Source organism: Sorangium sp. So ce448 (assembly GCF_051520915.1).
Lineage (GTDB): Bacteria > Myxococcota_A > Polyangia > Polyangiales > Polyangiaceae > Sorangium > Sorangium cellulosum_B.
Genome location: NZ_CP150343.1, coordinates 228,669 through 286,339 on the forward strand (window position 1 = coordinate 228,669; position 57,671 = coordinate 286,339).

The window sequence follows — 57,671 nt, forward strand, 5'->3', positions numbered from 1 at the left end:
CGCGGCCTCCGGCGCGAGGTCGGCGCGCTCTGAGGCGCGGCCGCGCCGGCCAGGCGCGGCGCGGCGCGGTCGAGCGCGCCGGCGGCGTCCCGGCGCGAAACACCGCCGCTCCCGGCTTGACACCCTGAGCGGCTTGACGGAGATTCCTCCGCCATAGCGGAGACTGGGCCGCGGCCAGGAGGGAATGTCATGAGCCTGCAACTCGGAAGCATCGCGCCTGATTTCGAGCAAGAGTCCACGCACGGGACCATCCGATTCCACGAGTGGGCCGGGAGCTCGTGGGTGATCCTGTTCTCCCACCCGAAGGATTTCACCCCGGTGTGCACGACCGAGCTCGGCGCGGTCGCCAACCTCAAGGCGGAGTTCGACAAGCGCGGCGTGAAGCCCATCGCGCTCAGCGTCGACGACGTCGACTCGCACAAGCGCTGGTCGGTGGATATCGAGGAGACGCAGCGCACGAAGCTGAACTACCCGATCCTCGCCGACGTGGACCGGAAGGTGTCGAGCCTTTACGGGATGATCCACCCGCAGGCGAGCGACACGCTCACGGTGCGCTCGGTGTTCGTCATCGATCCGAACAAGAAGATCCGCGCGACGTTCACGTACCCGGCGAGCACGGGCCGCAACTTCGACGAGATCCTGCGCCTCATCGACTCGCTCCAGCTCACGGACAGCCACTCCGTGGCGACGCCCGCGAACTGGAAGGACGGCGATGAGGTGGTGATCGTCCCCTCGCTCCAGGACCCCGCCGTCCTCGCGCAGAAGTTCCCCAAGGGGTACAACGCCGTCCGCCCGTACCTGCGCCTCACCCCGCAGCCCAACCGCTGATGCGGCGTGGCGCCGCCCGCGCGCGGCGAGGCGTCGACGCGTCGACCCGACGCCTCGCCGCGCTCGCCCTCGTGTTGCCGGCGGCGTGCTCGCGCGCGCCCGCGCCCGAGGCGCTCGGGGCGCGCGGCGGCGGGCCGAAGCCGGCGGCGCGGGCCGCCGGCGCCGGCTGGAAGCTCGTCCACCACGAGACCTTCGATGCGCCGTTCCAGGAGCCCGCGGCGTGGACCGAGGATCGGTATGGCGACGAGAGCCCCTATCACGTCGATGTCTTCGACGAAGATGGTGAGTTCTTCTCCGCGCGGGGCGGCGAGGTGTTCCGGGGAGGGCTGCAGAGGTTCCGATCGTTCCGGAAGTCCTTCACCTATGGCGAGGGCGGCTGGCTCACGGTCGAGCTGTATGGCCGCGACAGCGACCGCGACGGCGTCCCCGAGACAGGCGGCCGCTTCGAGGCGGCGGGCGGCAAGGCGAGGCTCGTCTCCACCCGCCACTACGACGGCGCGATCCTCCGCTCGACAGCGCCGCTGCCCGCGCGGTACCGCGTGGAGGTGACGGTCTCGAACATCGACTTCGGCGGCCTGCGCGAGGGCAGCTGGACGCACGGGGGCAAGATCAACGGCTACGACGGGGACGAGCTGGCCGACCCGTGGCGGTTCAGCGATCGCAGCACCGCGCCGCAGTCGGCGACATTCAATAATGGTGTTTACTTTCTCTGCATCACCGATTATCCGCGGCCGGCCCCTCACAACAACGTCTTCATCCATCACCACCGGAAGGTCGTGATGGACACGGACAGCAACTTCGGCGAGGACGGCCCCTGGTCGCAGGTCTGGAACCCCTCGACCGGCCGGGCCGAGCAGGACGGATCACGTTATGTGAGCATGATCTGGCTCCGTGGCGACGCGTTCGGGAGCCCGTGGACCGGAAACAGGTTCACGTCGTACACCGCGGGCGGGTGGAAGGACGGCCCCATCTTCGTGGACAAGTACCTCGACAGGGAGGCTTACGTGTTCACCGTCGAGCGCGACGGCCGGGGTTATGCGATGTCCGCGGCGGGCCGGTTCCACCACGGCGGCAGCACGACGTACGCCGCGCGCAGGGATTTCCGCGAGCCGCCGGTGACGTGGCACTACAACCAGCGCCCCGACGAGCTCGAGGCGCACGGCCACAACGAGACGGTCGATTTCGGCGAGACCTTCGAGACCTGGCCGGCGGGGTCGGCCTACCCGGATCACTTCTTCTTCGGTGATCCGCACATCAACTATTACGAGGGCACCGCCGAGTTCGACGACGTGAAGCTCTACCTGCCGGACGACGGGTAGCGCCCGCTCCGGTGGGCGGCGCTGGTCGGGCGCGGCTCCGGCGGCGGCGGTCTCACCCGGACGAGCCGACCCGGAGCCTCCGGTCGAGCGCGTTCACTTGGGCGTGCACGTCGGCGAGAGCTTCAGGAGCGGTCCCGATGTGCAGGAGTCCAGGCCGAGCCGGAGATCGGCCACCAGGTGATCGAGCGCCGACAGAGGCGCAGGCGCTCCGGCGTACTCGTAGAGGTGCGACGTCTCGAGACCACCACGGCGCAGGCGCACGGACGTTGCGCCGCCGTCGGCGCAGTCGGGGCAGCCGTAGCGGCCGTCGAGGGAGACGCCCGAGAGCGCGTCCTCGATCTCGTCGAGCTTTCGCGCGCCTTCGTCCGTCAGCGTCGCCAGGTTCGAGCGGGGACAGCCCTGGTTGCGCGTGCAGGCCGTGAGCGAGAGCTCGACGCCGTCGCGGGACACCGTCGTGATGCACTCGCCGGCGCAGAACCCGAAGGAGTATTTCGTGGAGAGCCAGATCCCCTCGGCCTCGGACGAAGCGCCGAGCGACTGTTGCTCGGGCGCCGCCTCCTCCTCGGAGCCGAGAGCGCAGCCCGCGGCGAACGGGAAGCTAGCGACCAGCGCAAGGACCTTGAAGAGCGTGTTCGGTTTCATGCCGGCGCCAGACGGCAACCGCTGTGCCACGAGCCAGGACGCCGCGTGTGGCTCCGGTGCAGGCAGCGTCCTGCGGCCGGGCAGAACAAGACTGCACGCCCGCCCGGTTGCGCGAGGCAGGCGAGCTCGCCGGAACGCGGCGTGCGGCCTGGCTCAGCCTGCGCAGCGACATGGATGTCAGCCCTCGCACTCCTCGCGAGCGAAGCGGTGCTGATCCCACGGCAGCTCGATGCGCTCGCCGGCAGGCGTCTCCGCGGTGACCGGCGCCGCGCCGAGCGCGGCGACGACGTGCATCTCTTCCCCACCCGTGTTCGCGATCTGGTGCGGGACGTCCGCCGGCACGATGAGCGTCGAGCCCGGGCCGAACGTGAGGGCCACTCCATCGATCTCGCATGTCCCGGAACCGCGGAGGACGACGATCACCTCCTCACATGCGTGCCGGTGACGCGGCGTTTGCGCGCCCGGCGCAATGGTCTGCATCCACACCTCGAGCGTTTGGAGGCCGTCGCGAGGGCCGGCGAGGGTCTGGTGGGCGAGCCCGGGCAGGCTGAGCTTCTCGATCGAGGCGATGTTCAGGACAGTCATGGCTTGATCCTCCACGGCGGCATCGGGCGCGGGTCTGCCCATCGCGACAGGCCGTCGCGACAGGCCGCCCTGCTCGCTGGATACGGCAGCCCTCCGCCGCCGTTTCGCTGGCCGAGCCGAAATGTCGATGCGGCTGCGGGGGCTGGGCGCGGGCGATGGCCGCCTCGACGTCGCCGCGCGCCGGCGTCGGCGCCGGCTCAGCCGGCCGCGGCCGCGACGATGTCGCGCACGAGCGCGGCCACCTCGTCCGGCTGCGACAGGAACGGAGAGTGGCCCGCGTCGAGGCGCCGCACTTCCCTCGCGCGCCGCGACATCGCCTCCTGCGCGAACACCGGGATGGCGTTGTCGCGCTCGCAGATCACGTAGGTGGAGGGCAGCTCCTGCCAGGCCGCGGCCCCCAGCGGGTCCGCGAAGGACGCCCTGGACTGGGGCCGCAGCGCCGCTGCCGCGGCGGCCGCGACCTCGTCGCTGCAGTCGTTGTAGAAGATGTCGCGCGCGCGGTCGGGCATCATCGTCCGGCCATCCGCGGAGGTGATCCACCAAGGCGGCTCCTGGCCTCCGATCGCCGAGAGCAGGGATTCCCCCGGGCCGAGCATGAACGCGCACACGTAAACGAGGTGGGCGACGTTGCCCGCGCGGGCCGCCACCTCCGTGACCGGTAATCCCCCGTAGGAGTGCGCGACCACGACGGCCTCGCCGGGCGCCTCGGCCAGCGCCGCGCGCACCACCTCCGCGTCCGCCGCGAGGCCGCCCGCGGCGGGCCCGACGCTCTGAAGCTCTGGCACCCGGACGTCGAGCCCGCTGGCGAGCAGCCGGCACGCGACCTGGGACCAGCAGGACGGGCTGTGCCAGGCGCCGTGGACGAGTACGACCGATGAGATCTTGCGCATGTGCTCCTCTCCTCCGCAGCTCACGGCGGGACCGAAGACGCTATCCGACCCCCTCGATCGACACCAGCGCGCGTCGCCCGCAGCGCTGAGCCCGCTCTCCCCGCGCCTCCGCCGGCCCCCGCGCGTCTCCGCCCGCCATCCCGCCGGGATCCCGCGGCGCCGCGCCCTCGACCGGGGCGCGGGATGGAGCTATACCAATAATCGGAACGTTATTCCGAATAGTGGAACAAGCATGGAGCGATCCGGGACGGTCGACAAGGCGGTGCGCGCCCTCGAGGCGCTGGGCGAGGGCGGCGGCAGCGCTTCGCTCTCGGAGCTCGCGGGGCGGCTCCGCATGCCGAAGGCGACGCTGCACCGGCTGCTCGCGTCGCTCGCCGCGCACGCGCTGGTGGAGCAGGACGGGGAGGGGCGCTACCGGCTCGGCGTCGGCCTGATCCGGCTCGGGCTCGGGGCGCAGGGGCTCGACGCGGTCGCGCGCGTCGCGAGGCCCGAGCTGGAGCGGGCGGCGCGCGCCTTCGGCGAGACGTTCTTCCTCGTCGCCGCGCGCGCCGGCAGGCTCGTCGTGCTCGACAAGGCGGAGGGCACGGGGCTCCTGCGCGCGGCGCCCACCGTCGGGGCCGAGGTGCCGGTCGACGTCACCGCGAGCGGCCGGCTCTACCTCGCGTACGCGCCGGAGCTCGTGGGCGCCTCGGGCGCGGACCCGGCCATGCTCCGCGCCGCGCGGCGCGCCGCGAAGCGCGGCTACGACGTCAACGAGGGCGCCTGGATCGACGGGCTCACCGTCATCGCTGCCCCGGTGCTCGCGCGCGGCGGCCTGCACGGCTGCGTCGCCTGCGCCGCGGCAGCCCAGAGCCTGCGCGGCGATCGTCGTGACGCCGCGGTGAATCACACGCGCGACGCCGCCGAGCGGGTCGCGCGCGCCCTCCAGGGCGAGGGCAGGAGGTGAACGGCATGAAGACATGGATCGATGGGCGGATCGTCGACGCAGCGGACGCGACCGTGAACGTGACCGATCACGGGTTGCTCTACGGCGACGGCGTGTTCGAGGGCATGCGCGTCGCGGCGGGGCGCGTCTTCCGGATCGAGCGCCACCTCGCGCGGCTCGAGATCGGCGCGAGGGCGCTCGGCATCGCGCTCCCGCGCTCGCTCGACGGGCTTCGCGCCATCGTCGAGGAGACGGCGCGCGCGCACGGCCAGCCCGAGGCCTACGTGCGCCTCGTGGTCACGCGCGGCGTGGGCCCGCTCGGCGTCGACCCGACGACCTGCGAGCGGCCGGGGCTGTTCTGCATCGTGGGGGCCATCCGCCTCTTCGACGACGAGCAGCGGCGGCGCGGCCTCGAGCTCATCACGTCGAGCCACAGGAGGCCCAACGCGGACGCGCTCGACATGCGGATCAAGAGCCTGAACTACCTCGGCTCCGCGCTCGCGAAGCTCGAGGCGAGGCAGCGCGGCGCCGACGACGCGCTGCTCCTGAACGCGCGGGGCCACGTGGCCGAGGCCTCCGTGGCCAACGTGTTCGCGCTCCGCGGCGACGTGCTCGCGACGCCGCCGGCCACCGACGGGTGCCTCGAGGGCATCAACCGCGCGGCCGTCATGGAGCTCGCGCGCGGCATCGGGCTCACGGTCGTGGAGCGCTCGATCGGGCGGCTCGACCTCTTCGCCGCCGACGAGGCGTTCCTGACGGGCACCGGCGCCGGCGTGATCGCCGTCAGGAGCCTCGACGGGCGCACCATCGGCCGCGGCGAGCGCGGCCCCGTCACGGCCCGCCTGACCTCGCTCCACCGCCAGCTCGCCGAGACCGAGGGCGCCCCGTTCATCGCCGCGCCCGGCGGCCCGGGTTGAACGAAGGCGCCGGTTAATCGGTTCATTCTTTCGCCACTCGGCACGTCGGCTCGCCCTTGCTCCCGCGAGACCTGGCCGCCGCGCGGGAGAGCGCGTCAGCTGTCGCGGGCGATCTCCGCGAAGACGCCGCGCAGCCAGGTGTGCGCCGGGTCCTTCGCGTGCCGCTCGTGCCACACCTGATCCACCGAGAACCCGCCGAGCTCCACGGGCGGCTTCATGACGTGCAGCTCCTCCATCTCCGCGAACACACGCGCGATGCGCTCCGGCACGGTCAGCACGAGATCGGTCTGGGCCACGATGTGGGCCGCCACGAGAAAATGCGGGATCTGCAGCGCCACGCGGCGCGAGAGCCCTCGTTCGGCGAGGACCTCGTCCACCCGGCCTCCGCCCTCGCCGCGCGGGCTGATGAGCGCGTGCGGCAAGCTCGTGTACGTCTTGAGCGTGAGCTTGCCCCGGACCGCGGGGTGGCTCCTCCGCACGACGCACATGTAGCGCTCCTCGATGAGCCTTTGCCGGTAAAACCCCGCGGGCAAGGTGGGGAGCAGGCCGATCGCGAGATCGACCTTGCCGGTCTCCATGGAGCTCCACATCTCGCTGTCGTAGGGGCGCGCGATCAGGTCGATGAAGGGCGCATCAGAGCAGAGCTTCTGCACGAGCCGCGGCAGCAGGATGAGCTCCACGTAATCGGCCGTGGCGACGGTGAACGAGCGGCGCGCCGTCGCGGGCTCGAAGCGAGGGCTGCGCGCGACCGTCGCCTCGATCTTGGCGAGGGCCTCGCGGATGGGGCCGATGAGCTCCTGCGCGCGCGGCGTCGGGATCATCCCCCGCGGCGTGCGCACGAGGACGGGATCGTCGATCAACGCGCGGAGGCGCCCGAGGGCGTGGCTCATCGCCGACTGGCTCAGCCCGACGCGCGCCGCCGCGCGCGTGACGCTCCCCTCCGCCAGCAGGGCGTCGAGGACGACGAGCAGGTTCAGGTCAATGGAAGCGAGATGCACGGGATGCATGGGGCCCATGCTACTAATGAGTTGGAAGCGCGCCATCGGTCGACCTACAGGTTGGCCATTGAGCCGGCACGGTCACTGACCTCACCGAGAGCGGTGGGGGGATGCCGCCGGCCTTCGCCCATGTCCCGCTTCGATCTCCCGAGCACGCCCGCGGAGCCGGGCTCACGGCTCCTCCTCGCGCCCGCTCCGCCCGCCGTCATGGCGATACCCGGCGATGCCGCAGGCCGATCCGCCGGGGAATGTCGTCTCGTGATCCTGTTTGTAAAGGTTCGTTAAGAAGTCAGATTTGTGCTGCGAGCGTTTGTGAACGTTGCCATGTCTGGTCCGGTCAGCTAAGTAGTCGCCGCCTGAGATCGCCTGTGGCGCGATCCCCGTAAGGGGTCGTATCGCGGCGGAGCGGCCCGAGCGCGCTTGTCGCATGGAGCGCGCGAGGACCGGGCCTCGAGCGCTCCGGAGTGCCTCCAAAGCCGCGCGGATGGCCTGGATCGGCCATCTCGCCCGCAGCGCCGGCGCCGCGCCGGCGGCCGGCCGTCGGCGTAGCGCCAGGTCGGTTTCACCTGTGTTTCGCCGGCGTTGCCGCCGAACGGCGCGCCGCATCCATGAACGCCGTGGTTCGAAATCGGTGTCGAACAACCGTAACAGGAAGAGAGAGCGTCATGCCAAGTCCGAGATTGAGTTCCTTGATCCTCGCTCCCATCGTCTCTGTTTCCCTCCTCGCCTCGTGCGCGCCGTCCGCGCCCGAGTCCGCGCCGGAGGGCGAGGGCGAGGGCGAGGTAGAAACCGTCGGCGCGGCGTCGAGCGCGCTCACGGCTCAGCAGCGGCTCGCGGCGTGCGACCAGGATCCTCGCGTGATCGCCGGGCTCGTCACGAGGGAGATCTGCGCTGGCGCCGACATCTTCTTTCGCGAGACCTTCGAGGGCAACGGCCGCTCCTGCGGGACGTGCCATCCTGTCGGAAACAACTTCACGATTGACATCCCGTTCATCGACGCTCTGCTCGTCGATAACCCGCTCGACCCGCTGTTCGTCTTCGAGCAGGACCCGGAGCTGACCGATCTCGAGACGCCCGAGCTGAAGACGCTCGGCCTGATCCGCGAGAACATCGACGGCTTCGACGATCTCGACAACAAGTTCTCGATGCGCGCGGTCCCCCACACGCTCTCGCTGGCGACGAGCATCACGCCGGACCCGGTGGACGGGATAACGAGCCCGCCGGTCCATCGCACGGGCTGGTCGGGCGACGGCGCCCCGGGCACCGGCTCGCTGCGCGAGTTCCTCACCGGGGCGGTCACGCAGCACTACCCGACGGATCTCGGCCGCGAGCCGGGGGTGGCCTTCCGGCTCCCGACGGCGCAGGAGCTCGATCTGACGCTCGCCTTCCAGATGAGCCTCGGCCGGACGAACGAGCTCGACCTCACGCAGGTGAACCTCGCCGATCCCGAGGCGAACGAGGGGCGGCAGGCGTTCCTCGACCCGGCGCGGGGCCGCTGCAACGTGTGCCACTCCAACGCGGGCGCGAACCACCTGGACACGGGGCGCAACCGCAACCTGGACACGGGCACCCGGAAGGCCCCCGCGACCGGCACCATCGGCGCGTTCGACGGCGGCTTCGGCGGCTCCGGGCTGGCCTCGCCCAACATCGATGTCCTCGACATCGGCTTTCTCAACGGGTTCGGCGACGGCACGTTCAGCACCCCGCCCCTCATCGAGGCCGTGGACACGCCGCCGTTCTTCCATACCAACGCCTTCGGGAACCAGATCGAGGGCGCGGTGGCGTTCTACCTGTCGAACTTCTTCAGGGATTCGCCGGCCGGCCTGGAGCTCGAGGCGCGGTTCGGCAGCCCCGTCCAGTTCCCCAATAGCGACATCAACAAGATCGGGCGGTTCCTTCGCGTGCTGAACGCGGCGTTCAACCTCGACATCGCAAGGCAGCGCCTGAACGCCGCCCAGGTGCTCGTCCAGCAGTTCCACGACACGCGCGCCGACGTCCAGAAGCGCCTGATGGAGCTGGCCGAGGCCGAGATCGACGACGCGCTGGAGGTCCTCGACGCCGGCGGCACGCCGCTGCACCCGGTCTCCACGGATCGCCTCCAGCTGGCGAAGACCGAGATCGCGGCGGGCCTCTCGGCGGCGACCTGGTCGCAGCGCCAGGGCCGGATCTCGAACGCGATCTCGCGCGTCCAGAACGCGCGCGATCAGTTCGGCGCGAACATCAACTTCCAGCTCGGCAAGGGCAACCTGATGTACTAGCGGAGCGCCAGGAGCCCTGTCGGGGCGCTGGCCCGGCGGTCCAGGAGACACGCGGGCCGCGCCCCGGGGTTCGTGCCCCCACCGCTGGCGAACGCCGCACAAATCGGTAGGTTACGGGCCCCGGCATGGCCGGAATGCCAGGTGCCCTGCGCTGATGTTGTCCGGTTCACGTCCTGATGTCGGTTCCCTCGCTTCGCCTGAAACAGGGCGCTCCCGCGAGGGGGGCTCGCTCCTGCTGCGGCTCCTCGGGCTGAGCTGGGCCTACCGGGGGCGCGTCCTCCGTGTCCTCGGCTACCAGATCGTCCTGCTCTCGCTGGGGCTCGCCGGGCTCGGCCTGACCGGGCTCGCCATCGACATCCTCCGCCACCGGCTCGATCCGTCGATCCTCCTCCCCGAGCTGCCGGCCGGCCTCGGCGCGCTGGTCGACGCCGAGCGTGAGCCCATGCGCGCGGTCCTCTCGATCGGCGCCGCCATCCTCGCGATGGCGGCCGCGCGCGCGGTGATCAACTACGGTTACGCGCTCTCGGTGGGCTACCTCGTCCACATGGAGATCGTCCCGGATCTCCGGGCGCGGGTGTACGACAAGCTCCAGCGGCTGAGCTTCCGGTTCTTCGACGCCAACAAGAGCGGCTCGCTCATCAACCGCGTCACAGGCGATGTGCAGCTCGTGCGCTCCTTCGTGGACGGGGTGCTGCTCCCGAGCGTCATCATGGTCCTGTCGCTCGGCGTGTACGTCGCGTACATGCTGCGCGCGCACGTCCTGCTGACGCTCGCGTGCCTCGCCCCGACGCCGCTGCTCTGGATCGCGAGCACGCTCTTCGCCCGGTGGGCGCAGCCCGCCTACCTGCGCAACCGGGAGCTCGTGGACCGCATGGTCCTGAGCTTCACCGAGGGGCTCCAGGGCATCCAGGTCATCAAGGGGCTCGGGCGAGAGCGCGAGGCCCATCGCCGCTTCGACGAGCGCAGCCGCGAGGTGCGCGAGCAGCAGCAGGAGACGTTCCGGACCGTCAGCGTGCTCAGCCCGACCATCGATCTGCTCGGGCAGGTGAACCTCGTCATCCTGCTCGGCATGGGCGGGCTGCTCGTCACGCGCGACCGGATGTCGCTCGGCCAGCTCGTCGTGTTCGCCGGCATCCTGCAGCAATTCTCCGGGCAGATCGCGAGCATGGCGACGATCGTCAACACAGCGCAGCAGAGCTTCATCGGGGCGAAGCGCGTCTTCGAGGTGCTCGACACCCCCGTCGAGATCACGAGCCCCGAGGCGCCGGCGCGCCCCGCGCGGGTCGAGGGGCGCCTCGTGTTCGAGCGCGTCACGTTCGGCTACGATCCGGAGAGGCCCGTCCTCCACGACGTCCACCTCGACGTCGCGCCCGGGCAGTTCGTCGCGGTGATCGGCCCGACCGGCGCGGGCAAGAGCACGCTGCTCAGCCTGATCCCGCGCTTCTACGATCCGACGTCGGGGCGCGTCCTCCTCGACGGCATCGACCTCCGGCGCCACGACCTCGACGAGATCCGCCGGCGCATGGGGGTCGTCTTCCAGGACAACTTCCTCTTCAGCAACACGGTGGCGGCGAACATCGCGTTCGGCGCCCCGCACGCGACGCGCGAGCAGATCGAGCGCGCCGCGGTCATCGCCTGCGCCCACGAGTTCATCCGGGAGCTGCCCGAGGGCTACGACACCGAGCTCAGCGAGGCGGCGGTCAACCTCTCGGGCGGCCAGCGGCAGCGGCTGGCCATCGCGCGCGCGGTGCTGCTCGACCCGCCGCTGCTCCTGCTCGACGACCCGACCGCGGCGGTGGACGCGAGCACCGAGCGCGAGATCCTCGACGCGATCCTCAGCGCGACGCGGGGGCGGACGACGATCATGGCGACGCACAGGGCGCACCTGCTCCGCCGCGCGCACCAGGTGATCGTGCTCGACCGGGGCCGCATCGCCGAGCGGGGGACCCACGAGGAGCTGCTCCGGCGGTGCGGCCACTACGCGAGCGCCCTCGCGCTGCACGACGCCCACGCCTCCGGGGCGCGGGCGGACGACACCCCCTCGCGCCGCGCCGCCGCGGGCGCGCGCCCTGCCGAGGACCCGGCGTGAGCCGCGGGGCCGACGCGCCGAGCCGCCCCGCGACGACGCCGGGCACGGCCCGCTCCGCGGCCGAGGCGGCGCCGATCGACGCGCGCCTCGGCCTCGCGCGCGTGGCGATCGAGGACGAGGCGGACCAGCACCACCGCACGCTCGATCTCGGGCTCGCGCGGCGGGTGTTCGCCTTCACCCGCCCGTACGCGCGCAAGCGGAACGCGCTCTTCGCCCTCGTGGTGGTCCGGTCGATCCAGCTCCCGATCCTGACCTGGGCGGTCGGCGCCATCATCAGCGGCCCGGTGGCCCGGCGCGACGAGCGCGCCACGCTGCTCGCCGTCCTCGGCTTCGCGGCGCTCGTGCTCTTCACCGAGATCGTCTTCCACTACCGCGCGCGGCTCGCGCTCGAGCTCGGCGAGGCGGTGGTGTTCGACATGCGCGATCGGCTGGAGAGCCACCTCCTGCGCATGCCGATGCGCTTCTTCGTGAAGACGAAGGTGGGGCGCCTCATCGGCCGCATGACGTCCGACATCGACGCGATCCGGGTGGCCGTGCAGGACGTCGTGTTCGTGAGCACGGTGAACCTCGGCACCATGGCGGTCGCGATGGCGCTGATGGCCCACGCGCACTGGCAGCTCTTCCTCGTGGTGCTCGCGATGGTCCCCGTCTTCTGGGGGCTGATCGTCTATTTCCACAAGCGCCTCGGGGCCGCCCACCAGCGCGCGCAGGAGAGCTTCACCCGCGTGACCGCGACGCTCGCCGAGTCGGTCACGGGGGTGCGCGTGACGCAGGGCTTCGTGCGGCAGGACATCAACGGCGGGCTGTTCCGCGCGCTCATCTTCGACCACTCCCGCTACAACATGGATGCGGCGCGCCACTCGGCGACGTTCCTCCCGCTCCTCGAGTTCAACGGGCAGCTGTTCCTGGCCGTCCTCGTGGTCGTCGGCGGCTATCAGGCGCTCCATGGCGCGATCGAGCTGCGCGTGCTCGTGGAGTTCTTCTTCCTCGCGAACCTCCTGTTCAACCCGATCCCCGTCCTGGGCAACCAGTACAACCAGGCCCTCACGGCGATGGCGGGCGCCGAGCGGCTCTTCCGCGTGCTCGACACGGCGCCCGACTGGCCCGACGAGCGCGGCCTCCCGGCGCTGCCGCCCGCGCGCGGCCGGGTCGTGTTCGAGGGGGTCCACTTCGCCTACGATCCGGGCAAGCCGGTGCTCCACGGCGTCGATCTCGTCGCCGAGCCGGGGCAGATGATCGCGCTCGTCGGGCACACGGGCAGCGGCAAGACGTCGATCCTGAACCTGCTCGCGAAGCTCTACCTGCCGACGGCGGGGTCGATCACCGTCGACGGGCACGATCTCGCGGCGACCTCGTCCGCCTCGCTGCGCGCGCAGCTCGGGCTGGTGCTGCAGAGCAACTTCCTCTTCAGCGGGACGGTGCTCGACAACGTGCGCCTGGGCAACCCCGCCGCGACGGACGCGGAGATCCGCGACGCGGCGCGGGGCCTCGACGTGCTCGACATGCTCGACGCGCTGCCGGACGGCCTGGGCACCGAGGTCGGCGAGCGCGGGACGGCGCTGTCGCTCGGGCAGCGGCAGATCGTGTGCTTCCTGCGCGCCATGGTCGCCAATCCGCGCATCGTGCTGCTCGACGAGGCGACGAGCGCCGTGGACGCGCTGACCGAGGCCCGGCTGCAGGCGGCGCTCGGGAGGCTCTTGCGAGGGAGGACGAGCTTCGTCGTGGCCCACCGGCTGAGCACGATCCGGCACGCCGATCGCGTCGTCGTGCTCGACCACGGGCGTGTCGTCGAGCAGGGGACACACGCGGAGCTGCTCGCGCGGGGCGGAGCGTTCGCGGCGCTCCACCGGGAGCTCGTCCACGAGGGGCCGGCCCCCGTGGAGGGAGCGCGCGGCGTCAGAAGGTCAGGCGACCTCTAGGCGGACGGGGACGTTGTTGCGGGTGGCGTTCGAGTAGGGGCAAACCTGGTGCGCCTTCTCGACAAGCTGCTCGGCTTGCGACCGCTCCAGGCCCGGCAGCGCGATCCGCAGGCCGATGTCGAGGCCAAACCCGCCCTCGGAGCGCGGGCCGATGCCGACGGTCGCCGTCACGGTGGCCTCGGCCGGAATGCGGGCCTTCTCCTGCGCGGCCACGAACTTGAGAGCGCCCAGGAAGCAGGCCGCGTAACCCGCCGCGAACAGCTGCTCCGGGTTGTTCCCCTCGCCGCCAGCGCCGCCGAGCTCCTTCGGAGTCGAGAGCTTGACCTTGAGAGCACCGTCGGCGGTGGCAGCGTGGCCATCGCGGCCGCCATTGGCCGTGGCTTGTGTCGTGTACTTCACGTCAACAGGCATTGGAGCGTTCCTTTCGTGGCGATGAGCCCGGTCACGGGCAGCGCGTCCCCGCCGGGCACGGCCCGACCGGGCAGCGCCGTTCGGGTACGCTCCCATAGTGCCCGCGCTCCTCCCGGGCAACCGCGGGAGGAGACGCCTCCCGGAAATCTCGTCCGGCATCGACCGCGCGGCGTCATCCGCCTGTCATCAGCTTGCAGTCAGCTGGCAGTCAGCTGACTGCCAGCTTGCAGCTCACCGGCCAGCCCAGGTGTAGCTCAGCGCGGAGACGTCGGGCGCCCCGACCGGTATCTCTCCGGTGAAGCCGAGCGTGACGAGCTCGAGGCGGTTGCCGAATGGATCGTTGAAATAGAGCGACGCCTGGCCCGGTGGACCGAGCCGCGTCGGGCCGTACGTCGGCACCGAAGCGGCATTCAAGCGCTCCTTCCACGCGAGCAGCTTCCCAGGCGCGACCCAGAGCGCGCAGTGCGGATGATCCGCCTCGCGGGGCGGCTGCCCGATCGGCGACTCGAAGAGATCGAAGCGCGGGCCCCCGGCGAACACGACCGAGAGGTGGACCCCCCGCGCGATCTCGTCCGCAGGACGCCCCATCCGCTCGAGGAACGGGACGTCGACCCGCATCACCACGCGCGCGCCGAGCAGCCCGACATAGAACCGCTCGGCCACCTCGAGATCGGCGCACGGCAGCGTGAGATGATCGACCGCGCGCAGCTTGCCGCCCCACGGCGGAAGCAGGCGATACGCAAGGTGCGACCAGGCGAAGAAGAGACGCATCCCCACGCCTATCGCCTTTCGCTGGACCCGGGCGGCGAAAGGCGCGGTGGTGAGCTCCAAGGACATCATGCATTTCCTCCATGCGATGGCAGTCAATCAATCAGTTGATTGACACTACGCGACGGCGGCCGGACGGTCAAGGCGCGCGCCGCGGGCGCTTGCTGGGACCGGAGAAAACCTGTAGCTTTGCGCGGACTTGGCGAAGACGAGACACGCCGCCTCGGCCAGCAAGACCTCGGCCACGGAGCTCGGTGCAGCGCGGCGGCGCGACCTGCTCGACGCGGCGTATACGCTCATCGCCGAGAAGGGCCTCGAGGGGCTGCGGACGCGCGACATCGCGGCGCGCGCAGGGGTCAACATCTCGACGCTGCACTACTATTTCGGGACGAAGGACGAGCTCCTCGCGGCCATCGTCACGCACGTGACGGACAAATTCGTGGAGGCGCAGCGCCGCCCGGCAGGCCAGGGCGCCGCGGGCGCGGCCGACGCGCGCGCCATCCTGAGAGCGCACCTCGAGAGCGCATGGCGCACCTTCCAGGACACTCCGCACCTCGCGGCCGTGCTGCAAGAGCTCTCCGTGCGCGCGCAGCGCGACCCGGCGGCGCGGACCGCGCTGAGCGCCGTCCACAAGGAGTGGAACCTCGCCGTCGAGCACCTCGTGCGGCAAGGCGTGCGCGGCGGACAGCTGCGCTCCGATCTGGATCCTCGCGCCGCGGCCCGCGTGGTCACGTCCTTCATCATCGGCGCCATGACCCAGCTCGGGATCAGCTCCGAAGCGTTCGACTTTCACCTCGTCTCGGGCGAGCTCGATCGATGGCTCGCCCCCGCGGAGGGCAAGCGGGCGCGCAGCCGCGGGTGAGCGGCCCGACAGCCGTCGAGCGACGCAGCGGCGCTCCCCGCCACCTCACGTCAGCTCGAGCGCGCGCCCCGCCACCTCACGTCAGCTCGAGCGCGCGCCCGGGCGGCTCACCGCGCGCCCTCGGCGCCGCAGCGCGAGAGCGCGTAGCGCAAGGCGCTCTGGAGCACGCCGAAGGTCTTGAACCCTCCATCCGCCGCGCCGAGCTCCGTCATCGTCCGCGCGATCTCGGGCGAGATCCCGGAGACGAGGCAGCTGCTGCCGAGGAGGTTCGCCGCGCGCACCACGGCGAGGAGGTGCGCCACGGTCGCGGCGTCCACCGCGCTCACGCCCGTCAGATCGAGGATGGCGAAGCGCGCTCTCGTCCGCACGACCTCGGTGAGGAGCCGCTCCATGATGTCATTCGCCCGCCCGGTCTCCACGGTCCCGATGATCGGCAGCACGAGGACCCCCTCCCACGCCTGGATGATGGGCGTGGACATGGCGCGCATCGTCTCCTGCTGCTGCCGCATCAGCGCCTCGGCGCGCTCGCGCTCGGCGTTCTCCGCCGCGAGCAGGCGGTTCTTCTCCTCGAGCTCCTCCGCGTGGATCGCCCGGCGCTGGAGCGCCTCCCTGAGCTCGGCCTCCAGCTGCTTGAAGGGCGTGATGTCCCTGATCGCGATCGCGACACCGTCGCTCAGCGGGATGACCTGATGCTGGAACCACCGATCCTTGTGTACTGGACCATCGCTCTGCTCCTCCTCGAGGAGCCGCTCGCCGGTCCGAGCGACGCGCGCGTACTTGTCCAGCTGCTGGCGCGTGGAGGGCGAGAGCTCGCTGAGCCGCTTGCCGACGATCTCCTCGCGGGCCATCGACATCCCCGCGATGGCCCTCTGGTTGGCGTCGGTGATCACGAAATCCACGAGTGTCCCGGCCTCGTCGAACACGCTCCGGAGCACGAAGAAGGCGTCCAGGCTCCCTTCGACCGCCGCCCGGAACCGGGACTCGGCCGCGAGCAGCGACTCCTCCGCGCGCTTGCGATCCGTGATATCGCGAGCGACGAAATAGACGAGCTCCTCCTCCGGGTGAACCGACGAGTTCCACTCGATCCATCGGTAAGAGCCGTCGCGACACCGGTAGCGGTTCGTGAACGTCACGCTGCCGCTGCCGCCGAACACCTGCGCCGACTCGGCCAACGTGCGCTCTCGATCGTCGGGGTGCACGAAGTCGATGAACGGCGTGGACAGGAGCTCTTCGCGCGAGAACCCGAGCGTGCGCTCCCACGCCTGGCCAACCCGCTTGAAACGCCCGTCAAAACCGGCGGTGCCGATCAGATCCACGGACATCTCGAAGAAGCGGCCCAGCTCGTCCGTTTGCCACGCTTGTTTCATGGTAAATTCCACCGCTATCAGATCCGGCGTCCATGATCGAGCCTCTGGCGCGACGCGAGGCCCAGCGCTGCGGACGAGCCTGCCAACGGTCGGGGGGTGCGTGCTGGGCGACCGCGCTCCTGGTCAGTCGCCCTCGACGCCTGAAGGAGAGATCCTCTTGATGAAGCACATCGCCATGCTGGCTTCCCCGGGCTTCACGGCGCTTGAGATACCGCGCTCGCCTGACCGGGCAGGTCAGCTCGCCCGGAAGACGCGGTAGAGCTCGTCGCGCCACGCGATCAGGTCGTCGTAGCGATCGCGCAGGTCGGGGTCGGAGAAGCACCGGCGGCTGGCGGCGCCGAGCTTCAGCTGGGCGGGCGGCGCGACGTTCACGAGGACCTGGCTCATCGCGATATCGGCGAACGTGAAGCGACCGAGGAGCGTCCGCGGCGCGTCTCCGGACGGCGCCGCACGCGCGAGCGTCTCGCGGATCTCCTCCAGCACGGCGACCTGCGTTTGCCGGTGCGCTTCGCCGTCGGCTTTGTCGCCTTCGTACTTGCGGAGGGTGCGGGCGACTCCCAGCGCTCCCAGCCGTGAGGCGAGGGGGCGGAGCGCGCGGCGGATCGGCCTTGGCGCCATCTCGGCGAGCGCCTCGTCGTCGGCCAGCATGCGCGTCAGCGCGCGGGCGCGCCCGGCGGCGAGGCCGCGCTCCGATAGGTCGATGAGCCGCGCGATGTCGGCCTCGTGCTCGACGGGGAACAGGGTCGGTCCCGCGCCGCGCCCGTCCGCCCAGCGCGCGATGTCGGCCGAGTCCCCGAACACGCGCCCGTCGTCGGTGGTGAGCACCGGCACCGAGACACGGCCCGTGAGCCGGCGGAGCTTCACCCGGAGCGCCGGCTCACCGACGAGCGGCTGGTAGTGCCGGAAGGTGTAAGGGACGCGCCGGACGTCGAGCGCCCAGCGGGCCTTCTCCGTCCACGGCGAGAAAACGAGGCCAAGTAGCTCGGTCATGGCGCCGGCAGGCTACCACACACCGCCGCGCGCCTTTGGCCGATCGCCCGCGGGCAGAGGGCGCGGCCCGTCGGTGGGTCCTTGGCTCACCGCGAGCGGTCTCACGGGCAGGCGTCGGTCTCGTCGGTCGCGTCGGTCTCCACCCAGATCGACTCGAGGTCGTCGAACCCCTTGAGCCGGAACGCGCCCGCTCGGCGGAAGTCCGCGCGCGACGGGTCGGGGAGCGCGGCGGCCGCGGAGCGCGAGAGCGTCACGCGGCCGGGGCGCGGCAGGCCGATCCCGGAGCTCGGCTCGTCCGCGCGATCTTCCTCGGTGACCGCCTCGATGCGGAAGAGCCGGTGGACCTCCGTGCCGATGACGTCGTGATCGCTCATGCGCACCCAGCCCCAGTGGACGACGAGGCGCAGCTGGGCAGGGTCGTCGACGGCGCGGCGGAGCACGCGGGCCGCGTCGACGGCGCGGGCCACCGTGGGATAGACCGCGAGGTACCCATCGCCGGTCCCCTTCAGCAGGCGCGGGTTCGTCGCCCCTCGGAGGGTGCCGCGGAGCCGGTGAAGGTGGTCGACGAAGCCGGTGTCGCCGATGCTGCGGATCATGTGGGTCGACCGGACGATGTCGATGAGCAGCATCGCCACCTCCACCCGGTCGGTCGGCTCCGTTTCCTCCCGCCGCTCGCCGGGGAAGAGCTCGAGGAGCGTGAGGTGGAGATCGTCCCAGTGGATCCGCTCGAGGTGCGCGCTGAGGCGGGCGAAGGTGGGGGAGGCGGCGATCGCCCGCCGCGCGGCGTCAGGGCCCTCGCCGTCGGCGATCTCCGTCGCGAGGCGATCGAGCAGGGAGAACACCGCTCCGGCGATCTCCTCGTCGGCGTCCGGGCGCCGGAAGAGCTCGCGCTGGACGTTGACCACGAGGTCCCAGTGGCGGGGCCAGGGCTCCCCGTGGCCGATGATCACGTGGCGGATCGCGTGGAACCGGCCGCCGCCGGGGAGCGGCTCGATCAACGCGCGGAGGGAAGGGTGCAGCAGGTAATACCGCGAGCGCGGCAGCTCGTGGCGCGAGCCGGCGACGGCGTCGTGCGGCTGACGAAAGCGCTGGACCTGGCGCTCGGCCCCCGGATCGGCGCCGAGCACCCCGAGGAGGCCGCACTCGAAGAGCTCGCGGAAAGGGTGGTAGACGTCGTCGGCGTCCCGGCCGTGGGCGTCGTAGAACGCGCGGTCGACCTCATGAAACCTGCACCAGACCTCGACCACCTCGTCGTGGGTGAGGACGTCGCAGGGGAGGAGGCCGAGGAAGCGAGCCCGCTTGTCGCGGTCACAGAGCACCTCGAGGAAGACCCGCATCTCGTCGAAGATGTTGGCCACGAGGAGGCCGGCGCTCGTGCTCTGCACGATCTGCGTGAAGGTCCGCCCGTCGAGCGCCTTTCGGTTGCGCGAGATCTCCGAGGCGAGGATCACGAGGTCGCGCGGCCGCCCGAGGGTGTGGCGGTGGAGGAAGTCGAAGGTCGACTCGCCGCGGGCCGAGCGCGCCGCGCTCACCACGTCGAGGTGGATGAACTCGCGGAGCGGCAGCCGCTCGTAATAATACGTGAGCTTCTCGAGCAGCTCGAAGAGCTCGTGCTTGGCGTAGCGGAGCGTCGACGTCGCGCCGTAGAGGTTGGTCTTGATGTCGGACTCGTAGGCGGAGAACGCCTCCTCGCGGATGGCGGCGAAGATCTTGACGTGGCGGTTGGCGTTCATCAGATCCCACGCGGCCTCGATCATCCCCGCTTGCATGTGGATCCACGCGGCCCGCGGGAGGCAGCGGAGCGCCTGATCGAGCTTGTCGATGAAGATGAAGACGCCGCTGTGGAGCGAGCGGAGCCGCCGCTCGAGCGGGCGCTCCATCGCGTCGACGACCTGGTTGATCTGCCGAACGGTCAGCGAGAGCAGCTCCTTCAGCACGATCGTCGGCTCGACAGGCCGGCCCTCCAGGAGCCCGCGCAGGCTCCGGGGGAGCGGCGCCAGATCCGCGGGATCGCCGGCGCCGGCGGCAGCGGACTGGTAGGAGACGATCGACAGGCGGAAGCTGAAGCTCCAGAGCCGCTTGCACTCGTGGAGGCCCGACATGAGGTCGCTCCGGGTCTGATCGACGGTGGGCAGATCGCCCATCAGATCCAGGTACGGCCGCCCCTCCGGGATGAACTGCACGGCGGCGTGGCGGCGCTCACGGCCGGTCGCCGCCAGGTAGATCTCGCTGAGGACCGAGCGCTTGTACGTGAGGAGGAGGGTCTTGCCGAGCCCCTTGCTCCCCGAGACAAAGTGCTTGTTGGCGCTGTCGAGGAACTCGCGGACCACGGCGTTCTTGAAGGTCAGGTCCTTGAGGGCGCCGATATCGATCTGGTTGGCGTCCGAGGCCCAGCTCTGGTTCGTGGGGAGCTCGTGCGGCGTGGGCCGGGGCTGGGGCGGCTCCGGCGGGCGCCCGGCGAGCGCCCGGAGGGCGTCGAGGAGCTCGCGGGCGGAGGTGAACCGGCGGTCGAGGTCGCGGTGGGTCGCCCGGGCGAACCAGGCGTCAAAGCCGCTCGGTACGTCCGCCAGCCGCGACGGCGGGGCCGGGACATCGAAGCAGATCTTGTGGACGAGCTCGAAGAGCGACTCGCCGCGGAAGGGCCGTTGCCCGGTCATGCACTCGTAGGCGATGACGCCGATCGACCACAGGTCCGCGCGGAGGTCGACCCCACGGGCGTCGGCGATCTGCTCCGGGCTCATGTAGCTCACCGTGCCCAGGGTGGCGCCGGCGTCCGTCTGCGGCGATCCCTGGGGGTCGAGCCCGAGGTCACCGAGCTTGACGATCCCGAAGTCGAGGACCTTGCAGAGCGGGCCATCGTCGTCCTCGACGAGGAAGACGTTGGCCGGCTTGATGTCGCGATGGATGATGTCCATGCGGTGGGCCTTGGCGATCGCGCTGCAGACATCGCCGAGGATCGCCTTCGTCTCTTCATAGGAGAGCGGCCCGCGGGCGATCCGCTGGGCCAGGTCCTCGCCGCGAAGGAGCTCCATGGCGATGTAGGGCACCTGCGTGGCTGCATCGACGTTGAAGTCGAGGAGCTGCACGACGTTCTTGCTCCGCAGCCTCGCCGCTGTCTGCGCCTCGCGGAAGAAGCGGGCGCGCGCCCGCTCCGTGCCGACGATCGCCGGATCCATCAGCTTGAGCGCGACCGGCTCGCCGAGGCGAAGATCGGTTGCCCGGTAGACCCGGCCCATGCCCCCCTTCTTCAGGAGCTCGTCGATCCGGAAGTGCTGGCCGACGACATCCCCCGGGCCAACGCTCCTGGCCCCTGTCGAGTCGCTCCCGCGAGCGGATGGCTTGGTGGCCGGGTGCGGACGGCGGGCACTCTCATCCGACATGTCGCCCAGCGTACCAGCCTTGGCGCCTCAGGAGAACCAGCGCGCCCGCGCCGTCCGTTTTTCCGTCGTTTACGCCGTCCGGGGCCCGGAGATCGGCATACCCCGTGCAGTCACAGCGCCTCATGCGCTCCGGTGGGCCCTGGCTCTGGTCTTGTGATCTCCGGCGCGCGGGTCGCGATGAGCAGTTCGAGCGCACACCGCGCCGTGGGCCCGCGTCGGCGCCAGCTCGGGCGGCGGCGAGCGCTGGTTTGGCTTCGAGGGAGCGCGGCCGGTGGGTGGTTTGAAGGACGAGGCGCTCTTCGTCCCGCTCATCGGTCACACGCTGGGACACGCTGGTGTGGCTGTCCGGAGCGACGGCGGCTGGCTGCTCCTCGCCGGCGACGCCTACTTCTATCACCGAGAGATGGACCCGGTCCGGCCGGCGTGCACGCCGGGCCTGCGTCTCTATCAGTTCATGATGGAGAAGGACCGCGGCGCGCGGCTCGAGAACCAGCGGCGGCTGCGCGCGCTGCGCGAGGAGCGCGGCCACGAGGTAAGGCTCGTGTGCTCTCATGACGTCGTGGAGTTCGAGCGCATCACCGGACGAAGCCATGCTGTGCCGGCCGGAGCGGGGAGGGGCGTGCCGGAGCCACCGCTGTGGACCCCCGCTTCGGTCGCGGGCGCGCGCTGACCGCGCACAGCAGGCCATCTCCTCTCGGTAGGCCCCCTCCGAGGGCCGGGCGGCTCGTGGCTACGTTGCATCCCGGCGCGGCGCCGCGCCCACCGGAAGCGTGAAATGGAACGTCGTGTGGCCCCCCTCGGGGCTCTCGACCCAGATCTCGCCGTCGTGGGCCTCGACCAGCCCCTTCGCGATGTACAGGCCGAGGCCGAGGCCGACCACGCGCTCCTCCTTCGCCTTTCCCCGGAAGAAGCGTTCGAACAGGAGCGGGAGGTCCTGGGCCGGGATCCCGCGGCCGCTGTTCCGGATGGAGATCTGCACCGCGTCGTCGCGCCGCTCCAGCGCCACCTGTATCGGCGTCTCTGGATCACCGTATTTGACGGCGTTGGAGATGAGATTGCTGAGCACCTGCTCGACGCGCCCGGCGTCCGCGTGCACGATCGGGATCTCCCCGCGGCTCTCGACGTCGACAGCGCGCCCCTCGGTCTCGCTCGCCATCCGCTCGACGACGGCCTCCACGAGCGCGCGCGGGTCGATGGGGGCGCGCTCGATCGCGAGGCGACGCGACTCGATCTGGGAGATGTCCGTGAGATCGGAGACCATCCGCCCGAGCCGCCTGGCGCTCGCCAGGATGTGTCCCGCCCTCGTCTTCACCGCGGTCGTGAGCTGGGGCTTCCGTTCGAGCTGGGTCGCGTAGCCGATGATCGTCGTCACGGGCTGCTTCAGGTCGTGCGCGACGACCGATGTCCACTCTTCCTTGAGCCGCTCGAGCTCCTTGAGCCGGGTGATGTCGTCGAAGACGACGACCGCGCCGAGCAGCTTGCCGTTTCCATCGACGATGGGGCCGGCGCTCGCGAGCACCGCCAGCATGCTGCCGTCGGCGCGCCGGAGCGACAGCTCCCTCGAGCTCGTGACCTCGCCTCGCAGCGCGCCCGCCGACGGCTGCTCCTCGTCCGTGAGGGGCTCCCCGTCGGGGAGGCACAGGCACCATGCGCCCGGGAGCCCGGGCGGCGAGTCTGTCCCGGCGAGCTCCTGGGCGCGGCGATTCCGGGCGATCTGCGCGCCGGAACGGTCGAGGAGGAGGATGCCGACAGGCGAGCGCTCGATGACCGCGTGGAGCCAGCGCCGCTCGGCCGCGAGCTGTCCGAGGAGCTGGTCGCGCTCCTCGTCGGCGAGCTTCTCCGTGGTGACGTCGCGCGAGATGCCGATCCCGGCGATCGGGTTTCCATGCTCGTCGTGCTGGATCGTCATGTGGGTCGAGACCCAGCGGGTCCGGCCGCTCCTGTCGATGATCCGGAAGGTGAGCCGGCCGCCGGCCGCGGCCATGTGCTCGACGAACGCATCATAGCGCCCGACGTCCTCGGGATGGAGCAGGGTGATGAACAGCTCAGGGTTCTCGTACCAGGCCGCGGGCGGATAGCCGGTGTGCTCGAGGACGGCGGGGTTGATGTACTCGTAGCCCCCCTCCGGGCCGAGCCGTATATGGAAGATGACGTCGCTCGCGTGCTCCGCGATCAGCCGCAGGCGCTCCTCGCTGAGCCGCAAGGCGCGATCGGCGCGCCGCTGCTCGGTGACGTCGAGGGCCGTGCCGATCATCCGCAGCGGAGAGCCGTCCTCGGCGCGGATCACGTCCGCCTCGGTGTGGAGGAAGCGCTCTTCGCCGTTCGGGCGGACGATCCGGTAATCGACGCAATAGGGCAGGGCGCCCTGGAGCGCTAGGTCGACGGAGCGTATCACACCCTCGCGGTCCTCCGGGTGGATGCAGGCGAGAAACCGCTCGTACGTGAGCGCGCCGGCGTCGCGGGACAGGCCCAGCATCCGATAACACTCGTCGGACCAGAGCAGCTCGTTGCTCGGAATGCGCCAGTCCCAGTTGCCCAGCTTCGCCAACCTCTGCGCGCGGGCGAGGCTGTCCTCGCTCAGCCGGAGCGCGGCCTCCGTCTGCCTGGCTTCCGCGAGCGTCGCGTGGAGCTGCTCGCGCGCGCGCTCGAGCTCGTGGTTCTCCCGCTCGAGCTCGTCGATCCGCGCGCGCTGGGCGTGCAGCTCGGGGGCGGTGAGCGCCATCCCGAAGAGGCTCGACAGGGCGCCCGCGATCTCGAGCAGCTCGGCCTGCGGGAGGGCGGGCTGCGCCGTGGCGCAGAGCAGCACCGCGCGGAGGGTGCCGGCGAAGGCGATGGGGATCGCGAACGCGCGGGTGCAGCCGCAGCGTCGGCGCAGATGGCCGGCGTCCAGGAGCGCGTCGGCGCTCTCGTCCTCGGGCGCGATCTGCGCGACGTTCAAGCGGGCGGCGGCGCCGGCGAGGCTCGGGGCGTCGAGCGGCAGGCGCCGGAGGGCGTCCAGCGAGCCCGCGCTGCCGCCCGCGGAGGCGACGAGCCCGAGCGTGTGCGGCGCCTGCGCGACATCGTAGAGGCAGGCGATGTCGACGTGGAGGAGGCGCGCGGCCGCTGCCACGATCGCTTGCTGCGGACTGTCATCGCCGGCGCGCGAGAGGGCCATCGACGCGTCGGCCACGGCGCGGGCGAGCGTGTCGTCCGACGCGGGCGGATCCCCGCGGTGTCGCTCCCTGGACGGTCCACCCCGTTCGGCTCCGCGCCCTCTGTCGTCGCTGTTCAATCCGCCCCTCGCGCCTTCTACCCGGATCCTGGTGAGCGCGGAGCGAGACTATCACGAGCCTTCGCGCCGCAACCTGGTTCACGAGCCTTCGCGCCGCAACCTGGTTCACGCGGCCGTCCATGGCCCGGGCCGGTGCAGGCCGGCGGCGGCTCTGCCGTGCCCGCGCTGGCTGAGGACGCCTGGGAGGAAACGCGCAGCGGCCAGCGCGCTGGGAGGCGGCTACTGGGCAGCGTCGCTTTCTCGTGGGGAAGGCCAAGCGCCCCCGCACCTCTCGAAGTGCGGGGGCGATTTGCATACTGACGGCAACCTCTCATCGTCGCTGTAGGGGTCGAACTCCGTCGCGCGCACCCGGGCGTGCGGAGGTGGCATACCTCGGTTGCGCCGCACAGGCGCGCGGGCTCTGGCTTTGTGATGGCCAATCACACCGGGACATGGGCATTCCGGTGAACCATCGAACCGAGAGCGGCGTTTCCACGCGGGGGTGCGGAGACGCAACCCATGATTCACGCGATGCAGGAAGACCCCCGGCCTTTGCGCGGCGAGGTTTCATGTGGCTTTCATCCTCCCCCACTCAGAAGGTCTTCGCGACCTGTCGATGCCCTACGGCTGAGCGACATAGATGCGCAAGAGAAAACGTGAATTACAGTGTGAGCGTTGCGCGCGGACCCGACCCAGGTTGGCGGCGCGCGGACCCGACCCAGGTTGGCGGCGCGGACCCGCGGACCCGCGGACCCGACCCAGGTTGGCGGCGCGGACCCGACCCAGGTTGGCGGCCCGGCTGACCCGATCCAGGTTGGCGCCCGGCTCCTGTGGACCGACCAGGTGCAGCGGATCCGATATCGGTTGGCGGCGGTGGTGACCCGACCAGGTTGCAGCCGGACTAACCGGACTAACCGCAACCCAGGTTGGGGTAGTAGTAGTCGCAACGGCTCCCGCTCGGGTGGCGGACCGCCAGGCGGCCGCCACCCACGAAGCTTGGTCGGGCCGCGAAATGATTGATGAAAATCCCTGGCACGGCGCTTGTTTTATTGCGCCTGTCATGAGCCAGCCCCGCGAGATCGCTGCCGGAGCCACCTACCTCATCACCCGTCGCGTACTGCGCCGGCACCTGCTCTTCCGCCCGGATGCGGCAATCACCGAGCTCCTGGTCTACGTCCTCGCGGTGTCGACCCGCCGTTACGGCATCGAGGTCCATGCGCTCTGCGCCATGTCGACGCATCTGCACCTGGTCGTGACCGACTCGAGGGGCGTCCTGCCGCGGTTCTTGCAATTCTTCCATCGCATCGTCGCGCTCGGCACGAAGGTGCTTCGCGGGTGGGAAGGTCCGGTGTGGGACCACGAGGCCACGAGCGTGGTGCGGCTGCTGACGCGCGCAGCGGTGGTGGAGAAAATTGCTTATGTCATGGCGAATCCTGTCGCCGCTGGCCTGGTGCAGCATGCTCGCGAGTGGCCGGGCGCCAAGGTGGATGTGGACGACCTCGGTCGCGGCGTGCTGCGCGCGGCACGGCCTTCGGTGTATCTCGACCCCGAAAACCCCCAGTGGCCCGAGGAAGCGACGGTCTCGCTCGCGCTGCCGCCGGCCATCGAGCAGGACAGCGCGGAGGGCTTTCGCCAGGACGTCTCTGCCGAGCTCGAGCGACACGAAGCGCGGGCCCGCGCGGAGGTGCAGCGGCGAGGACTTCGCTTCTTGGGCGCCGAGAGAGCCTGCAAGGTGTCCCCTTACGAGCGCGTGACGAGCTTCGAGCCGCTGCGCGACGGCAATCCGACGTTCGCGGTGGGTCGCGAGCAGGGAGATGCGTGGCGAATCGCTGGTGCCGCTGTGCGTGCGTTTCGAGCGTCGTACCGTGCGGCACTGGAGCGATGGCGTGCCGGCGTACGCAGCGCTGTATTCCCCGCGGGGACGTGGTGGATGCGCACGTTTCACGGCGCCAGCGTGGCCGACGTCGTGCTCACGGTGTAGAGCCCTAGCGGCGCCGTGGCAGGGAGGCGGGCGGGATGGGCCAGGTATCAGCGCCTTATCGTGGGGCGCGTCCGTCTGGGACCGGCGGTGTGGACGGCCGAATCTCGTGCGGCGGTGTACCCGTGCCTTCGTACGTCTGCAGGCGATGCCGAACGCAGAGGAAGCGGCGTCATGGGCAGAGTGCTGTACGCGATGGGTGGCCGAGCCCAATGATTCCTCTCCAAAGATGGACCCATGGGATAGTCATTCCGGGGTGGGGTGCCGCCGCGCCCCGGTTGCAACGCAACCTGGCGGCATCGCAAGGTAGGTCGGTCGTTTTCGGGCGCGGCGCCGGGCGCCGGGCGCGGCGCAACCTGGGTAGGGTGGGTTATGCAGGCACGCGCACGAGGCGAATGATGGTCGGACGAAGAGGTCTCATCTCCCGACGGTGGGCGGCCGCCTCGCTGCTCATCAGGGCGCCCCTTGCCGGTGGCTGCTCGGAGGACTACCACTTCACCCCCGTGCGCGTGAAGGCGCTCGAAGCCGCAGCGCAGCTCGTCGCCGGTGCCTGCCATACCTGCGCGATTCTCAGGAACGGTAATACCGCGTGCTGGGGCACGACGACGCGGACCAGCTTGGCGACGTTTCCATCAGCTCGCTGAATACCTCCCCGAGGTATGTCTCGCTCGCCGCGGACCCCGTGCGTCTCGCCGCTGGTCCGCGGCACACGTGCACGCTCTTCGACGAGGGGAGGGGCAGGTCTGGGAGATGAAGTGGGCGGCTTCCTCGGCATCGTGCCGGCGGGCTGCGCCGACATTTCCGGGGGCGCTGACGTCGTGGCTGGTGGGCGTTGCCCGGTGCCAGCGCGCGATGTGCCGGGCCTGGAGGGCGTGGTTGAGCTCGCGGCCGGCTGGCTCGTGGAGCGGACGACCCGTCGCTCGGGTTCACGTGCGCCGTGCGCGGTGCCGACACCGTGGTCTGCTGGGCGACAACTGGAGCCACCAGCTCGGCTTCGATCCCGAGGCCACCGCTCGTCCTCCTCGTCCTCCTCGTCCTCAACCCCGCTCGTCCTCCTCGTCCTCCTCGTCCTCAACCCGGGTGGGTTCCCGGCGACGTCCTCCTCGCTTCGCCTCGCCTCGCCTCGTCCTCAACCCGGGTGGGTTCCCGCTGCCCGACCGACGTTGCGGCGGGCGTTGGGCGTGCGCGGCGCGACCGACGTTGCGGCGGGGGCGGCACGACCGACGTTGCGGCGGGAGCGGGCGCCACAGCTGCGTTGTGCTCGGCACGGGACAGGTGGCGTGCTGGGGTTGGAACCGCAACGGTCAGAGCGGCGGCGGGCCCATCGTCGACAGCGCTGACGACGTCGTCGGCGTCACCCTCGTCGAGGGCGTCGCCGGTGCGAAGGCCGTCATCGCCGGCGGGCGGCACGGCTGCGCGCTGCTCGACGACGGCCGCGTCGTGCGCTGGGGCTCCAACCAGAGCGGCCAGCTCGGCTCCGAGGAGACCAACCTGGTCTCCGCGCCGGTGCAGGCGGCGCTCGGCGCGCTCGGCGCGCGCCGCCCTCGGCCTCGGCCTGCCCGTGACGTGGCGCATGATCTTCGGGAGCCGGGACGGGCGGCTGTCCGACGGCAAGGACGAGCGCCTGCTCGTCGACGCCGTCGCCCCCAACCACGTCGAGGTCGCGTACGAGAACGCGGCCGGCTCGTCTCACCGGCTGGGCGGCGCGGTGGGGTACAGCTTCTGAAGCGCGCCGGCGCTTCCCGCGCCCTCACCCCTCGAGATAGGAGCCGAGCTCTCGCTGCCGCGAGCGCGTCCGGAGCTTCTCCAGCAGCTTCGCCTCGATCTGACGGATGCGCTCCCGCGTCAGCGAGAACGACTGCCCGATCTCCTCGAGCGTCTCGTCCTCGTTGCCGTCGAGGCCGAAGCGGCGCCGCAGGAGCTCGCGCTCGCGCGGCTGCAGCGAGTCGAGCAGCTCGCGCGTCTGCTCGATCAGCCGGCGCCGGGCCAGCATGTCCGCGGGCGTGGGCTCGTCGTTGGCCAGCAGATCGCCGTACCGGGTATCCCCCTCCTCGCCGACGGGGGCGTCGAGGCTGAGCGGCTCGAGCGCGAGCTCGCTGATCACCCGCACCTTCTCCACGGTGAGGCCGCTGCGCTCCGCGATCTCCTCGACGGAAGGCTCGCGCCCCCGCTCCTGCACCAGATCTCGCCGGGCGCGCACCACCTGGCTCCGGATCGCGGTGAGGTGGACCGGCATCCGAACGGGCTTTCCCTGGTTGAGGATCGTCCGCTTGATCGCCTGCTTGATCCACCACGCGGCGTAGGTGCCGAAGCGGTGGCCGCGGCGGTACTCGAACTTGTCGGCGGCGCGGATCAGGCCGAGGTTCCCCTCCTGCACGAGGTCGAGCAGCGGGACGCCGAAGCGCTGGTGTTCCCGCGCGATGGCGACCGCGAGCCGGAGGTTCGCCTGGACGAGCTCGGACTTCGCCTGCGCGACGGCGCGGCGCCCCCGGGCGATCGCAGCGATCGTGGCCTCGATCGAGGCGCGCTCCGCCTTGTCCGCCTCGGCCGCTGCTGCGCGAAGGCTCCGCTCGATGCGCTCCTCGAAGGTCGGATCGAGGCGCAGCTCGGCGAGGCCAGCGGCGAGGCCCGCGAGGGCGGTCTCCACGCCGTCTTCGGTGATCTGCCGGCCGAGGAGCGAGCGGGCGAGATCGAGCAGCGCCTCGAGCCGCTTCGCGGAGGCGTCCGCCTCGGGATCACCCGCGTCGGTCTCGCACAGCAGATCCCGGAGGCTCAGCGCCCCGACCTGGACGTCCTCTGCCGTCGAGGCGAGCTCGCGCAGCGCGACGGGCGACCGGACCCACGCCTCGAAGCAGGCGAGCGCGCCCGCCTCGATACGACGGCCGATCGCGACCTCGCCCTCGCGCGTCAGCGGCTGGCTGCCGGCGAGCGCCCTGAAGTAGAGCTCGGTCGCGCCGAGCGTGGCTTGCGCGCCGGTGGCCTTCGCGCGCCGAGCTGGCGCGCGCTCGCCCGCGCGTCCGCCCGCGGAAGCGATGGAAACGGGATGACTCGATTCGGACTCGCTCGTCGAGAGCGAGGGACGGAACCTCATTCAATGCGCTCCAGTGTTGCCGCTGCGTCGTACCCGACCGCGAAGGGTGTGAGGGGGCACGATCATCAATGCGCCTCGATATCCTAACCGCTGAGGACGTAAATAGGAAAACGAATCGACCGCCGACATGGCGCATTTCCACGGCGTTTTTCGGTGTTGTTGTCCCGCTCGGCGCGGCGCGTTCTCGTTGTCCTGGGATGGCGGCGCGCGCGTGGGCGTTGCCGGACGAGTGTACGTCGCCGGACGAGCGGACGCGTCCGGCTCGATCGCGCCGCGTGGCGGAGAAGCGGGCGTTGGAGGGCGCGACGTGAGGGCGCTGGCGGAGGGGCTCGAGAGGGGGCGCTCTCGAACCGACACGGGCGGCATCGGAGTAGGGTACGGCGAGGTCGCGAGTTGCCGGGACCGTCCGGCGGGGGAGCGGGGCCGGTCGAGACCGGAGCGGGCGGCCTTGGAGGGGGCGGAGCGAGGTCGCCATCTGTCTGGTGGAGCGGCCGCGACGGGGCGGATCGATCTGAGACGGCACCGGACGGCAACGTAGGTCGGAAGAAGCGACCCTTGCGCGCGGTGGCGCTGCTGCTGAGCCGCGCTTCGGGGCGATGCGCTTCGCTTCGGGCACGACGCGGAGCGTCCCGCGCGCCGCTGGCCCTGCGCCGTCCGGGCAGCGGTTGCTATGCTCCACGCCCGCGCTGCCCTCCGGAGCGCGCGGTAGCCATTCCACCGAGGAGCGACGCGCATGATCCAGATCTTCGGCACGGCCAAGTGCAAGGCGACGCGGGCGGCGCAGCGGTTTTTCGCCGACCGGGGCATCAAGGTGCAGCTCGTCGATCTGCGCGACAAGGGCCTCTCCAAGGGGGAGCTCGCGAGCGTAGCGCGCGCGGTGGGCGGCGTGCGCGCGCTTTACGACGCGGAGAGCGCGCGGGTGAGGGAGCGCGGCCTCCAGCACCTCGGCCCGAGCGATGCGCGGCTCGCGGAGCTCCTCGTCGACGATCCGCTCCTGCTCCGCACGCCCATCGTGCGCGACGGGACGCGCGCCTGCGTGGGCGCGGCCGAGGCGACCTGGAAGGCCTTCGCCGACGCCGCGAAGGGCGGGTAGCGGAAGGGCGGGCGAGGGGATCGGGGGAGGCGGGGCCCGTGCGCGGGCCGAGGCGGCCTCGAAGGGAGCGCGGTCATACCGCGACTCCCGCCGCCGCCTCGTCGCTGGTGCAATCGCAACGTTTGTGCCAACGCTGAGGCGGCAGTCAGCGCTCGGGGCGCCTCTCCTCGACGTGGTGCCGTCGACGCTCCACGCGATGCTTCTTCGCCGGCTTCGGCTTCGCCGGAGTCACCGGCCTGACCGAGGCCCCCGCCTTCACCGTCGCCCCTGCCCTCACCGAGGTTGCCGGCCTGACCGAGGTTGCCGGCCTGACCGTGGTTGCCGGTCTGACCGAGGCCCCCGCCCTGACCGAGGCCCCCGCCCGGACCGTCGCTGCCGGCCTGACCGTGGTTGTGCGGTGCACGTGGTGATGGTGATGGTGGCCGTGTCCCTCGAAGCCGACGCGGTAGCGGACCAGGGCGCGCGGCTCGTCCCGGTAGTAGACCCAGCCGTGGTGCGACGGGTAGTACCAGCGGCCGTCCACATAGTAGACGTAGGTGCCGCGGTAGTACACGCGCGGGTAGGTCTCGACGTGGACCGGCGCCGCTGCGATGTGAACGACCGGCTCCTCGTACACCGCGAACTCCTGGTACGTGACGGTCGCATGCGCCGGCGCAGCGGCCCTGGTGTGGACTTCTGCCGCGCACCCGGTCGCGCCGAGGAGCGCGAGCGCAACGAGCGCGGCCAGCATGGCGAGCCTGCTGCTGCGCTGCTGAGCGCGCGCCGCAGCTCTGGGGGAGGAAACATCGAGGACTGGCACGTTCATCTCCATGGGGGTTCACAGGAGCAACTGCGGTGCCACCCGGCGAAGGGGGAGCGCCGCCGCGTGGCACCGCAGGGCGCCGCTCGCTGGTATAGCGCTTGCTGCCGTGCCGCGCATCGGCGCGACAGCGCCAGACTTGGATAAAGGAAGACGATCCCCATGAAACTTTCGAAGGTGCTCACCGGTCTCGCTGGCTGCGTCCTCGCCACTGCCTCGCTCACGGGGTGCATCGTCGTCGATCATGACGATGACCACGATCACCTCACGCGCGGCTCGCTCACCGTCGCCCTGACCATTGACGGCAGCGACGACCCGTGGGCGTGCTTCGATCACGACGTGAGCGGGGTCGCGGTCAGCGTCGAGGACGAGGATGGCTTCCTCGTCCTCGACGCGGTGGGGGACTGCGATGATCTCGGCCTCACCATCGACGGCCTCTCCGAGGGGTACTATGACGTCGACGTCTGGCTCGTGGATTTCGACGGACACGCGATGAGCGACATCGTGCGCGTCGAGAGCGTCGACGTGCTCGACGGCGCCGACACGCTGGTGGAGGTCGACTTCCCGTGGACGTGGATCGACTCATGACGCGAGCGGCTCGCCTGAGAGACGGCGCGCAGGCGCCTACTCGCCCGCGATCGCGGTCATGAGATCATGGACGCCGTTCCTGGATCGGGTGGGCGGGGTCGCGCTCGGGGAGCTCGGCGCTCGCGAAGGCCGCGAGCAGGCGCCGTCGCCGCCGCCCTGGGGGACATGAAGCCCTGTTACTGGGACTTCTGCGATTCCCCTTGCCGCTGCGCGTAGGCCTGGGGGCCTTGCTGCTGGCCGCGTTGCTGCTGGCCGGGTTGCAGCCGGCCGAACTGGTCGCGTTGCTGCTGGCCGAGCTGGGCGCCCTGCCGCTGGCCGGGCTGCATCTGGCTGGCCTGTCCGCGTTGCTGCTGTCCGCGTTGCTGCTGGCCGAGCTGGGCGCCCTGCCGCTGGCCGGGCTGCATCTGGCTGGCCTGTCCGCGTTGCTGCCGTCCGCGTTGCTGCTGTCCGAGCTGGGCGCCCTGCCGCTGACCAGGCTGCATCTGGCTGGCCTGTCCGCGTTGCTGCTGGCTGGCCTGTCCGCGTTGCTGCTGTCCGACCTGGATGCCCTGCTGCTGTCCGACCTGGATGCCCTGCTGCTGGCCGGTTTGCGCCCAGCCGAACTGTCCGCGTTGCTGCTGGCCGGGCTGGGTGCCTTCCTGCTGGCCGCGTTGCTGCTGGCCGTCTCCCTGCTGCTCGTGGAGCAGCAAGCAGAACAGCTGCTCGGCCTCGGTCAGGTGCTGCTCGACGTCCGCTCGCATCGCCTTCACGCTGGTTCGTATCCTGGCGTTCTCCGCGTTCGCGACGCCCGGCACGTCGAGGAGCTCGAGGGCGCGGCGATGGAAGGAGATCTGAGCCCAGATGAAGGCCGTGTCGAACTCGGCGCCTTCCTCCTCTTCCAGCGCTCCGCTCACCTCGGTCGAGCTCTCGTCGAGCTCCCGGCAACGCGAGCACGACTCCATCTTCACACCTGAACCCCTCGAGCCCGCGCCGATCTGCTCGGCCTGCGAGTGCTCCTCGACGATCTGCTCGGCGTAGCGCTTCACATCCGGGGACTCGGCCTTGTCCAAGGCGATCTGCGACAGATCCACCTCCTTCTGATGGATGAACGAGATCAGCATCGTGAGCTCCGCGTCCGACGGCTGCTGCGTCGCGCTGCGCTCTCCGCGGCCTCCTTGCCTGTCGCCCTGACTGCCGATCTGCCCGCGGCCCCCTTGCCTGCCGCCTTGATGGTCGGCCTGCTCGCCGCACATCTGCCTGTCGCCCGCGCGCTGTCCGCCGCCCTGTCGGCCGCCTTGATGACCGGGTTGCTCGCGGCCTCCCTGCCGGCCGCCGGCCTGCGCTCCACCGCCCCTCCCGGCGCCTCGCGCGCCGTCTCGGGCCGTCTGTCCGTGGCTCCTGCCGTCGGGGCCCGTGCCGGTCCGCTCTCGCCCATCCCTTCCATCGCGATTCGCCTCGGCGTCATCGTCGCTGCCCATGCAGCCGCCGGCCCCCGCGAGGACAAAGCTCCCAGCGAACATGATCGCCATGAGGCGACCTGAACGATTGCCCATCATTGCTTGCTCCTTGGCCGACACCGGCGCGCTGTTGCGCTCACCTGCCGGTTATCGGCCCCGAACATCTGGGTTCGGGAAGCGAGGATGGTGAGCGAGGTGGAGCCCTAAGCCAGCATCGTCATTTCCCCGAGCGCCCCTGCGCCCCCGGCGCGATCGCGCCGAGAGTCGCAGTCCCGCTCGGCGTTGACCCAGACCCAGCCGGTGCGCAGCGGCCGGCCCGGCGATCGACCCTGATTCCAAGGACCCGCTCGGGCACTCGCCCGCGCGAGGGCGCGCCGCTGCCGGCGCCGTCCGCCCGCGCCTGTGCGGCGGCGGACAAGCTGCCAGGCGGCCGGATCGCCACCAGTAGCCGGGCATGCGCGCGCCGCGCGTGAGGAACCCGCTCGGCCGGGTCGCGCCGCCTTCCGCCGCGCCATCGATGTGCGTAAGCTCCGGCGACGTCCGACCGAGCGCCGCCTCGGCCCTCTTCCGAGGCGCCGGTCGTCGTCATCCTATGAGAACCTCCGCGCACAACGGCCCGTCTCCCGGGCCCGCCGCCCGCGTCGACACGACGGACATCGAGGCCCTGAAGCGTGAGCTCGAGCGGCTCCGCGCCGTGGGGTCCCGGGATCGCGGGTGGCTCGACGCCGTGCTCGAGCACAGCCCGCACGGCGTCATCCTCTGCGACGCCTCCGGGAAGCTCGTCCTGCACAACCGGGCAGCGGAGCGCATCTGGGCCGGCAGCGCCTCGACCGAATCGATCAACGACTGGACGCTTTATCGCGCCTTCCACGAGGACGGCCGCCCGTACGAGGCAAAGGACTGGGCCATGGCCCGCGCGATGTCCGAACGGCAGGTCATCGAGAGCGAGGAGACCCGGATTCAGCGCTTCGACGGGACGTATGGCATGGTCCTCGGGAGCGCCGCGCCCATCATCGGGCCTGGCGGCGAGCTCGAGGGCGGGATCTCGGTGTTCGCCGACATCTCGCGCCTCAAGCAGGTCGAGGCCGAGCGCGGCGAGCTCGCCGCGCAGCTCACGAAGCGGGTCGAGGAGCTCGATCGCCGCGCCCGGCTCACCCAGGCGCTGCTCGCGGTCAGCACCGCGCTGAGCGGCGCCGTGACGGTCGAGCAGGTGTCCGCCGCCGTCGTGAGCGACATCCACCGGGTGCTCGGCGCCTCGACGACGATGATGTACACGGCGGACGAGGCGGCCGGCGTCGCGACGCTCGTCGGCCACTCGGGGCTCGAGGAGAAGCGCACGAGCCCTTACGCGAGGGTGCCCCTCGACGCCCGACTGCCGCTCTCGGACGCGCTCCGGGAGCGCCGCCCCATCTGGGTGGACACGAGGCAAAGCCTGCACGCCGCGTACCCCGAGCTCGCGGCCCTGCGGCCTGTCCGCGACGACGTGAAGGCGCTCGCCGTCCTGCCGATCGTCGCCCACGCGGCGCTGCTCGGCGGCCTCGCGTTCTCGTTCGCGGACGATCGCGCGTGGAGCCCCGAAGAGCGCGAGTTCCTGCTCAGCGTGGCGGTACACTGCGCGTCGGCGCTCGACAGGGCGCGCCTCCTCGAGCGGGAGCGCGAGGCCCGGGCGCGCGCGGAGATGCTCGCGGCGGAGCTCGAGCGGCAGCAGGCGACGCTCCGCCTCCTGAGCGAGGCGGGCGCCGCGCTCTCCGGCTCGCTCGACGTCGCGTCGCGGCTCACGCACCTGACCCACCTGGCGGTCCCCACCCTGGCCGACTGGTGCGCTGTCGACATGCTGAACGGCGATTCCATCGAGCGCGTGGCCGTCCACCACGGCGATCCCGCGAAGATCGAGCTCGCCGAGCGCCTCCGGGCGATGACCCCGCCCCGGCCCGACGCCCCGGCGGGCGTGCCCGCGGTGATCCGCGCCGGTCGCTCCGAGTGGATGGCCGACATCCCGGACGCCGCCATCGAGTCCGCCGCGCTGGGCCCCGAGCACCTGCGCCTGATCCGGTCGCTCGGGCTGAGATCGTATGTCGTCGTCCCGCTCCGGGGGCGCGACCGGACCATCGGCGCGCTGACGCTGGTCCACGCGGAGTCGGGCCGCCGCTTCAGCCAGGCGGACGTCGCGCTCGCCGAGGAGCTCGCGAACCGCGTCGCCCTGCTGATCGACAACGCGAGGCGGTTCCAGGAGGCGCAATCGCTCATCCGCGCGCTGGAGCGGACCAACGCCGAGCTCGACCAGTTCGCGTACGTGACGAGCCACGACCTGAAGGCGCCCCTCCGGGGCATCGCGAGCCTCGCCCAGTGGATCGAGGAGGACCTCTCGGACAAGCTCACCGCGGACACGCGCCATCAGATGGAGCTCCTGCGCGGGCGCGTGCGGCGCATGGAGGCCTTGATCGAGGGGATCCTGGCCTACTCCCGCGCCACGAGGTTCCGCCAGAAGCCGGAGAGCGTCGACCTCGAGAGGCTGGCGAGGGAGGTGGTCGAGCTCATCGCCCCGAGGCCGCCCGCGCGGGTGACGCTCGACGTGCCGCCGGCGACCCTGCGGACGTACAGGGTGCCCTTGCAACAGGTGCTCATGAACCTCATCACGAACGGCCTCAAGCACGCTGGCCGCGAGGACGCGGCGGTCTCCGTGTCCGCCCGGGAGCAGGGCGACAGGGTCGAGGTCTCCGTGTCCGACAACGGGCCTGGGATCGCGCCTGCGTTCCAGGAGAAGGTGTGGGGGATGTTCCAGACGCTGCAGGCGAGGGACAAGGTGGAGAGCACGGGGATCGGCCTCGCCATCGTGCGAAAGATCGTGGAGAGCCGCGGCGGGCGGGCGTGGGTCGAGTCGGACGGCAAGAGCGGCGCGACGTTCCGGTTCACGTGGCCCAGGAGGGAAGAGGCGGAGGGCGCCGCGTAGCCGCCGCGCATGCCGAGCTGCCCGGAAGGGTGCAATCAGCCGCGGACGCAGGTGACAAGGTGCTCAGTTCGAGGGCTTCGGCATCTGGAACACCACGCCTTCCTCGTCGGCTTCCACGTTGTTGACGTTCCAGTAGATGGACCCGCAGTCGACGGCGATCTCGAAGAAGTACGGCTGCCCGGTCGTGAGGGTGATCATGTCCCCCATGCCGAGGTGCGCCCTCCGCACCTCGCCTTTCCCCTCGCTGTTCATGTAAACGGTCCAGTAGACGAACTCGTCGTCCACCGCGAGCGACTTGGCGACGGCCTGAGCGTCGACCGTGGTGGTGAAGGGCGGGGCGCTCGGCGCCGCGCTCGTCGCCTTGGACTGGACCGCGCCGTTGGTGTCGGTCACCCAGTGCACGACGCCGTTGGCGAGGACGAGCGTGGTCGGGTTGCCGTTCGTCTCCGCGAAGACCTCGGCGGTCTCGCCGAGCGGATCCTTCGTCTTGCGCAGGATCTGGCGCGACCAGTAGTTGGACCAGTAGACGTGCGTCGCGTCGACGGCGACGCCGATCGGGTGGTCGTCGGGGGCGACCAGCTCGGCGACGGCCTGGCTGCCGTCGGCCTTGGCCCGCCAGATGGCTGCGGGCGTCTGCGTCGCCCAGTAGACGCTGTCGCCGAAGGAGGCGATCCGGCCGAAGGCCGTGACCGCCGGATCACCGTTCTCCTGCAAGGGGACCTGCGCGATCTGGATCGGGCTGGAGCTCGGCGGCTCGATCGAGATCCCCAGCACGTCTCCATTGCTCCAGTTGGTCCACGAGAGCTGCCCGCCCGAGTAGGTGATCCAGGCGGTATCCCCGAAGCCGAGGGTGCCCGGGAGCGTGCGCGCGGCCCCGCCGTCCTTCGGGAGGGCGACGATGGCCTGGTTGTTGGCCATGAGCACGAGATCCCGGGTGACCACCATGCCTTTCACGTTGGACCCGAGCTCCCCTTGCATCTGCGTCACCGGGCACTCCCCCACGGCGCAGTTCGACGGGGGGCACGAGGGCGTGCCGCCGGCGCCATCGCCACCGTCGCCCCCCGCGCCGTCGCCCCCGTCGCCGCCTGTGCCGTCGCCCCCATCGCCGCCCGACGTCGTCTGGGCGGAGCCTCCGTCACCAGGTCCGCTGCTCGTCGTCGTCGAGGAAGCGGCGGAAGGCCCCTCCGTGCCAGGCTCGATGCCGAAAATGAGATTGCAACCGGTGCCCGTCGCCGCGAGCGCGAGCAGGGCGCAGGGCAAAGCGATCTTGCTGTGCATGACGGAGTGTATACATCCCCGGCCACGCCCCCGGCGATCGCGGGCCACCGCCTGGGGGCGACGCTTCCGTGCGACACCGCGTTCACGCGAGCCGGCGGAGCTGCTCCAGCCGCCGCCGCGGCTCGATGTCGCGCCGCTTGATCTTCCCGGTCCTGAGCTCCTCGTAGGGCCCGCACACCGGCCGGTAATCGCACTGCGCGCACGCCCCCTCCGCCGGCATCGGCAGGAGCGCCGCCTTGTCGATCGCGTCCCCGATGATCCCCGCCACCTGGGCGGCCGCGTCGCGCGCCCGCGCGTCCAGGTAGATCGGCACCTCCGTGAACCCGCCGGCGGAGGTGCAGTAGTAGAGCCGCCCGGACTCGACCTGCGTGCCCGGGGGCATGAGCTTCTCCAGCGCGAGCGCGTAGAGGACCGGCTGGAGCGTGCCGCCGCCGCTCACGACCGCGTCGCGCGGCGCCCGCGCCTTGCCCGTCTTGTAGTCGGTCGCCCGCATCGCGCCCCACACGCTCCGCTCGACAAGGTCGATCGAGCCCCGGAGCCGGACGCCGCAGTCGAGCTCCACGGGCGCGTCCGAGCTCCCCGGATCGCGGGTGGCGAGGCGGCGCGGCAGCCCGAACGACAGCTCGAAATGGATCGGCTCCCAGTCGCGGTCCTCCGCGGCGCGCCGCAGCCACTCCCGGAGGTCGGCCCGCACCGACGCGATGCCGTCGTCCCAGACGCGCCGGATCGCCGGCGCGAGCTCGTCCGCGTAGCGCGCGGCGACGCGGTCGAGCGCCCGATCGAGCTCGGCCCGCGCCTCGTCGAGCGCTGGCAGGCCGAGCGGCAGCTTGCCCGCGTCGCGCAGGGCGACCAGCACCTCGTAGAGCACGTCGTGCACGAGCCGGCCGCGCTGGAGCGGGTCGAGCTCCTCGATCGCCTCGGGCGCCGGGCGCGGGGCGAGCTTGTGCACGGCGTAGAGGAAGAATCGGTAAGGGCACGCGGCGAAGTGCTGGAGGGCGGTCGGCGAGAACGACCTGCGCCCGAACGCGTGCTTCGCGAGCGCCTCGCGCGCCTCCGCGATCGGCTTGAACAGCCCGTCGGCGCTCGTCCAGCCAGGGATCCAGCGCCGCGCGCGGAACCGGAGCGCCCGCGCGAGGTGGGGGTTGGCGTTGAGCAGGTAGCGCGCGGTGCCGACCGTCTGCGCCTCCGGCAGGCTGAAGAGCGTCTCGAGGAGCGCGAGGTCGTGCTCGGCCGCGTCGATGGCGTCCTCGGGCCGCGCGGGCGCGGGCCAGCCGATGCGCGCGGCGCCGCCCTGCTCGGCGCGGCGCTCGAGCTCCCCGAAGCCGGGCAGCCTGCCCTCGGCCGCGCGCAGGAGCTCGAGGCCATAGAACGAAGGCACTCGAGGGCGGGACTGATCCATGTCCACGCGCGGGTACGACACGACGAGCCGCTGGCGGGCCGCGCCGACCGCGAGCCGGAGCGCGAGGCGCTCGCGCGCCACGCGGTCGTCGCTCGTGTCGAGGCCCGAGTCGCCCCCGGCGATCGTCCGGCGGAGGGCGTCGCGGAGGATCGGATCCTCGGTGACCTTCTGCGGGAAGATCCGCTCGGCGAGCCCGGGCACGAAGACCACGTCGAACGAGCGCCCGCGGGCGCCCTCGATGGGCGAGACGAACAGGCGCCCGTCGCGGCGGGCGGCCGGCGGCAGCACGAGGTCGGTGAGGCGGCGCGAGAGGCAGAGGCGGATCTCGCCGAGGTCCACCGGGCCGACGTGGGCCATCGGCGCGAGCTCCGCGAGCACGGCGAGCACGCGCTCGGGCCGCCGGAGCGCGCGCGTCGCGAGGGCCGAGAGGCGGCGCTGCCACTCGCCGAAGGTCGCGCGCTCGCCCGGGCCGGGCAGCGCCGCGAGCAGCGGCAGCGCGAAGGCGCGGAGGGCCGAGAGGTCCGCGAGCGTCCGCGCTATGCGCGCGGCGTCGCGGTCCTCGGGGGCGCGGGAGAGCGAAAGCCGGAGCTCCCGCTCGAAGCCCGAGAGCCGCGCCTCCCATCGATCGAGCCCGCCGATCACCGCCGCGTCGACGAGGATGCGCTCCCAGCGCCGCGGGGCGCGCAGGGTGCCGTCGTGCACGGGGGCGTCGGGGCCCTGGCCTGTCGGATCGGGGTTCGGGGCTGTCGGATCGGGGTTCGGGGCTGTCGGACCGGGGGTCTGGGCGGCCGGGCTGAAGCTCTTCCCTGGCGGATCGAACCCGAGATCTTCCCCCGCCATGTCGTCGTCCGGAGGCGCCTCGTCGAAGCCGCCGCGCAGGAGCTCGGGGAAGAGGTCGTCGTCCGGCGGCACCCAGCGATCGGCCTCGGGCGCGGCCGGCGGCGGCTCGCCTGCGGGCGTCGCGTCGGGGACCTGCCCGAGCGAGAGGTACTCGGCGAAGCGCGACGCCGACAGGTGCTCGGCGGCGCACGCGAGCAGCGCGAGCAGCGCGCGGCCCGCCGGGTCGGGTTGCACCGAGCCCTGCGCGAAGTGCGCAGGGATCCCGGCTCGGCGCAGCGCCTCGACGAGGTGCGCGCGGTACTGCTCGGGCGCGCGCAGGAGGATCGCCATCCGCTCGAACGGCACGCCGCGGGCGGCCTCGCGCAGCGCGATGCGCGCGAGCTCCACGCACTCCCGGCTCTCGCCGGGCGCGGAGAGGATCTCGACCTCGTCGCCGAGCCCGGGGGCCTCGTCGGTCAGCGGGTCGAACAGGTGCTCTTGCAGGCGCGCGAGCGAGGTGCTGGGCGCTACCGGCGGCGGCTCGTCGCCCGCGCCGTCGTCGGCGCCGTCGTCCACGCCATTGCCCGCGCCGGCGCCGTCGTGCGCGGCGGAGACCGCGGTCAGCGAGACTCGTCGCGGCGGCGATCGGAGCGCCGCCTGCAGGTGGCGCAGCGACGCGGCGTCGCCGGCCGGCACGGTGGCGAGCGCGTCCGGCGAGCGCGCGGCGACGGCCTCGAGGAGCTCGCGCTCCAGGGCGAACCGCACGGGCAAGTCGAGCAGGAGCATCGGCAACCCGAGCAGCGGGTGGCGCGAGCGGGGGTCGCCGTCGTCCGCGGCCCGGGCGCGCTCGGCCGCGAGGCGCAGGACGATCGCGCGATCGGCGAGCCCTGCGTCGTCCAGCGCGGCGTCGAAGGCGTGGGCGATGCGGTCGAGATCGGCCGGCGCGAGCGCGTCCGGCGCGACGCCGGAGAGCCGCGCCTCGTCGAGGGTCCGCGCGACGGCGCGCGGCAGCCCGGGTCGATCCGCGACGCGGGCGAAGCGGCCGAGCAGCCCGTCCTGCGCGAGCCCGTCGAGGGTGCGCGCGCAGAGCGCCTCGATGGCGAGCGCGCTGGCCGGGACGAGGCCGCGCTCGGCGAGCGCCGGCATCGCGAGCGCGGCGGCGAGGCGCCCCAGGGTCAGCCGGTGCCAGCCGAAGGTGGCGCGGCGGCCGCGGATCGACGCGCGGGCGAGCTCGCTCACGGCCTCGACCGAGGCGCCGACGAGGAGCACGCGCTCCGCGGGGCGCCGGCGGCGCAGCCAGCCCACGGCCCGATCGAGGCGGGCGGCGGCGCTGGGGGAGGTGATGACGGCGTGGGGCACGGGGTGGCTCGAAAGGCGGCAGAGGCCGCGGGGAGGTGATGAGTGAGGCTTACGAGCTCGGCAGTCTGCCGTTGGCTGGCATCGCTCAGCTCAGGTCCGGGAGCACATCGGCGATCGATGCAGCGACGATGGCCCGTTCAAGCCACCGCTCCAGGAGCTCAGGATCCTTCTCGATCAGGATACGCTTGCGCAGGATGTCCGGTACGGCGATGCCGCGAACCCGGAGCGCGGTCAGCACGGCACGCGCCGCCTCCTCGGCGCGCCCCTCGTTGCGGAGCTGCTGCTTGTATTCCTCGAACCAAGCCTGGATCTCTGCGCTCACATCGTCCTCCTCGTCGGTCGTCGGCTCCTGTTGGTCGAGCCCGAAGTGTAACAGCAGCGGCATGACGACGCTCTTCTCCCAGGCATCGCGGGGCAACGCCGCCAGGTCCGCCACCGCCTCGCGAAAGCGGCGGCCCGAGCCGAGCAGCCGCAGCAGCAGGGTTGCGCGCGTCCGGGGCAGCTCCGCGAGCACCACCACGCGCATCGCCAGGCCCGGCACGGCCTGGTAGACGCCAGCCTGCTCCGGCTCGCACCGGTAGGCGTCGAGCACCGTCTCGGGACGCCCCGGGCCAATGACGACCAGCGCAGGGAAGGCGACCGCCGGCTGCGGTGGCGTGTCCGTGTCCTCGTCCGGCGCGACGGAGCGCGCTGCAGAGCGGGCGCGGCGCTCGAGCTCGTGGTGCCACGTGAGCTGCTTGCGCAGGCATTGCCGGACCTGACGAAGGCTCGGCGTGCCGTGGAACGGCTCGAACAGGCTCGGCTCCGCCGACAGCTCGCCGAGCAGGCCCATGGCGGCGCGCTCGGACGCCCGCGCGGGATCAGGCACGCTGTAGACATCGATCTTCTGTGTCGCCGCCAGCACCTCGACCTCGGTCTCGGCCGCCGAGACGAGGCTCAGCCCGTCCCGCAGCAAGCTCTTGGTGAACTGGTCGGAGCGGTTGTGCATCGGCGCGGGACTCTAATCGAGCATCGCGGCATGTCCAGCCTTGTTCGATGCGAAGTGGCCAATCGAAAAGCCGCGATTTGCGCTGCGAAAGTAGAGCTGTGTGCGTAATGCAGCGTGCGAGAACAAGCGCTTACCTGAAGGGAGAGCCAGTTGTGTGGAAATCTTTGTCGGCCGCGTGGGACTTCCGCTCGGATGAGCGGGATGAGCACGACGCCCGGCTCACGGCCTTCCAGGCCAGTACCTGACGACCGTGTGACAGTCGCCGACCTGCCACCCCTTGGCTGCATCCCAGCGCAGCTTGAAGACCTCGCCGCTGGCGTCGAACTCGTCATCGTATTCGCCCGCGTCGAGCTGCAGCAGCTCCGCGTCCGGGCCCGTGCGGCGGAAGGCCACCACCTGGAGCCGCGCGCTGTCGCCGGGCGAGTAGCGGAGCGAGGCCTCCGAGAACGCTCCGAGCTCCGTTAACGGGACTCCCACCTTCGTGCAGCCCCGTTTCGTGAACGGCTGCAGCTCCCCTAGCTCCGGAAAGCCAGCGACGCGGACGGATGGCCTGAGAAACCATCCGAGCGCAAAGGAAACGACGGCGACACCGAGGACCAGGAGGTAGCGCAGCTTTGCGGATTGGAAGGAGGTATGCACGTCGTGTCCCGATGGGCTCAAGGCGTCTCTCTCGGTGGGATCAACCCAGCATGGCCCCGGAACGAGGCTCGATGGGAGGTCAGCGGCGGCGGGGGGCGAAGCGGACGAACAGCCCTTCCGGCTTCATCGTGAACCCGAGGAGCTCCTTCACGGGCCGCGCCGGGTCGACAAGCGATACATCGAAGTCGCGCGCGACCATGGCGCCCACCATCGCGCTCTCGACCATCGAGAGCGCGCGCCCGGGGCAGACCCGCGGGCCGCTGCCGAAGGCGAGGGCGGCCCGCGGGTCGTGCTTGCCGGCGCCCGCCGGCCGCGGGGACAGCCAGCGCTCGGGCATGAACGAGGCCGCGTCGTGGAAGTGCTCCTCCTTCAGGGCGATCTGCCGCGTCAGCAGGATCATCCGCGTCCCCGTCGCGAGCCGCAGCGAGCCGACCGACGTGTCCGCGCAGGCCTCCATGAACAGGATCGGCGCCGCGGACTTCAGCCGCAGCGTCTCCTGCGCCACCGCCCCGAGATAGCGCAGCCGCTGCGCGTGCTCCGGGCTCTCGGGCAGATCCGCGTCGCCGAGCTCGGCGTCGACCTCGGCCCGCATCCGCGCCTGGACGTCGGGGCGCAGGGCCATGAAGTGGAGCATCCAGGCCATCGTGTCGGCCGTCGTGTCCTCCCCGGCGAGCAGCAGCGTGAGCACGTTGCCGAGCACCTCCTGCTCCGATAGCCGCGCCTTCGGGTCGTCGGCGTCGCGCGCCACGAGCAATGCCTCCAGCAGCGAGCGAGGCGCCGCGGCCCGCGCCGGATCCCTGTCGAGCTCCGCGCGCGTCGTCCGGAGGATGCCCAGCATCCGCGTGCGCACCTCCGAGAGCGCCTGATCCAGGGCCCGATCGGCGGGCAGCTTGACGTGCCGCCAGTACGGAAATGGCGCGAAGATGCGGCGGTTGAGCGACGCGAAGACCGTCTCGAGCTGGTGCGACAGGGGGTCGGTGCCGTGCTCGATGAGGTTCATGTCGAGGCCGAACGCCACCGCGGTGGTGACATCCACCGTGTAACGGGCGAGGTCTCGCCGCGCGTCGACCGGCGCCCCCCGCGCGGCCGACGCGCGCCATCGCTCCCGGAGCCGGCGGGTGATCGTGGAGAGCGTGCCGTGGCTCTCGCGCAGCTGCCCGGCGGTGAACGCGCTCATCACGAGCCGCCGCTGCCGCGTCCACTGCTCCCCCTCGGCCGAGAAGACGCCGCCGAAGCCCATCTCGTCGATGAGCTCCTGCAGCGGGCTCCAGCGGCGGAACTCCTTCGGCCGCTCGCGCAGGATGCGCTGGACGAGCTCGGCGCCGCCGACCACGATGACCGGCGTGCGGCCGAGCCAGAAGGTGTAGAGATCGCCATACCTGCGGTTCCAGCCCTCGAGCGTGAGGTGGAACTGGGTCGGCCGGATCTCGAGGAGGTTGCCGAGCAGCGGCAGCCTCCGCGGTCCTGGGAGCGTCGATAGATCGCGCATGCCCGCTGAAGGGGCGACTTCTGCTCTGGCGGTCTCCATGGTCTCCTTTCGAGAGAGCGAGAGCGGCCAGCGCTGGCGCCGCCGCGGTCAAGGTGCAACGTAGCTCGTCCTGGCGTGTGCGTGGGCGCTCACCGGCGCGCCGCCTTCGTCACGCGCCGGCATCGCGCGCGCGGGGACGGGGCGCCCCCGGGCGAGCCGGCGCATGGCGAAGCTGCGCGGCAGCCGCGGGTCGACGAGGGGGCGAGCTTGCCGACGGCCGCTGCCCCGCCACCGGTGCTCCGCGATCGTGGCATCGGAGAGCGCGCGAGGGCCGCGACCGCGGCGCCATGCCCTCTCCGGAGCGGAGCGAACGTCCGCGCCGTCCCTCCAGCGGTGATCGCCCCGACGGGATCCCCCCGCTCGCGCGCGATTCCAGGACTCCCCGGCGCGCCCCGCGGCCGACACGCGCGCTCGCCGAGCATGGCGCTGGCACTGCGCTTGTTATGCCCCCCGCGCGCCCGCGGGTCCGAGCGGCGCTGAACCGTGGGCGCCTCCGCAATCCGCCGCTCTAGACACCATTTCTGGACGGAAAGGTTGCAGTATGAAGAATGCCATCCCGATCGCGATCCTGTGCCTCGGCGGGCTCGGCTGCGCGGACGCAGCTCCCGGGGGCGACGGCGAGCAGCCATTGCTCACGTCCCCGCAGCGCATCGTCGGAGGCGCTGTGGACACGACGCACGCCTATGTCGTGGGCGTGGGCAATCGGAACCGGGCGTACTGCAGCGGGACCGTCATCTCGCGGCGCACCGTGATCACCGCGGGGCACTGCCACGGTGCGCTCACGCGCGTCTTCTTCGGCCCGACCCTCGGGCGGCGTTCGGAGAGCGTGCGGATCGAGACGTCGAGGAGGCACCCCGCCTTCGATCCCGCAAGCCTCCAGAACGACCTTACCCTCATCCGCCTGGAGAGCGACGCGCCCGTGCAGCCCGCGCCCCTCCTGCGCGAATCGATGGAGAATACCACCTGGTACGTCGGGCCGGACTACACCTTCGTCGGTTACGGTGTCTCCGACGGCGTCGCGGGGACGGGGTTTGGCATGCGCCGCGCCGTGACGTTCCCGATCGTGGCCGTCGGCCCCGCCCAGGTCGGCGGGACGCCGGGGACGATCGACGCGACGCAGTTCTATTATCAGGTCCCCGACATGAACACGTGCGCCGGCGACTCCGGAGGTCCGGCGTTCCTCGTGCGCGGGGGCGTCGAGCGCCACGCCGGCGTGACCTCGTTCGGCGACGACCCCTGCACGCTGGACGGGGTGCAGGCGCGCACCGATCTCGACCAGATATCTCGCTTCATCCAGCCGACGATCGACGAGTTCGAGCCGGACAACCCGTGCCGCGCGGACGGCCTCTGCGAGGCCGCGTGTGACGTCGGGCCCGAGATCGTCGACCCCGATTGCGCCGATCTCCACTGCGGCCAGGATGGGGTGTGCGCCCTCGCCTGCGCGTTCCCGGCCGACCCGGACTGCGCGCTCCGCGCCGGCGTGCAGGTGCGATGACTCGACAGGTGAAGGCCAGCGGGCGCCGGCCGCGGGCCGCGCCGCGAGGCGGAGCTCAGGGCGTGTCGGCCGGGTCCGCCGGGTCGCTGCCGGCGCTCCGCTCGTCGCCGTCGAGGAAGCCGTCCTCGTCGCGATCGAGGCCGATGCGGTAGCCCGAGCCCGGCGGCGTGCACGTGTAGGTCAGGGGTCGCCCCGTCGCGAGGGCGATCTGGCGGAGCACCGCGTCCGGGATCGGCGGCAGCGCCATCCGGTCGGCGACGAACTGCCCTGCTCCGGTGTGAAGGAAGCCGATCTCCTGCAAGGTCAGGTGGCTCTTCGCCACGAGATCACACTCGCCGGCGTCCGCCCTGGCGATCAGGAGATCGACGCGCGGATCGGCGGAAGCCTGGTTGCCGGACGAGAGCGTGACCTGCTGGCCGACGATCGGCGCGACGTTCGAGTCGAAGGCGAGCAGGAACGACTCGAGCTGCCGGCGGACCGCGTCGCCCGCCGGCGAGTCCGGCAGGCCGTTCGGGTTGTCCGGGAAGGTGCCGAACTGGTTGGTGAAGCCGGTGAACGGCGAGAAGCCCATCCCGCGGAAGAACCGGAACAGCGTGTCGAAGCTCCCGTCGTGCAGGAAGCCGAACCCCCGCACCTGATCTCCCATGGGATCGTTGTCGCCGGGCAGGATGCCGAACAGCGGGGCGGCCATCCCGAACATCCCGACCTTCTGGTACATGTTGCGCAGGTGCGGCGTCTTGATGAGCTGCGGCTGGAAGTCGAACGTCATGTTGCCGTTCGCTCCGAAGAATCCCGGCTTGTCGACGCCGGGATTGCCCTCCGGGTCGAGGACGTGACAGCCATTGCAGATGGCGGTGCCGTCCAGGTTGCCGCTCACGAAGGTGTCGCGCCCGGCCTGCTGATCCGGCGTGAGCGAGTTGTCCAGGCGGCGGATCGGGTTGGGCGGATAGGTCACCTGCAGGATGAAGTCCGCGAACGCCTCCATGGAGGCGGCCGGGATCGGGCCGCTCCGGCCGAGGAGATCGGTGAAGCCGGCCTGGAACTTCATGAACGCGGCGCGCTCGTCGAACGAGCCGCTGTCCGGCTGCGCGGTGGGCGCGTCGTTGCCGCCCGTGCGATCGCCGCGCCAGTGCATGGGGCCGTGGTTGGCCATGCCGCGCAGGCTCTGGGTCGTCGTCGGGCCCTTCATCGGGTGGAACTGCCGGGGCATCGGCTGCTGCGTGAAGAGGTTGAGCAGCGGGCCGACGAAGGGGCCCGGGTTGGTCGTGACCGGCTCGTCCGGATTGCCGAGATCCCACCCGAGGCTGTCGAAGTCGCCGAAGATATGGCAGCTCGCGCAGGAGGAGTCGCCGTGCGCCGAGCTCACGCGCGCGTCGTAGAGGAAGCGCCGCCCGAGCGTGACGCTCGGCGGCTCGGGGCTGTACATCGCGATGTGCGCTGTCTCGGTCCGGGTCGCGGTGTCGACGATCGAGATGGAGTTGTCGAAGCGGGTCAGCACGAACAGCTGGCCTCGCGCCTCGTCGAGCGCGAGCCCCGACGGGCCGCCGCCGCTCACCTCGATGTGGTCGGAAGCGTCGGGCACGAACGTGTCGCCCTCGAGCGCGGCCGTGCCGAGCACGCCGACCTTGCTCGACCCGAGCGCGGCCACGTAGAGCGTCGCGCCGTCGCTCGTGACGGCCATGTCGACCGGCTGGGCCAGGCTCGCCTCGCTCTCGGCGTTCGGCGTGGGGGCGCAGCAGACCGAGTAATCGATGTGCTTGTTGAGGTGCCGCGGCGCGACGCGCGGGGGGGCGTTGCCGGGGCGGAGCACCGTGATCCGGCTCTCGTGGAGGTGGCCCCGCAGGCTCTGCCCGGCGAAGACGCCGGGGCCCTCGAACCGCTGCTCGTTCCGCGCGTCGGTGTTGGAGACGTAGACCTTCCCGTTCACCGGGTTGACGACCATGTTGAAGAGGATCGTCCCGACGCCGGTGAAATGGCCCGAGGGCCCGGCGATCGGCCGCGGGGGGGTCGCCATGGCGTTGATGGCGAACACGTCCTTGTCGGGCAGCGAGAGCCGCACCGTGTCGTCCCAGGTGCGGCCGAGCTCGTCGACCCAGTGCGCGCCGTCGAACTTCACGATGAGGCTGACCTCGGGCGCCGGGTCGCCGAACGCGTTGGTCATCGGGCCCGGCGAGCCGCCGTTCGCCGCGCCGCCGTCGGGCACGAGCAGCTCGGTGACGACGGTGCTGCGGTTGCCCGAGTGGAAGCCGGCGGCGTAGACGCGCGCGCCGTCGGGCGTGGCGGCGAGCGCGCGCGGCGTGTCGGTGAAGAGGGTGAGGATCGCGAGCGGCTCGCCGCCGAGCGACGCGCCCAGGTGGTTCGCGTCGAACACCCAGACGTCGGCCCGGCCCACGCCCGGCGTGGTGAGCTGCGGATCGTTCGGGTTGTTCTGGCCGCGGTGCGCCGCCGTGATGAAGGCGCGGCGCCGCCCGGGGCCGGCAAACACGATGTCTCTCGGCTCATCGCCCACGAGCAGCGTGCGCTCGACGCGGCCGCCGTAGCCGCCAGGGGACAGCCCGACGACGCTGACGCTGTCGGACAGGTGGTTCACGACCCACACCTCGGTGTCGCTCCGCGCCGCCACGGCCACCGGATCCAGCCCGACGGGTATCGAGCTCCGGTGGACCAGCGCGCCGTGATGGACGCGGAAGACCTCGAGGCGGCCATCCGGCGTGTTGAGCGCAAAGAGCAGGTTTCCGCTGGGAGAGAGCGCGAGCGGGCGCACCTGCCCGCTCTCGAAGAGCGTATAAGACGGCTCGGCCAGGGCGGGGGCGCTGGCCGCGAGGACAAGAGACGACGCCGCGGCGGACAAAAGGCCGCCGGCGACCCTTCGCAGGGCGAACGATGACTTCATATGACCTCCTCGAGAAAGCGACTTCAGGCGATCGGGGATCGAGTGATCATTCAACAACTAACACGGACACGCTCTTTGGGGATCCAGGAAAGAGCATTTATGTTTCAATGTTGAAATGCGCGCGGCGCACAGTCCACAGCGCACAGCGCACAGCGCACACCGCCCCACGATCATGAGCCTTTTCAGGGGTGCAGCGCGTCATGAGGCAAGCGTTGAATGGCGACGCGCGCAGCCCACCGGCGCACCCGAACGACGGGTGGTGAGCCCATGTGCGTTCTGCGCCGGCCGCCCAGCGCGACGCTACTTCTTCGCCGTCACGTACCGGAAGTCGCACCGCTCGGCGCCCGTGCCGAGGGTGCCCGTGCGGCGGAGCTCGATGCCGTGGAGCTCTTTCACCTTGAGGTCGTCGAGGCGGCAGATCATGGGGACGATCTCCGGCGCGCCGTGCCGCCGCGCGAACGCCACGATCGGGCACGCGCGCACGTCGAAGGCCAGGAGCGCGCCGGTGCCGCTGGCCTCGTCGAAGCGGATGCCCTCCGGCTCGTCCGCGCGCAGGCTCACCATGAGCAGGCTCCGCGCTGGTTTCAGCCGGAACATCACATCCATCGCGGCGGCGAGGAGCGGGCTCCGGTTCAGCTGCTTGCGGTAGAAGGCCAGCAGGATGTCCTCGGCGAGGCGCAGGGCCGGCTCGCGGTCCACGCCGAGGTCGTGCAGGAGCGCCTGGTAGATCGCGAGCACCGGCGGGCCGAGCTCGAAGAGCTTGCGATTCATGCTGCTCTGGAACCGCGGCATCGTCGCCTCCAGCGCGAGATACCGCTCCTTGGCGCGCGTGTGGAGCTCCGCCGCACACTCTTCGCCGAGCTCGCGCGTCGCGATGACTCGGCCTTCCGTAAGGATCTGCGCGAGACGTTCGGACGGCGACGACATGCTGGAAATTTACCACATGCGGCGCCGTGGCAAGCCTCCTTGTGGGAGCTTCCGTGAGCGGAGTGGCCGGCTGAAGGGGCCTGCTGGCCGGCCAATCGACTGGCCGGCCAGCAGGCCAGTCCGATCCGCGGGCGCAGGCTATTCCAGCCGGCCTGTGCGGTCAGAAGGTCAGCGATGCTCCCGCGATCGGGGGAGTCCGGTAGGGACGCAAGTTGGCTCTGCCGGGATGCGCGGAGCACCGGACAGGGCGTCTGGTGAAATGAGACAGAAACCTCTCAGCAACAGGCCCAGTCGGCTCCCGGGCGGCGATGTGCGCGCGGGCTCGGCAGGAGCCGGGTATCCGCCTGTGCGGCGCTACGGCGCCGCCGGTCCCCACAGCCCGGGCACGCGCGTTCCGCAGGAAGGGCACGCGCCGCCGGTGAGGAGGACCTCCTGCGTCTCGTAGTTGAACCGCCGCACGACGACCTCGTGGCAGGCGGGGCAGCGTGTATGCGAGAGCTCACGGACGCGGTCGGCCACGTTGCTGACGTAAACGTACTTCATCCCCCGCGCATAGGCGACGCCCGCCACGTCCACGAGGAACGCCGGGTCGGTCGTCATGCGATCGCGCATCTTGTAACGCGGGTAGAAGGCGTTGAGGTGCCAGGGGATGTCGGGGTCGACCCCGGCGATCTCGGCGCCGAGGGCGCGGAGGCCGGCCGCCTTGTCGTTGAAGCCGGGGACGACGAGCGTCACGACCTCGACCCAGTAGCCGAGGCGCCGGGCCTCGCCGATCGCCGCGAGCACCGGCTCGACGCGGCCGCCGAGCGTCCGGTATTGATCCGCGCTCCACCCCTTCAGATCGACGCGGAACACGTCGGCGACCGGGCGCATGTACGCGAGCGCCTCGGGCGTCGTGTTGCCATCCGAGATGAGCGCCGTGACGAGCCCACGCCGCTGCGCCTCGGCGAAGACCGCGCGCGCCCACTCGGCGGTGATCATCGGCTCGTTGTAGGCGCTCGCCAGCACCTCGCAGCCCGCCGCGACGGCCACCTCGACGAGATCCGCGGCGCTGATGTCGATGGGCTCGCCGTCGCCCTCCGGCTCGCGGAGGGCCTGGGAGACCTTCCAGTTCTGGCAATAAGGACAGCGCAGGTCGCACCCGAACATACCGAAGGTGAGCGACCTCGCGCCGGGGCGCACATGGAAGATCGTGTTCGTCTCGACCGAGCGCACGTAATGGCGCGCGACATAGCCGAACGGGACGCGCAGCTCGCCGTCCTTCTCGAAGCGGATCCCGCACGCGCCCGCGCGACCCGGCGCGAGGACGCAGCGGTGCGCGCACGCGGTGCACCGGAGATACCCCTCCTCGGGGCCGGGCTCGTAGAGCGCGCCGGGCACGGTGCGGCGGGCGAGCTTCGCCGTGAGGGGCTCGCCCGCGGCGCCGCCCTCGCCAGGCCCGGCTGCGGCGCGCTCGCACGCGGGCTCGTTCACGGCGCCGCGAACGAGGTCCTCCACGCGGACGTGCGGGCGGGCGGCCGGATCGAGCGCGTCGAGCGGAGCGTCGATCGCGGCTTTCGGGGCGCTGCGTCCGTTCGTCTCCATGGGAGCGCGGGCATCGCTAGCATCGCAGCCGCGAAAAACAAGGGGCTTGTGTCGCGGCGGTGCGGCGGCGCAGCAGGGCAGCAGCACAGCGCGGTCGTGCAGCGGCGCTGCGGCGGGCAGCGAGGTGGGCCGGGGCGGGAGCGCTCTTGTCAGGCCGGGAGCGCGCCGGCGCCCTGCGCGAGCCGATCGAGCTCGTCCTGGCCGAGCTCGCGCTCGCCGGCGAACGCGATCCCCACGACGGCGCGCACGCTCGCGGAGGCGTCGCGCACGGGCAGCGCCACCGCCGCCTGCGCCGCGACCGCCCTGGCCCCGGGCCGCACGTCGCCGGACGTGTCCGTCTGCAAGTTGCACGTCTGCACGGGCTGGTCGCGCTCCCAGGCGAGCCCGGCCATCCCCTTGCCCCGCGGGACGCGGCGCGTGATCTCCTGCACCTTCTCGGGGATGTTCACGGCCGCGGCCAGCGCGAGCGCGTCGCCCTCGACGAGGTGCACCGTGCCAGCGATACCCCCGTTGTCGACGACGAAGCTCCGAAGCCACGGCTCCAACGACTCTCGGCGCGCATGCATGCCCGCACCTTCGGCCGTCGCGGGGCCTGCGTCAACCCGGGGGCCGCCCGCGGAGGCGCCGGATTTTTCAGGCCTCGTCAGGCCTCGTCCTTCACCCGCTTGGGCCAGCGCACGATGAAGGTGGCTCCTGCGCCGGGGCGCGACGAGACGGACACGCTCCCTCCGCGGCTCTGCACGATCTTCTTCACGACGGAGAGCCCTATCCCGGTGCCTTCCACCTTGTCGCGCGACTCGAGCGTATGAAAGAGATCCCAGATGCGCTCGTGGTACTCGGGCGCGATGCCGGGCCCGTTGTCCCGCACGGCGAACTCGACGTAGGCGCCGGCGTCCTCACACGTCACCTCGACGCGCGCGTCGCTGCGGCGCGCGTGCTTCAGGGCGTTGCTGATGAGGTTCTGGAACACCTGCTGCATCGGGACGCGCTCCGCGGCGATCGTCGGCATCCCGGGCGCGATGTCGACCCGGGCGCCCGCGGGCGGCGAGAGCAGCTCGACGACCTCCGCGAGCAGATGGCCGGTGTCGACGCTGACCACGTCGCCGCGCAGGCGCCCCGCCCGCGAGTAATGGAGGATCCCGTCGATGAGCGCCTCGAGGCGGCGCACGCGCCCGCGCAGGAGGTGGATGTGCTCCTGCGTCTCGCCGTCCAGCTTCCCCGCCAGCGACTCCTCGATCCACTCGGACAGGTTCGCGATCCCCCGGAGGGGCGCCTTGAGGTCGTGCGAGGCGACGTAAGCGAACTGGTCGAGCTCCTTGTTCGTCTTCGCGAGCGCGGTGATGAGCTCCTCTCGGTGCTGGCTCAGCTGCTCGATGCGGCGCCGCGCGAGCACCTGATCGGTGATCTCGAAGCCGACGACCATGACGCCCGCGACGGCGCCGGAGGGGTCGCGTATGGGCTGAGCGACGTAATTGAAGACGGCCTCGCTCGCCGCGCCGCCGCGCTGGACGGGGATGGTCAGCTCGGTCATGCGCAGCGGCTGGCCGGCCTCGAGCGCGCGGTCCAGCATCGCGATCGCCTCGTGCTCGCCGAGCTCCGGGAACACCTCGCGCACGCTCTTCCCGACGAGGTCCCGCCGGCCGACCATCTCGCAGTACGGCGGGTTGGCGACCTCGTAGCGGTGCTCGGGGCCGGCGAACACCGCGATGGGGACCGGCGCCTGCATGAAGAGGTCGTACAGCTTCTCGCGCTCGCTCTCGGCCGCTGCCCGCAATCGGGCGAGCTGGAGGTGCGTGGCGACGCGGGCGACGAGCTCGCGCGCGGAGAACGGCTTGGGGAGGTAGTCGTCCGCGCCCGCCTCGAGCCCCTCGACGCGCGACTCCTCCCCGGCGCGCGCGGAGAGCATCACGACCGGGACACCCCTCGTGCGCTCGTCCGCGCGCAGCGCGCGGAGCAGGCCGAAGCCGTCGAGGTTCGGCATCATCACGTCGGTGAGCACGAGATCCGGCGGGCTGCGGCGCGCCGACGCGAGCGCCTCGGCGCCGTCGGCGACGGCCTCGACCGTCCAGCGCTCGCGCAGCACCCGCCCGACGTACTCGCGCATATCGGCGTTGTCGTCCGCGAGCAGGACGCGCCCGGCCGGCCCGGCCTGGATCGCGGCGCCGTCGGACGACGTCCACGCCCCCGGGGAGAGGTGCTCGACGGCGGTATCTCCCTCTGCGCCGGGGGGCGAGTCACCCTCTGCGCCGGGGGGCGAGTCGCCCTCTGCGCCGGGGGGCGAGTCGCCCTCCGCGCGGGGCAGCCAGCGGAGCGCCTCCTGCACATAGGGCGCTGCGCCCGTCGTCGTCGACGCCAGCGTCCGCGCGGCGTTCACGCGGTCCTCCGGCAGGTGCCCGGCCCCGCGAGGCAGGGAGACCGTGAACGACGTCCCCACGGAGAGCTCGCTCGTGACGTGGATGGTCCCGCCGTGGAGGCGGACGAGCTCGTGGACCAGCGCGAGCCCGATCCCGGACCCCTCGTGCGTGCGGGAGCGCGCGCCCTGGACGCGATGGAACCGCTTGAACAGGTGCGAGAGCTCGCGATCCGGGATGCCCGTCCCGGTGTCCCGCACGGTGAGGTCGGCGCGATCGCCGTGCGCGCGGAGCGAGATCGAGACCGTCCCCTCGAACGTGAACTTGAGCGCGTTCGAGAGGAGATTGAGCACGATCTTCTCCCACATGTCGTGATCGACGTAGACGGGCTCGGGCAGCGGCGGGCAATCGACCTCGAAGGCGAGCCCCGCGCGCTCCATCGCCGAGCGGAAGGCGCTCGCGAGGTCCGCGGTGAGCGCGGAGAGATCGGTCGGCTGGTACGACGCCTGGATCCGGCCCGCCTCGATGCGCGAGAAGTCGAGCAGCGCGTTGACCAGCTTGAGGAGCCGGACCGCGTTGCGGTGCGCGGTCTCGAGATCCGCGCCCGACAGGCTCCGCTCCGCCGACGCGAGGGCGTCCTCGAGCGGCCCGAGCATCAGCGTGAGGGGCGTGCGGAACTCGTGGCTCACGTTGCTGAAGAACGTGGTCTTCGCGCGATCGAGCTCGGCGAGGGCCTCCGCCCGCCGCTTCTCCTCCTCGTACGCCTGCGCGTTGGCGATGCCGGCGGAGATCTGGCCGGCGACGAGGTGGAGGAAGCCGCGGTAATCGTCGTCGAAGAGGCGGAATGGATTCAGCCCGACGATCAGGACCCCGGCGCGCCCCGTCTCGCCCGAAGGGGAGATCGCGAGCGCGGCCGCCCGCGTCGGCGGCCTTTGCCATGCGCCGGTCGGGAGATCGCGGAGGTGAGCCGGTATCTCGACGACGCGGCAGGACTCGTGCTCTCGCAGCACCGCGGCGAGCGGCCACGGCGACGCGTCCGTGAGCGCGATCGTCTCGGGGGCCGCGGCGTGCCCCCGCTCGAACCCCGTGCTGCCCGCGAGCTGCACGCGCCGCCGGTCCGGATCGACGACGTAGAGGAGCGCGAACGGGAGATCCTTCGTGTTGGTCGCGAGCGAGCTCGCGCTGCGCGCGCACACGTCTTCCCACGAGCGCACGTGCGCGGTCCGCGCCGTGAGGTCGCGGAGGAGCGAGAGCTGCCGCTCTCCGATGATCCGCCGCGTGTCCTCGGTATTGGCACAGAGGATCCCGCCCGTGCCGCCCTGATCGTTCGGCACAGGGCTGTAGGAGAACGTGTAATACGTCTCCTCCTGGTAGCCGTTCCGCTCCATGACGAGGAGGAGCGCCTCGTCGTAGGTGCCCTCGTCGCGGCGCATCGCGGACGCGGCGCGCGGCCCGACCTGGCCCCAGATCTCGCGCCACACGACGGACGCGGGCTGCCCGAGCGCCTCGGGGTGCTTGCCGCCGACGATCGACTTGTAAGCGTCGTTGTAGAGGTTGATGAGCGAGTCGCCCCACCAGACGAACATCGGCTGGCGCGACGTCAGGACGATGCGCACGCACGTCTTGAGGCTCTGCGGCCACGACGAGACCGGCCCGAGCGGCGTCTTCGACCAGTCGATCGCGCGCATGCGCGCGCCCATCTCTCCTCCGCCGGCGAGGACCGCGCGAGCGTCCGCGCGATCCGGCGGCGAGCCATCCAGCTCGAGCGACATGGACTCTTTGTAGCGTGCTGTAGGTGGCGGGAGAAGGGCAGAAAAACAATGTGTTTTGGTTGCCCGGGTGATCCGCCGCACCGCGGAGGGGCCGGCGCGCCGGCGCCGCTCACGGCGGCGCGTCGAGCACCGCGCGCAGCGCCCGGCGCGCCACGTCGGGCGAATAGCCCTGGCGCGCCAGGAAAGCATAGAGCTTCTGCCGCTGCTCCGGCGGAGCGAGCCCCGAGAGCGAGCGGAGCTTCTTGCGCGCCGCCCGCTCGGCCACGGCGGACTCGTCCGTTCCCTCCTCGGCCATGACCTGCCGTATGGCCGCGTCCGCCACGTCGCGCGAGACGCCTTTGCGGGCGAGGTCCTGCTCGATCCTGCGGCGCGACCGGGGCCTGCCCACGATGCCGGAGCGCGCCTTGGCCTCCGCGAAGCGCGCGTCGTCGAGCAGCCCGCTCGAGGTGAGGCGCTCGATCGCGGTCGTCACGTGCTCCCTGGGCTCGCCCTTCTCGATCAGGCGCTTCTCCAGCTCCCTGGCCGATCGCGCCCGGAACGACAGGAGCCGCAGCGCCCGCTCGTAGGTCTTCTGCTCGCCCGCGGCGGTCTTCCCGGGCGGCTCCGCCGCGGCCCCGGGGCTCTCCTGGCCGGGGGTCAGGCCGGCGGCGGCCTGCTCGGGCACCGTGGCGAAGGGGACCCCATCCACCAGGATGACGACGTGGCCGGGCTTGTCGGGCGAGGGGACGATTCCCGTGATGAGCGGCATGCGCGAGGGACGATGGCGCACCTGGCGCGGGCCGCAAGCTCCCGCTCACCCCGCCTGCTTCCGGCCGCGGCGTGGCGCCTGCGGGCTCACCTCACGGATCGAGCACGAGCACGCCAAACGCCTCCGGGACATGGAAGTTCGGCTTGCTCGTGCGGGGCGGGCTCCACGCGAGGTAATGCCGTGGGTCCTTGCCCTCCATTCGGTACAGGTTCATGGGCAGCCGCGCGCTCGGGGCGAGCGCGCCGACGATCCCCGGCGCCGCCAGCAGCGCCTCGATGACGGCCGTGCGCGCCTGCGCGTCCTGGCTCGTCGCGATCGTCGCGCCGCTCGACCATGCGGTGTCTTCCAGGCGCTCGTCGCGGTCGATCGCGATATCGAAGAAATGGCCGAACGGCCCGATCTCCACCTCGAAATACCGCCTCGGCGAGCCCGGGGCCGGCGTGAGGAAGAGCTCGATGCAATCCTCTTTGTAAAGCCCCTTTCGCTCCGTGCCGACGGGCTTCGAGCGATCCGTGTTGAGCCCCGCGTTCGAGAGCTCGAAGAGCGCGTGGAGCCCTTGCTTCGACCAGAGGAAGCGCGCCCGCGTGGGGAACCCGGTGGGCTTGCCGGCGTAATCGGTGTCCCACTGCACGGCCTTCGCGCGGCCCCACGCCGCGTCGTCGGCCTTCCCGTCGAGCACGACCTGCTCTCCCGGCGGAAGAGGCGACGCGTGCGCCTCCGGCTTCGCGGGGCCTCCGCCCGGCCCTTCGCCCTGCTTCCCCTCGGGCGCCTTCTGCGAGGCCGGCGGCGCGGGATCGAGCCCCTTCGCAGGCCCGCCGGGCAAGGGCGCGTGTCCGGGCTCCCAGTCGAGCCGGAAGGGCGCCATCGCCTTGTAATGCACGGGCCTCGGGCTCTTCAGGAGATCTGCCCCGTCTCCCGTGATCGCCGTCGCCTTGAGATCCAGCCCGAAGCGCTTCGCCGCGGCGTCGATGAGCGGCGAGGTCCGGTGGCCGCCGAGCTCGCGCGCGAGCGCGGGGCTGTTCCACACGCCGAGGAGCTCCGCCGCCACGCGGTCGACCCGCACCGGGTTCGTGCCCCCGATGGCCACCATCTCCGCCGTGGGGTGGAGGACCTGGAAGCCGTCTCCGCCCATCGCCGGCGCGCCGTCGCCGAGCACCGCGTCCGGCGCGGATATCTCGAGCACGTCGACCATGCGCTCGGCGAAGACGCGGAGCGACGATACGTAAAGAGCCCTGTCCTCCTGGCCGGCGGACTTCGTGTCCAGGTACGCCTTGAGCTCCCTGTGCATCCTCCACTTCTGCTTGTAGGCAGGCGCGCTGTCCGACAGCATGACCGTGCCCTGCATGCCCTTGATACCGACGGAGATGACCGAGTACCGGTGCATCTTGAGCCGGGGGAGCGACAGGAAGAGCCCGTGGTCGAGGTGCTCTGCCAGCACCTTCGGCATGAGCAGCGTCGGGACGTGGGTCGCCTGGATGCCGCGGATGGCGAGGGGCTTTCCGGGCCTGTCGCCGGCGACGTCGTAGACCCCGTCGTCGTCCATCGCGACGAGCGCGGC

At 71.5% G+C, this 57,671-nt stretch carries 41 protein-coding genes and 2 pseudogenes (2 of these 43 cut by a window edge); 18 read left to right on the plus strand and 25 right to left on the minus strand.

Going from position 1 to position 57,671, the window contains the following annotated elements; genetic code table 11:
• The 3 genes from WMF45_RS00955 to WMF45_RS00965 all read left to right on the plus strand — a co-directional run.
• Positions 1-33, plus strand: the final stretch of a protein-coding gene (locus WMF45_RS00955) for a S41 family peptidase (RefSeq protein WP_437715099.1). 1,290 nt of this gene lie to the left of the window's left edge; 33 of the gene's 1,323 nt are visible here — the last part of the coding sequence; its start codon lies beyond the left edge, outside the window; it ends in the stop codon at positions 31-33.
• Between the two features lie 156 nt (positions 34-189).
• The gene (locus WMF45_RS00960; RefSeq protein ID WP_437715100.1) at positions 190-828 is read left to right on the plus strand and encodes a peroxiredoxin; all 639 of its coding nucleotides are present in this window, start codon (positions 190-192) and stop codon (positions 826-828) included.
• Positions 828-2,147 carry a hypothetical protein gene (locus WMF45_RS00965; protein ID WP_437715101.1) on the plus strand — a complete coding sequence of 440 codons (1,320 nt, stop codon included), beginning with the start codon at positions 828-830 and terminating at the stop codon, positions 2,145-2,147. Before WMF45_RS00960 ends, WMF45_RS00965 begins: the two co-directional genes overlap by 1 nt.
• Positions 2,148-2,240: 93 nt before the next feature.
• On the opposite strand, the gene WMF45_RS00970 is transcribed toward WMF45_RS00965, so the two are convergent.
• The 3 genes from WMF45_RS00970 to WMF45_RS00980 form a co-directional block, all read right to left on the minus strand.
• Entirely contained in the window at positions 2,241-2,789 is a 549-nt protein-coding gene (locus WMF45_RS00970) for a hypothetical protein (protein ID WP_437715102.1), read from the minus strand.
• A gap of 177 nt (positions 2,790-2,966) precedes the next feature.
• A complete protein-coding gene (locus WMF45_RS00975; RefSeq protein WP_437715103.1) occupies positions 2,967-3,374 on the minus strand; it encodes a cupin domain-containing protein in 408 nt (135 codons plus the stop codon).
• A gap of 197 nt (positions 3,375-3,571) precedes the next feature.
• Positions 3,572-4,264 carry an alpha/beta fold hydrolase gene (locus tag WMF45_RS00980; RefSeq protein WP_437715104.1) on the minus strand — a complete coding sequence of 231 codons (693 nt, stop codon included), beginning with the start codon at positions 4,262-4,264 and terminating at the stop codon, positions 3,572-3,574.
• Between the two features lie 232 nt (positions 4,265-4,496).
• Between WMF45_RS00980 and WMF45_RS00985 the strand changes: the two genes are divergently transcribed.
• Complete coding sequence (locus tag WMF45_RS00985) at positions 4,497-5,210, plus strand: IclR family transcriptional regulator (protein ID WP_437715105.1); 714 nt, start codon at positions 4,497-4,499, stop codon at positions 5,208-5,210.
• A 5-nt stretch (positions 5,211-5,215) separates the two neighbouring features.
• Positions 5,216-6,106: a branched-chain-amino-acid transaminase gene (gene ilvE, locus WMF45_RS00990; protein WP_437715106.1), complete on the plus strand. Its 891-nt coding sequence runs from the start codon at positions 5,216-5,218 to the stop codon at positions 6,104-6,106.
• Positions 6,107-6,201: 95 nt separating this feature from the next.
• On the opposite strand, the gene WMF45_RS00995 is transcribed toward ilvE, so the two are convergent.
• The gene (locus WMF45_RS00995; protein ID WP_437715107.1) at positions 6,202-7,113 is read right to left on the minus strand and encodes a LysR family transcriptional regulator; all 912 of its coding nucleotides are present in this window, start codon (positions 7,111-7,113) and stop codon (positions 6,202-6,204) included.
• 680 nt (positions 7,114-7,793) lie between these two features.
• Between WMF45_RS00995 and WMF45_RS01000 the strand changes: the two genes are divergently transcribed.
• From WMF45_RS01000 to WMF45_RS01010, 3 genes are all read left to right on the plus strand, one after another.
• Positions 7,794-9,362 carry a hypothetical protein gene (locus tag WMF45_RS01000; protein ID WP_437715108.1) on the plus strand — a complete coding sequence of 523 codons (1,569 nt, stop codon included), beginning with the start codon at positions 7,794-7,796 and terminating at the stop codon, positions 9,360-9,362.
• A 154-nt stretch (positions 9,363-9,516) separates the two neighbouring features.
• Entirely contained in the window at positions 9,517-11,451 is a 1,935-nt protein-coding gene (locus tag WMF45_RS01005; protein ID WP_437715109.1) for an ABC transporter ATP-binding protein, read from the plus strand.
• Positions 11,448-13,370, plus strand: coding sequence for an ABC transporter ATP-binding protein (locus tag WMF45_RS01010; RefSeq protein WP_437715110.1), 1,923 nt, complete (start codon positions 11,448-11,450; stop codon positions 13,368-13,370). The genes WMF45_RS01005 and WMF45_RS01010 overlap by 4 nt, the downstream gene beginning before the upstream one ends.
• Here WMF45_RS01010 and WMF45_RS01015 read toward each other — a convergent pair.
• Both WMF45_RS01015 and WMF45_RS01020 read right to left on the minus strand, forming a co-directional pair.
• Positions 13,356-13,781 (minus strand): organic hydroperoxide resistance protein, encoded by a 426-nt coding sequence (locus tag WMF45_RS01015; protein ID WP_437548723.1) that lies wholly within the window; start codon positions 13,779-13,781, stop codon positions 13,356-13,358. The genes WMF45_RS01010 and WMF45_RS01015 overlap by 15 nt on opposite strands.
• A 231-nt stretch (positions 13,782-14,012) precedes the next feature.
• Entirely contained in the window at positions 14,013-14,621 is a 609-nt protein-coding gene (locus tag WMF45_RS01020) for a VOC family protein (RefSeq protein WP_437715111.1), read from the minus strand.
• 127 nt (positions 14,622-14,748) lie between these two features.
• Between WMF45_RS01020 and WMF45_RS01025 the strand changes: the two genes are divergently transcribed.
• Positions 14,749-15,411 (plus strand): TetR/AcrR family transcriptional regulator, encoded by a 663-nt coding sequence (locus tag WMF45_RS01025; protein ID WP_437715112.1) that lies wholly within the window; start codon positions 14,749-14,751, stop codon positions 15,409-15,411.
• 107 nt (positions 15,412-15,518) lie between these two features.
• On the opposite strand, the gene WMF45_RS01030 is transcribed toward WMF45_RS01025, so the two are convergent.
• From WMF45_RS01030 to WMF45_RS01040, 3 genes are all read right to left on the minus strand, one after another.
• The gene (locus WMF45_RS01030; RefSeq protein WP_437715113.1) at positions 15,519-16,778 is read right to left on the minus strand and encodes a PAS domain S-box protein; all 1,260 of its coding nucleotides are present in this window, start codon (positions 16,776-16,778) and stop codon (positions 15,519-15,521) included.
• 234 nt (positions 16,779-17,012) lie between these two features.
• Complete coding sequence (locus tag WMF45_RS01035) at positions 17,013-17,768, minus strand: glutathione S-transferase (protein WP_437715114.1); 756 nt, start codon at positions 17,766-17,768, stop codon at positions 17,013-17,015.
• A 101-nt stretch (positions 17,769-17,869) separates the two neighbouring features.
• Complete coding sequence (locus WMF45_RS01040) at positions 17,870-21,148, minus strand: protein kinase domain-containing protein (RefSeq protein WP_437715115.1); 3,279 nt, start codon at positions 21,146-21,148, stop codon at positions 17,870-17,872.
• A 232-nt stretch (positions 21,149-21,380) separates the two neighbouring features.
• Here WMF45_RS01040 and WMF45_RS01045 point away from each other — a divergent pair.
• Positions 21,381-21,818: pseudogene (locus WMF45_RS01045) on the plus strand (MBL fold metallo-hydrolase); the annotation flags it as partial.
• Positions 21,819-21,878: 60 nt separating this feature from the next.
• On the opposite strand, the gene WMF45_RS01050 reads toward WMF45_RS01045, so the two are convergent.
• Entirely contained in the window at positions 21,879-24,317 is a 2,439-nt protein-coding gene (locus WMF45_RS01050; RefSeq protein ID WP_437715116.1) for a PAS domain-containing protein, read from the minus strand.
• A gap of 1,141 nt (positions 24,318-25,458) precedes the next feature.
• Between WMF45_RS01050 and WMF45_RS01055 the strand changes: the two genes are divergently transcribed.
• From WMF45_RS01055 to WMF45_RS01065, 3 genes and pseudogenes are all read left to right on the plus strand, one after another.
• Positions 25,459-26,379, plus strand: coding sequence for a transposase (locus WMF45_RS01055; protein WP_437719681.1), 921 nt, complete (start codon positions 25,459-25,461; stop codon positions 26,377-26,379).
• 849 nt (positions 26,380-27,228) lie between these two features.
• A pseudogene (locus WMF45_RS01060) lies at positions 27,229-27,837 on the plus strand (hypothetical protein); the annotation flags it as partial.
• A gap of 112 nt (positions 27,838-27,949) precedes the next feature.
• Positions 27,950-28,102, plus strand: a complete 153-nt coding sequence (locus WMF45_RS01065; RefSeq protein WP_437715117.1) for a hypothetical protein — start codon at positions 27,950-27,952, stop codon at positions 28,100-28,102.
• A 24-nt stretch (positions 28,103-28,126) separates the two neighbouring features.
• On the opposite strand, the gene WMF45_RS01070 is transcribed toward WMF45_RS01065, so the two are convergent.
• Positions 28,127-29,467, minus strand: coding sequence for a sigma-70 family RNA polymerase sigma factor (locus WMF45_RS01070; protein ID WP_437715118.1), 1,341 nt, complete (start codon positions 29,465-29,467; stop codon positions 28,127-28,129).
• 733 nt (positions 29,468-30,200) lie between these two features.
• Here WMF45_RS01070 and WMF45_RS01075 point away from each other — a divergent pair.
• The gene (locus tag WMF45_RS01075) at positions 30,201-30,560 is read left to right on the plus strand and encodes an arsenate reductase family protein (protein WP_437715119.1); all 360 of its coding nucleotides are present in this window, start codon (positions 30,201-30,203) and stop codon (positions 30,558-30,560) included.
• Positions 30,561-30,705: 145 nt separating this feature from the next.
• On the opposite strand, the gene WMF45_RS01080 is transcribed toward WMF45_RS01075, so the two are convergent.
• Positions 30,706-31,359, minus strand: a complete 654-nt coding sequence (locus tag WMF45_RS01080) for a hypothetical protein (RefSeq protein ID WP_437715120.1) — start codon at positions 31,357-31,359, stop codon at positions 30,706-30,708.
• Between the two features lie 162 nt (positions 31,360-31,521).
• On the opposite strand from WMF45_RS01080, the gene WMF45_RS01085 reads away from it, so the two are divergent.
• Positions 31,522-31,947: a hypothetical protein gene (locus tag WMF45_RS01085; RefSeq protein ID WP_437715121.1), complete on the plus strand. Its 426-nt coding sequence runs from the start codon at positions 31,522-31,524 to the stop codon at positions 31,945-31,947.
• Positions 31,948-32,123: 176 nt separating this feature from the next.
• On the opposite strand, the gene WMF45_RS01090 is transcribed toward WMF45_RS01085, so the two are convergent.
• Complete coding sequence (locus WMF45_RS01090; protein WP_437715122.1) at positions 32,124-33,047, minus strand: DUF4142 domain-containing protein; 924 nt, start codon at positions 33,045-33,047, stop codon at positions 32,124-32,126.
• Between WMF45_RS01090 and WMF45_RS01095 the strand changes: the two genes are divergently transcribed.
• Entirely contained in the window at positions 33,027-33,467 is a 441-nt protein-coding gene (locus WMF45_RS01095) for a hypothetical protein (RefSeq protein ID WP_437715123.1), read from the plus strand. The two genes, WMF45_RS01090 and WMF45_RS01095, sit on opposite strands and share 21 nt — an antisense overlap.
• Before the next feature lie 508 nt (positions 33,468-33,975).
• Positions 33,976-36,333 carry an ATP-binding protein gene (locus WMF45_RS01100; RefSeq protein WP_437715124.1) on the plus strand — a complete coding sequence of 786 codons (2,358 nt, stop codon included), beginning with the start codon at positions 33,976-33,978 and terminating at the stop codon, positions 36,331-36,333.
• 63 nt (positions 36,334-36,396) lie between these two features.
• On the opposite strand, the gene WMF45_RS01105 is transcribed toward WMF45_RS01100, so the two are convergent.
• The 5 genes from WMF45_RS01105 to WMF45_RS01125 form a co-directional block, all read right to left on the minus strand.
• On the minus strand, positions 36,397-37,611 hold the full coding sequence (locus WMF45_RS01105; protein ID WP_437715125.1) for an ABC transporter permease: 1,215 nt from the start codon (positions 37,609-37,611) through the stop codon (positions 36,397-36,399).
• A gap of 82 nt (positions 37,612-37,693) precedes the next feature.
• Entirely contained in the window at positions 37,694-41,188 is a 3,495-nt protein-coding gene (locus WMF45_RS01110) for a PD-(D/E)XK nuclease family protein (RefSeq protein WP_437715126.1), read from the minus strand.
• A gap of 85 nt (positions 41,189-41,273) precedes the next feature.
• Positions 41,274-42,176 (minus strand): hypothetical protein, encoded by a 903-nt coding sequence (locus WMF45_RS01115; RefSeq protein ID WP_437715127.1) that lies wholly within the window; start codon positions 42,174-42,176, stop codon positions 41,274-41,276.
• A gap of 219 nt (positions 42,177-42,395) precedes the next feature.
• Positions 42,396-42,653 carry a hypothetical protein gene (locus WMF45_RS01120; RefSeq protein ID WP_437715128.1) on the minus strand — a complete coding sequence of 86 codons (258 nt, stop codon included), beginning with the start codon at positions 42,651-42,653 and terminating at the stop codon, positions 42,396-42,398.
• Positions 42,654-42,894: 241 nt separating this feature from the next.
• Positions 42,895-44,343 (minus strand): cytochrome P450, encoded by a 1,449-nt coding sequence (locus WMF45_RS01125; RefSeq protein WP_437715129.1) that lies wholly within the window; start codon positions 44,341-44,343, stop codon positions 42,895-42,897.
• 541 nt (positions 44,344-44,884) lie between these two features.
• On the opposite strand from WMF45_RS01125, the gene WMF45_RS01130 reads away from it, so the two are divergent.
• Positions 44,885-45,838, plus strand: coding sequence for a S1 family peptidase (locus WMF45_RS01130; RefSeq protein ID WP_437715130.1), 954 nt, complete (start codon positions 44,885-44,887; stop codon positions 45,836-45,838).
• Between the two features lie 55 nt (positions 45,839-45,893).
• On the opposite strand, the gene WMF45_RS01135 is transcribed toward WMF45_RS01130, so the two are convergent.
• The 7 genes from WMF45_RS01135 to WMF45_RS01165 all read right to left on the minus strand — a co-directional run.
• Entirely contained in the window at positions 45,894-48,731 is a 2,838-nt protein-coding gene (locus WMF45_RS01135; RefSeq protein ID WP_437715131.1) for a hypothetical protein, read from the minus strand.
• A 300-nt stretch (positions 48,732-49,031) separates the two neighbouring features.
• The gene (locus WMF45_RS01140) at positions 49,032-49,658 is read right to left on the minus strand and encodes an L-2-amino-thiazoline-4-carboxylic acid hydrolase (RefSeq protein WP_437715132.1); all 627 of its coding nucleotides are present in this window, start codon (positions 49,656-49,658) and stop codon (positions 49,032-49,034) included.
• 354 nt (positions 49,659-50,012) lie between these two features.
• Positions 50,013-51,242, minus strand: a complete 1,230-nt coding sequence (locus tag WMF45_RS01145; protein ID WP_437715133.1) for a radical SAM protein — start codon at positions 51,240-51,242, stop codon at positions 50,013-50,015.
• 149 nt (positions 51,243-51,391) lie between these two features.
• Positions 51,392-51,808: a GAF domain-containing protein gene (locus WMF45_RS01150; RefSeq protein WP_437715134.1), complete on the minus strand. Its 417-nt coding sequence runs from the start codon at positions 51,806-51,808 to the stop codon at positions 51,392-51,394.
• A 77-nt stretch (positions 51,809-51,885) separates the two neighbouring features.
• A complete protein-coding gene (locus WMF45_RS01155; RefSeq protein WP_437715135.1) occupies positions 51,886-55,365 on the minus strand; it encodes an ATP-binding protein in 3,480 nt (1,159 codons plus the stop codon).
• A gap of 109 nt (positions 55,366-55,474) precedes the next feature.
• Positions 55,475-56,113, minus strand: coding sequence for a regulatory protein RecX (locus WMF45_RS01160; protein WP_437715136.1), 639 nt, complete (start codon positions 56,111-56,113; stop codon positions 55,475-55,477).
• A gap of 91 nt (positions 56,114-56,204) precedes the next feature.
• Positions 56,205-57,671, minus strand: the 3' portion of a protein-coding gene (locus WMF45_RS01165) for a DUF362 domain-containing protein (RefSeq protein ID WP_437715137.1). Its footprint extends 729 nt past the window's final position; only the last 1,467 of its 2,196 coding nucleotides appear in the window; its start codon lies off the right edge, out of view; its stop codon occupies positions 56,205-56,207.

Coding starts and splice junctions, on each gene's coding strand:
- WMF45_RS01115 (WP_437715127.1), bottom strand. CDS start 42,176: ATGCACAACCGCTCCGACCAGTTCACCAAGAGCTTGCTGCGGGACGGG.
- WMF45_RS01150 (WP_437715134.1), bottom strand. CDS start 51,808: ATGCATGCGCGCCGAGAGTCGTTGGAGCCGTGGCTTCGGAGCTTCGTC.
- WMF45_RS01055 (WP_437719681.1), top strand. CDS start 25,459: ATGAGCCAGCCCCGCGAGATCGCTGCCGGAGCCACCTACCTCATCACC.
- WMF45_RS01140 (WP_437715132.1), bottom strand. CDS start 49,658: ATGTCGTCGCCGTCCGAACGTCTCGCGCAGATCCTTACGGAAGGCCGA.
- WMF45_RS01095 (WP_437715123.1), top strand. CDS start 33,027: ATGGATGAACGAGATCAGCATCGTGAGCTCCGCGTCCGACGGCTGCTG.
- ilvE (WP_437715106.1), top strand. CDS start 5,216: ATGAAGACATGGATCGATGGGCGGATCGTCGACGCAGCGGACGCGACC.
- WMF45_RS01135 (WP_437715131.1), bottom strand. CDS start 48,731: ATGAAGTCATCGTTCGCCCTGCGAAGGGTCGCCGGCGGCCTTTTGTCC.
- WMF45_RS01035 (WP_437715114.1), bottom strand. CDS start 17,768: ATGACCGAGCTACTTGGCCTCGTTTTCTCGCCGTGGACGGAGAAGGCC.
- WMF45_RS01090 (WP_437715122.1), bottom strand. CDS start 33,047: ATGCTGATCTCGTTCATCCATCAGAAGGAGGTGGATCTGTCGCAGATC.
- WMF45_RS01070 (WP_437715118.1), bottom strand. CDS start 29,467: ATGAGGTTCCGTCCCTCGCTCTCGACGAGCGAGTCCGAATCGAGTCAT.
- WMF45_RS01125 (WP_437715129.1), bottom strand. CDS start 44,343: ATGGAGACCGCCAGAGCAGAAGTCGCCCCTTCAGCGGGCATGCGCGAT.
- WMF45_RS01015 (WP_437548723.1), bottom strand. CDS start 13,781: ATGCCTGTTGACGTGAAGTACACGACACAAGCCACGGCCAATGGCGGC.
- WMF45_RS00965 (WP_437715101.1), top strand. CDS start 828: ATGCGGCGTGGCGCCGCCCGCGCGCGGCGAGGCGTCGACGCGTCGACC.
- WMF45_RS00985 (WP_437715105.1), top strand. CDS start 4,497: ATGGAGCGATCCGGGACGGTCGACAAGGCGGTGCGCGCCCTCGAGGCG.
- WMF45_RS01065 (WP_437715117.1), top strand. CDS start 27,950: ATGATCTTCGGGAGCCGGGACGGGCGGCTGTCCGACGGCAAGGACGAG.
- WMF45_RS01160 (WP_437715136.1), bottom strand. CDS start 56,113: ATGCCGCTCATCACGGGAATCGTCCCCTCGCCCGACAAGCCCGGCCAC.
- WMF45_RS01030 (WP_437715113.1), bottom strand. CDS start 16,778: ATGAAACAAGCGTGGCAAACGGACGAGCTGGGCCGCTTCTTCGAGATG.
- WMF45_RS01005 (WP_437715109.1), top strand. CDS start 9,517: ATGTTGTCCGGTTCACGTCCTGATGTCGGTTCCCTCGCTTCGCCTGAA.
- WMF45_RS01155 (WP_437715135.1), bottom strand. CDS start 55,365: ATGTCGCTCGAGCTGGATGGCTCGCCGCCGGATCGCGCGGACGCTCGC.
- WMF45_RS01105 (WP_437715125.1), bottom strand. CDS start 37,611: ATGCACAGCAAGATCGCTTTGCCCTGCGCCCTGCTCGCGCTCGCGGCG.
- WMF45_RS00995 (WP_437715107.1), bottom strand. CDS start 7,113: ATGCATCCCGTGCATCTCGCTTCCATTGACCTGAACCTGCTCGTCGTC.
- WMF45_RS00970 (WP_437715102.1), bottom strand. CDS start 2,789: ATGAAACCGAACACGCTCTTCAAGGTCCTTGCGCTGGTCGCTAGCTTC.
- WMF45_RS01145 (WP_437715133.1), bottom strand. CDS start 51,242: ATGGAGACGAACGGACGCAGCGCCCCGAAAGCCGCGATCGACGCTCCG.
- WMF45_RS00960 (WP_437715100.1), top strand. CDS start 190: ATGAGCCTGCAACTCGGAAGCATCGCGCCTGATTTCGAGCAAGAGTCC.
- WMF45_RS00975 (WP_437715103.1), bottom strand. CDS start 3,374: ATGACTGTCCTGAACATCGCCTCGATCGAGAAGCTCAGCCTGCCCGGG.
- WMF45_RS00980 (WP_437715104.1), bottom strand. CDS start 4,264: ATGCGCAAGATCTCATCGGTCGTACTCGTCCACGGCGCCTGGCACAGC.
- WMF45_RS01020 (WP_437715111.1), bottom strand. CDS start 14,621: ATGATGTCCTTGGAGCTCACCACCGCGCCTTTCGCCGCCCGGGTCCAG.
- WMF45_RS01040 (WP_437715115.1), bottom strand. CDS start 21,148: ATGTCGGATGAGAGTGCCCGCCGTCCGCACCCGGCCACCAAGCCATCC.
- WMF45_RS01085 (WP_437715121.1), top strand. CDS start 31,522: ATGAAACTTTCGAAGGTGCTCACCGGTCTCGCTGGCTGCGTCCTCGCC.
- WMF45_RS01130 (WP_437715130.1), top strand. CDS start 44,885: ATGAAGAATGCCATCCCGATCGCGATCCTGTGCCTCGGCGGGCTCGGC.
- WMF45_RS01075 (WP_437715119.1), top strand. CDS start 30,201: ATGATCCAGATCTTCGGCACGGCCAAGTGCAAGGCGACGCGGGCGGCG.
- WMF45_RS01100 (WP_437715124.1), top strand. CDS start 33,976: ATGAGAACCTCCGCGCACAACGGCCCGTCTCCCGGGCCCGCCGCCCGC.